At 73.3% G+C, this 56260-nt stretch carries 52 protein-coding genes (2 of these 52 running past the window's edge); 30 read left to right on the top strand and 22 right to left on the bottom strand.

From position 1 onward, the window contains the following. Nucleotides 1-147, top strand: the 3' end of a protein-coding gene (locus DMB38_RS31285; protein ID WP_125937962.1) for a hypothetical protein. Its footprint begins 183 nt before the window's first position; 147 of the gene's 330 nt are visible here — the last part of the coding sequence; its start codon lies beyond the left edge, outside the window; the stop codon is at nucleotides 145-147. Between the two features lie 91 nt (nucleotides 148-238). On the opposite strand, the gene DMB38_RS31280 is transcribed toward DMB38_RS31285, so the two are convergent. The 7 genes from DMB38_RS31280 to DMB38_RS31250 form a co-directional block, all read right to left on the bottom strand. Next, nucleotides 239-1465, bottom strand: coding sequence for an ABC transporter permease (locus DMB38_RS31280; RefSeq protein WP_125937961.1), 1227 nt, complete (start codon nucleotides 1463-1465; stop codon nucleotides 239-241). Continuing rightward, complete coding sequence (locus DMB38_RS31275) at nucleotides 1462-2235, bottom strand: ABC transporter ATP-binding protein (protein ID WP_125937960.1); 774 nt, start codon at nucleotides 2233-2235, stop codon at nucleotides 1462-1464. Before DMB38_RS31275 ends, DMB38_RS31280 begins: the two co-directional genes overlap by 4 nt. Next, complete coding sequence (locus tag DMB38_RS31270) at nucleotides 2232-3578, bottom strand: peptidoglycan-binding domain-containing protein (RefSeq protein ID WP_125937959.1); 1347 nt, start codon at nucleotides 3576-3578, stop codon at nucleotides 2232-2234. The genes DMB38_RS31275 and DMB38_RS31270 overlap by 4 nt, the downstream gene beginning before the upstream one ends. After that, complete coding sequence (locus DMB38_RS31265) at nucleotides 3575-4129, bottom strand: hypothetical protein (RefSeq protein WP_240662564.1); 555 nt, start codon at nucleotides 4127-4129, stop codon at nucleotides 3575-3577. The genes DMB38_RS31270 and DMB38_RS31265 overlap by 4 nt, the downstream gene beginning before the upstream one ends. A 142-nt stretch (nucleotides 4130-4271) precedes the next feature. Next, a complete protein-coding gene (locus tag DMB38_RS31260; protein WP_240662563.1) occupies nucleotides 4272-5867 on the bottom strand; it encodes a HAMP domain-containing sensor histidine kinase in 1596 nt (531 codons plus the stop codon). Beyond that, nucleotides 5864-6592, bottom strand: a complete 729-nt coding sequence (locus DMB38_RS31255) for a response regulator transcription factor (RefSeq protein WP_125937958.1) — start codon at nucleotides 6590-6592, stop codon at nucleotides 5864-5866. Before DMB38_RS31255 ends, DMB38_RS31260 begins: the two co-directional genes overlap by 4 nt. A 189-nt stretch (nucleotides 6593-6781) precedes the next feature. After that, a complete protein-coding gene (locus tag DMB38_RS31250; RefSeq protein WP_206337774.1) occupies nucleotides 6782-7357 on the bottom strand; it encodes a TetR/AcrR family transcriptional regulator in 576 nt (191 codons plus the stop codon). 132 nt (nucleotides 7358-7489) lie between these two features. Between DMB38_RS31250 and DMB38_RS31245 the strand changes: the two genes are divergently transcribed. Next, nucleotides 7490-8308: an SDR family oxidoreductase gene (locus DMB38_RS31245; RefSeq protein WP_125937956.1), complete on the top strand. Its 819-nt coding sequence runs from the start codon at nucleotides 7490-7492 to the stop codon at nucleotides 8306-8308. Between the two features lie 273 nt (nucleotides 8309-8581). Continuing rightward, on the top strand, nucleotides 8582-9058 hold the full coding sequence (locus DMB38_RS31240; RefSeq protein ID WP_125937955.1) for a hypothetical protein: 477 nt from the start codon (nucleotides 8582-8584) through the stop codon (nucleotides 9056-9058). 38 nt (nucleotides 9059-9096) lie between these two features. Here DMB38_RS31240 and DMB38_RS31235 read toward each other — a convergent pair whose 3' ends face one another. After that, nucleotides 9097-10014 carry a DUF4231 domain-containing protein gene (locus tag DMB38_RS31235; protein WP_125937954.1) on the bottom strand — a complete coding sequence of 306 codons (918 nt, stop codon included), beginning with the start codon at nucleotides 10012-10014 and terminating at the stop codon, nucleotides 9097-9099. Between the two features lie 537 nt (nucleotides 10015-10551). Here DMB38_RS31235 and fxsB point away from each other — a divergent pair. The 3 genes from fxsB (at nucleotide 10552) to fxsT (ending at nucleotide 18872) form a co-directional block, all read left to right on the top strand. Next, entirely contained in the window at nucleotides 10552-13518 is a 2967-nt protein-coding gene (gene fxsB, locus DMB38_RS31230) for a radical SAM/SPASM protein FxsB, inactivated metallohydrolase extension form (RefSeq protein WP_276315001.1), read from the top strand. A gap of 108 nt (nucleotides 13519-13626) precedes the next feature. Further along, nucleotides 13627-14958, top strand: a complete 1332-nt coding sequence (locus DMB38_RS31220; RefSeq protein ID WP_164716146.1) for a TIR-like protein FxsC — start codon at nucleotides 13627-13629, stop codon at nucleotides 14956-14958. Beyond that, on the top strand, nucleotides 14955-18872 hold the full coding sequence (fxsT, locus tag DMB38_RS31215) for an FxSxx-COOH system tetratricopeptide repeat protein (RefSeq protein WP_125937953.1): 3918 nt from the start codon (nucleotides 14955-14957) through the stop codon (nucleotides 18870-18872). Before DMB38_RS31220 ends, fxsT begins: the two co-directional genes overlap by 4 nt. Here the strand turns inward: fxsT and DMB38_RS31210 are convergent. Further along, nucleotides 18842-19774, bottom strand: a complete 933-nt coding sequence (locus tag DMB38_RS31210) for an alpha/beta hydrolase (protein WP_125937952.1) — start codon at nucleotides 19772-19774, stop codon at nucleotides 18842-18844. The genes fxsT and DMB38_RS31210 overlap by 31 nt on opposite strands. Before the next feature lie 343 nt (nucleotides 19775-20117). Here DMB38_RS31210 and DMB38_RS31205 point away from each other — a divergent pair, with 343 nt between their 5' ends. The 4 genes from DMB38_RS31205 to DMB38_RS31190 all read left to right on the top strand — a co-directional run bounded on the left by DMB38_RS31205 (nucleotide 20118) and on the right by DMB38_RS31190 (nucleotide 25367). Beyond that, nucleotides 20118-20984 (top strand): DUF4394 domain-containing protein, encoded by an 867-nt coding sequence (locus tag DMB38_RS31205; protein ID WP_125939400.1) that lies wholly within the window; start codon nucleotides 20118-20120, stop codon nucleotides 20982-20984. Nucleotides 20985-21190: 206 nt separating this feature from the next. Continuing rightward, nucleotides 21191-24322, top strand: a complete 3132-nt coding sequence (locus DMB38_RS31200) for a tetratricopeptide repeat protein (RefSeq protein ID WP_125937951.1) — start codon at nucleotides 21191-21193, stop codon at nucleotides 24320-24322. Nucleotides 24323-24588: 266 nt separating this feature from the next. Then, on the top strand, nucleotides 24589-24840 hold the full coding sequence (locus tag DMB38_RS31195) for a hypothetical protein (protein ID WP_125937950.1): 252 nt from the start codon (nucleotides 24589-24591) through the stop codon (nucleotides 24838-24840). A 14-nt stretch (nucleotides 24841-24854) separates the two neighbouring features. Then, nucleotides 24855-25367, top strand: a complete 513-nt coding sequence (locus DMB38_RS31190) for a hypothetical protein (protein ID WP_125937949.1) — start codon at nucleotides 24855-24857, stop codon at nucleotides 25365-25367. 71 nt (nucleotides 25368-25438) lie between these two features. On the opposite strand, the gene DMB38_RS31185 is transcribed toward DMB38_RS31190, so the two are convergent. From DMB38_RS31185 to DMB38_RS31170, 3 genes are all read right to left on the bottom strand, one after another. Beyond that, entirely contained in the window at nucleotides 25439-26470 is a 1032-nt protein-coding gene (locus tag DMB38_RS31185) for a hypothetical protein (RefSeq protein WP_125937948.1), read from the bottom strand. Then, the gene (locus DMB38_RS31180) at nucleotides 26467-26910 is read right to left on the bottom strand and encodes a hypothetical protein (RefSeq protein WP_125937947.1); all 444 of its coding nucleotides are present in this window, start codon (nucleotides 26908-26910) and stop codon (nucleotides 26467-26469) included. The genes DMB38_RS31185 and DMB38_RS31180 overlap by 4 nt, the downstream gene beginning before the upstream one ends. Nucleotides 26911-27446: 536 nt before the next feature. Next, nucleotides 27447-27809, bottom strand: a complete 363-nt coding sequence (locus DMB38_RS31170) for a hypothetical protein (RefSeq protein WP_125937945.1) — start codon at nucleotides 27807-27809, stop codon at nucleotides 27447-27449. Between the two features lie 163 nt (nucleotides 27810-27972). Here DMB38_RS31170 and DMB38_RS31165 point away from each other — a divergent pair, with 163 nt between their 5' ends. Continuing rightward, nucleotides 27973-28206 (top strand): DUF6480 family protein, encoded by a 234-nt coding sequence (locus DMB38_RS31165; protein WP_125937944.1) that lies wholly within the window; start codon nucleotides 27973-27975, stop codon nucleotides 28204-28206. A gap of 89 nt (nucleotides 28207-28295) precedes the next feature. Here the strand turns inward: DMB38_RS31165 and DMB38_RS31160 are convergent, their stop codons facing one another. Both DMB38_RS31160 and DMB38_RS31155 read right to left on the bottom strand, forming a co-directional pair. Beyond that, nucleotides 28296-28721 carry an aromatic acid exporter family protein gene (locus DMB38_RS31160; protein WP_240662561.1) on the bottom strand — a complete coding sequence of 142 codons (426 nt, stop codon included), beginning with the start codon at nucleotides 28719-28721 and terminating at the stop codon, nucleotides 28296-28298. A gap of 353 nt (nucleotides 28722-29074) precedes the next feature. Further along, a complete protein-coding gene (locus tag DMB38_RS31155; RefSeq protein WP_125937942.1) occupies nucleotides 29075-29485 on the bottom strand; it encodes a DUF2795 domain-containing protein in 411 nt (136 codons plus the stop codon). 177 nt (nucleotides 29486-29662) lie between these two features. Here DMB38_RS31155 and DMB38_RS31150 point away from each other — a divergent pair, with 177 nt between their 5' ends. The 3 genes from DMB38_RS31150 (at nucleotide 29663) to DMB38_RS31140 (ending at nucleotide 31954) form a co-directional block, all read left to right on the top strand. Next, nucleotides 29663-30655, top strand: coding sequence for an iron-containing redox enzyme family protein (locus DMB38_RS31150; protein WP_125937941.1), 993 nt, complete (start codon nucleotides 29663-29665; stop codon nucleotides 30653-30655). Between the two features lie 108 nt (nucleotides 30656-30763). After that, nucleotides 30764-30967, top strand: coding sequence for a CDGSH iron-sulfur domain-containing protein (locus DMB38_RS31145; RefSeq protein ID WP_125937940.1), 204 nt, complete (start codon nucleotides 30764-30766; stop codon nucleotides 30965-30967). Between the two features lie 96 nt (nucleotides 30968-31063). After that, nucleotides 31064-31954 (top strand): SDR family oxidoreductase, encoded by an 891-nt coding sequence (locus DMB38_RS31140; protein ID WP_125937939.1) that lies wholly within the window; start codon nucleotides 31064-31066, stop codon nucleotides 31952-31954. A gap of 134 nt (nucleotides 31955-32088) precedes the next feature. On the opposite strand, the gene DMB38_RS31135 is transcribed toward DMB38_RS31140, so the two are convergent. Then, complete coding sequence (locus DMB38_RS31135) at nucleotides 32089-32604, bottom strand: GAF domain-containing protein (RefSeq protein ID WP_125937938.1); 516 nt, start codon at nucleotides 32602-32604, stop codon at nucleotides 32089-32091. Between the two features lie 172 nt (nucleotides 32605-32776). Between DMB38_RS31135 and DMB38_RS31130 the strand changes: the two genes are divergently transcribed. Both DMB38_RS31130 and DMB38_RS31125 read left to right on the top strand, forming a co-directional pair. Then, a complete protein-coding gene (locus DMB38_RS31130) occupies nucleotides 32777-33151 on the top strand; it encodes a VOC family protein (protein ID WP_125939399.1) in 375 nt (124 codons plus the stop codon). A gap of 54 nt (nucleotides 33152-33205) precedes the next feature. After that, complete coding sequence (locus DMB38_RS31125) at nucleotides 33206-34387, top strand: zinc-dependent alcohol dehydrogenase (RefSeq protein WP_125937937.1); 1182 nt, start codon at nucleotides 33206-33208, stop codon at nucleotides 34385-34387. Nucleotides 34388-34445: 58 nt separating this feature from the next. Here DMB38_RS31125 and DMB38_RS31120 read toward each other — a convergent pair whose 3' ends face one another. Continuing rightward, nucleotides 34446-36692, bottom strand: a complete 2247-nt coding sequence (locus DMB38_RS31120; protein ID WP_240662560.1) for a catalase — start codon at nucleotides 36690-36692, stop codon at nucleotides 34446-34448. A gap of 431 nt (nucleotides 36693-37123) precedes the next feature. Between DMB38_RS31120 and DMB38_RS31115 the strand changes: the two genes are divergently transcribed. The 7 genes from DMB38_RS31115 (at nucleotide 37124) to DMB38_RS31080 (ending at nucleotide 42989) form a co-directional block, all read left to right on the top strand. Further along, entirely contained in the window at nucleotides 37124-37930 is an 807-nt protein-coding gene (locus DMB38_RS31115) for a SigB/SigF/SigG family RNA polymerase sigma factor (protein WP_125937935.1), read from the top strand. Between the two features lie 72 nt (nucleotides 37931-38002). Beyond that, nucleotides 38003-38329 carry a GvpL/GvpF family gas vesicle protein gene (locus tag DMB38_RS31110; RefSeq protein WP_125937934.1) on the top strand — a complete coding sequence of 109 codons (327 nt, stop codon included), beginning with the start codon at nucleotides 38003-38005 and terminating at the stop codon, nucleotides 38327-38329. Nucleotides 38330-38856: 527 nt separating this feature from the next. Beyond that, the gene (locus DMB38_RS31105) at nucleotides 38857-39360 is read left to right on the top strand and encodes an SRPBCC family protein (protein ID WP_125937933.1); all 504 of its coding nucleotides are present in this window, start codon (nucleotides 38857-38859) and stop codon (nucleotides 39358-39360) included. Continuing rightward, a complete protein-coding gene (locus tag DMB38_RS31100; protein WP_125937932.1) occupies nucleotides 39353-40993 on the top strand; it encodes an NAD(P)/FAD-dependent oxidoreductase in 1641 nt (546 codons plus the stop codon). The genes DMB38_RS31105 and DMB38_RS31100 overlap by 8 nt, the downstream gene beginning before the upstream one ends. A gap of 16 nt (nucleotides 40994-41009) precedes the next feature. Then, nucleotides 41010-41915, top strand: a complete 906-nt coding sequence (locus DMB38_RS31095; RefSeq protein ID WP_125937931.1) for a short-chain dehydrogenase/reductase — start codon at nucleotides 41010-41012, stop codon at nucleotides 41913-41915. A 153-nt stretch (nucleotides 41916-42068) separates the two neighbouring features. Further along, on the top strand, nucleotides 42069-42446 hold the full coding sequence (locus DMB38_RS31085; RefSeq protein ID WP_240662559.1) for a hypothetical protein: 378 nt from the start codon (nucleotides 42069-42071) through the stop codon (nucleotides 42444-42446). A gap of 180 nt (nucleotides 42447-42626) precedes the next feature. Further along, on the top strand, nucleotides 42627-42989 hold the full coding sequence (locus DMB38_RS31080; RefSeq protein WP_125939397.1) for an ANTAR domain-containing protein: 363 nt from the start codon (nucleotides 42627-42629) through the stop codon (nucleotides 42987-42989). Nucleotides 42990-43112: 123 nt separating this feature from the next. Here the strand turns inward: DMB38_RS31080 and DMB38_RS31075 are convergent, their stop codons facing one another. The 6 genes from DMB38_RS31075 to DMB38_RS31050 all read right to left on the bottom strand — a co-directional run bounded on the left by DMB38_RS31075 (nucleotide 43113) and on the right by DMB38_RS31050 (nucleotide 49692). Then, nucleotides 43113-43949, bottom strand: a complete 837-nt coding sequence (locus tag DMB38_RS31075; RefSeq protein WP_125937930.1) for a class I SAM-dependent methyltransferase — start codon at nucleotides 43947-43949, stop codon at nucleotides 43113-43115. Between the two features lie 120 nt (nucleotides 43950-44069). Further along, nucleotides 44070-45071, bottom strand: coding sequence for an ABC transporter substrate-binding protein (locus tag DMB38_RS31070; protein ID WP_125937929.1), 1002 nt, complete (start codon nucleotides 45069-45071; stop codon nucleotides 44070-44072). Next, the gene (locus DMB38_RS31065) at nucleotides 45062-45862 is read right to left on the bottom strand and encodes an ABC transporter ATP-binding protein (RefSeq protein WP_125937928.1); all 801 of its coding nucleotides are present in this window, start codon (nucleotides 45860-45862) and stop codon (nucleotides 45062-45064) included. Before DMB38_RS31065 ends, DMB38_RS31070 begins: the two co-directional genes overlap by 10 nt. Before the next feature lies 1 nt (nucleotide 45863). Further along, entirely contained in the window at nucleotides 45864-46886 is a 1023-nt protein-coding gene (locus DMB38_RS31060; protein ID WP_125939396.1) for an iron ABC transporter permease, read from the bottom strand. Between the two features lie 254 nt (nucleotides 46887-47140). Continuing rightward, on the bottom strand, nucleotides 47141-48277 hold the full coding sequence (locus DMB38_RS31055; protein WP_240662786.1) for an MFS transporter: 1137 nt from the start codon (nucleotides 48275-48277) through the stop codon (nucleotides 47141-47143). A 107-nt stretch (nucleotides 48278-48384) separates the two neighbouring features. Continuing rightward, on the bottom strand, nucleotides 48385-49692 hold the full coding sequence (locus DMB38_RS31050; RefSeq protein ID WP_206337773.1) for a hypothetical protein: 1308 nt from the start codon (nucleotides 49690-49692) through the stop codon (nucleotides 48385-48387). Nucleotides 49693-49814: 122 nt separating this feature from the next. Between DMB38_RS31050 and DMB38_RS31045 the strand changes: the two genes are divergently transcribed. From DMB38_RS31045 to DMB38_RS31020, 7 genes are all read left to right on the top strand, one after another. Then, nucleotides 49815-50801: an ABC transporter substrate-binding protein gene (locus DMB38_RS31045; protein WP_125937926.1), complete on the top strand. Its 987-nt coding sequence runs from the start codon at nucleotides 49815-49817 to the stop codon at nucleotides 50799-50801. After that, a complete protein-coding gene (locus tag DMB38_RS31040) occupies nucleotides 50798-52021 on the top strand; it encodes an iron ABC transporter permease (protein ID WP_125937925.1) in 1224 nt (407 codons plus the stop codon). The genes DMB38_RS31045 and DMB38_RS31040 overlap by 4 nt, the downstream gene beginning before the upstream one ends. Next, complete coding sequence (locus DMB38_RS31035) at nucleotides 52018-53046, top strand: iron ABC transporter permease (RefSeq protein ID WP_125937924.1); 1029 nt, start codon at nucleotides 52018-52020, stop codon at nucleotides 53044-53046. The genes DMB38_RS31040 and DMB38_RS31035 overlap by 4 nt, the downstream gene beginning before the upstream one ends. Nucleotides 53047-53179: 133 nt before the next feature. Then, nucleotides 53180-53980, top strand: a complete 801-nt coding sequence (locus tag DMB38_RS31030) for an ABC transporter ATP-binding protein (protein WP_240662785.1) — start codon at nucleotides 53180-53182, stop codon at nucleotides 53978-53980. 54 nt (nucleotides 53981-54034) lie between these two features. Next, nucleotides 54035-54151, top strand: a complete 117-nt coding sequence (gene amiA, locus DMB38_RS37290; RefSeq protein ID WP_240662558.1) for a streptamidine family RiPP — start codon at nucleotides 54035-54037, stop codon at nucleotides 54149-54151. 111 nt (nucleotides 54152-54262) lie between these two features. After that, nucleotides 54263-55234: a hypothetical protein gene (locus DMB38_RS31025; protein ID WP_125939394.1), complete on the top strand. Its 972-nt coding sequence runs from the start codon at nucleotides 54263-54265 to the stop codon at nucleotides 55232-55234. Continuing rightward, on the top strand, nucleotides 55231-56260 hold the 5' portion of the coding sequence (locus DMB38_RS31020) for a CocE/NonD family hydrolase (protein WP_125937922.1). The gene runs 548 nt beyond the window's last position; the window shows 1030 of its 1578 coding nt (coding positions 1-1030); the start codon lies at nucleotides 55231-55233; the stop codon falls past the right edge of the window. The genes DMB38_RS31025 and DMB38_RS31020 overlap by 4 nt, the downstream gene beginning before the upstream one ends.

The following is a 56260-nucleotide window of genomic DNA, read 5'->3' as shown; positions in this document are numbered from 1 at the left end:
GACGCCGTCCGTGCCCTCGCCGGCCCCGATCCGAGTGTCGCCGCGGTCGAGCCCGCGGCCCGGTCCGCCGTTCTCGACTACGACCGCACCGTCACCCACTTCGAGATCGCCGACCTGCCATCGGCGGCCTCGGACGCCCTCCCGTGACCGGTGCGGAGCCCGGCGCGGCCCGGCCGGACCTCGGCAGGGCTCGCGCGGGCTCGGCGGGCGTCGTGGGGCCCGAGGTCGCCGGTGAGTGTCACGTGGCGGCGAGGGCTTCCGTGGGGGGCAGGCGGGCGGCGCGGACGGCGGGGTAGAAGCCCGCGAGCGCGCCGATGGCGAGGGTCGCGCCGACACCGCCGGCCATCGCCCACAGGGGTACGACGGCGGGCCAGCCCTGGTACGAGGCGTAGCCGGCGGTGACGCCGATGCCCAGCAGGACGCCGCCGATCCCGCCGAGGGCGGACAGCAGCAGCGACTCGCAGAGGAACTGGGTGCGTATCTGGCCGCGGGTGGCGCCCAGCGAGCGGCGCAGGCCGATCTCCGCGCGCCGCTCCAGCACCGAGATGACCATGGTGTTGGCCACCCCGACGCCGCCGACCAGAAGCGCCACCGCGCCGAGTCCGAGCAGCAGCCCGTTCAGCGCGTCGTCGGTGGCCTCCTTGGCCGCCAGCGCGTCGGAGGGGCGGGAGACCTCGACGGAGGTCGGCTCCTGCGGGTTCGCCGTGGCGCCGAGCACGGCCTGGACGTCCTCGACCGCCGTTTCCTCGGTGCGGGTGTAGATGGTGGTCGCGTAGCCGTTGAAGCCGACCTCCTGCTTCGCGGCCGGCCAGCCGATGAGGGCGGCGGCGTCGAGTTCGGGAGCGAGCTCCGTGGGGGCGAGCAGGCCGACGACGGTGAACCACCGGCCGCCCAGCCAGACCTGCACCTCGGGTCCGGCGGCGTGCACGCCCAGTTGGGCCGCAGCGTCGGGGCCGAGTACGACGGCCGGGTAGCCGGTGTCGGCGGTGTTCAGCCAGCGCCCGCCGGTGACCCGGGCGCCGACGGTCGCGGGCAGGTCGGTGCGTGCCGCGTAGACGCCGATGCCGCCGGTCTCCTCAGGCGGTATGCGGTCGTTGCGGTAGACCCGGCCCTCGGTCAGGCCGACGGCGGAGACGGACCGGACGGGAGCGATGTCGCCGATCATCTCGGTGGCCTCGGCAGGCAGGTGGGCCTCGCCGCCGCCGACGGTCTCACCGGGCGCGACGGTGAGCAGGTTGGTGCCCAGTGCGTCGAGCTTGCGGTCCAGTTCCTCCGTCGAGGACGTCGAGATGCCGACCACGCCGATCATCGCGGCTATGCCGATGGCGATGCCGAGCGCGGAGAGGAACACCCGCGTGGGACGCGAGCGCAGCCCGGAGCCGCCCGTGCGCAGCACGTCGAGCGGGCTGAGCCGGGCGGGCCGGGGGCGCCGGGCGGGGGCGGCCGGTGGTGCGGTGGCGGTCATGGCCTTGCCTCCCGGAGGGCGCGGCGGTCGCGGGCGCCGGGACGGCCGGCATGTGAGAGGCCGGTGCGGCCGCCCCGGCCGGCGATGTCGGTCTCGATCCGCCCGTCCCTGAGCCGTACCTCGCGGGGCAGCGCGGCGGCGATCTCCCGGTCGTGGGTGATGACGACGACGGTCGTGCCGGCCCGGTGCAGGCCGTAGAGCAGCTCCATCACCGCCGCCCCGGAGCGGGAGTCGAGCGCACCGGTGGGCTCGTCGGCGAGCAGCAGCGCCGGTGCGCCGGCCACCGCGCGGGCGATGGCGACGCGCTGCTTCTCGCCGCCGGAGAGCTGGTGCGGCTCGTGCCCGAGCCGGTGTCCGAGGCCGACGCGGCGCAGCGTCTGCTCGGCCAGCCGGCGCCGGCGGCGCAGCGGCCGGCCGCTGTAGAGCAGCCCGTCGGCGACGGCGTCCAGCGCCCGTACCCCCGGCGCCAGGTGGAACTGCTGGAAGACGAAGCCGATGGCGGTGGCCCGCAGCGCCGACAGCTCACGGTCGGTCAGCTCGTCGATGGCGTGGCCGTCCACGCGGACGGCGCCGGTGGTGGGGCGGGCGAGGGTGCCCATGATGTGGAGCAGGGTGGACTTGCCGGAGCCGGACGGGCCGACGACGGCGAGGAGTTCGCCGCGGCGTACGGTCAGGTCGGCGCCGGTGAGGGCGTGCACGTCCGCGTACGTCTTGGACACGCCGTGCAGCTCCAGCACGGGGGTGGCGGGGGCGCCGTTCACGTCGGTCACTTCGGGACCCCCACGACCATGCCGGCGCTGACGCCCTTGCCGGAGACCTCGACCATGCCGCCGGCGAAGATGCCGAGCTCGACGGGCACGTACGCGATGCCCTTGGCGCCGACCGTCTCCAGCGCGTAGCCGCCCTCCTGGAGCGCCACCAGGGCGTTGATCGGCACGGCGAGCACGTCCTCGCGGGTCTCGGCGGTGACCGTGACGTCGACGGGCGCGGCCTCGTAGCGGCCCAATTCCTTCTGCTTCCCGACCGCCAGGGTGACCGGCAGCGTGGCCTCCGCCGCGGTGCCCGGCGCCGCGTCGCCTCCGCCGGCGTCGGCGGGCTCGGCGGTGGCCGCGGTGCCCACGTCGGTGACCTCGGCGGCCACGGTGGTGCCGTCGGGCAGCTCGACGGTGCCCTCGGTGCCCTCGTCGACCAGATCCTCGTACTGCACCTCCAGGTCGACGGTGACGATCCGCTCGGTGCCGGTCCACGTCAGGATGGACCCCGAGGGGGCGCTGCCGCGTACGGCCTGGACGTCCGCGATCCGCCTGGCCCCGCCGGCGACGACGGCGTCCCCGGTGGCGACGGTGCCGGTCTGTTCGCGCCCGAGGTCCTCCTGCCAGCTCTCGACGGCGCTCGCGGTGCCGTCCGTGTACGTGTCGTCGACGGTGAAGCCGGAGTGGCCGAGCGCCGCGAGGTTGGCTTCGAGCATCTGGACGTCCTTGCCCTCGGCTCCCACGTCGAGGGTGCGGTAGAGGGGGGTCGAGCCGTACAGCAGCGGCACCTTGGCCTCGTCGATGCTGTAGACGGCCGCGCCGCGCTTGACGACGTCACCGGGGTCCGGCAGCCAGGTGACGACGCCGCTGCCGGCCGCGGCCCCGTCGCCCTGCCCGTCCTGGGAGGAGCCGGAGCCGGCGGACCCGGCCGCCGGGCCGGAGGAGTCGCCGCCGGTCGCGGGCGGTGCGGGGGCGGCGGCCTGGACGGCGGTGGCGGTCCCGTAGCCGAGGTTGCCGTCGACGGTCTCGGTGCGGGTGAGCGTGGTGCGTTCCACCTTCGCCGTCTTCGGCGGGGCGGACGGCGCGGTCGCCTCCGGCTCGCCGCCGGCACCGCCGAAGGCGCCGGTGGCGGCGATGCCGACCACGCACGCCACGGTGACGACGGCGGCGCCCGCCCCGACGGCACGTGCCGAACGTCCCCCGCGGCGGCTCCGCTTCGGCGCCTCGGGCGCCACGGTGCCGGTCCCGGCGCCGTCCTCGAAGCCGCCGCCCTCGACGGCACCGCTCTCGACGGCACCGCCCTCGAAACCGGCGTCCTCGGCCGCACCGTGCTGCCTGCCGGTGTCGTCCCCGGGGGTCACCGGTCGCCTCCGGAGCCCACGACGAGCTTGTCGCGGCAGGTGTCCAGCGCGCTCTGGTAGTCGGCGTCCTCCGTCGGCATGGCCTGGGGGTCGATGCCCTCGGGGCCCGGGTCCTCCATCGCCACGCCGTTGTCGCGCATGCAGTCGGTGAACTCCTGCAGCGCCTCCGGGTTCTGCTTGCTCTCCCCCGCGTCCTGCAACGACTGCGGGGCCACGTCACGGCAGGCGTCGAGTCCCTCGCTCAGCGCCTTCCGGTCGGCGCCGCCGCCGACGATCTCCTCGAGGTTCAGCTTCCCCGTCTGCGGATCGGGGTCCTCCATCTCGATGCCGTTGGCGCGCATGCAGTCGACGAACTCCTGCGCCTGCGCCGCGTCGTCACCGTCCGAGTCGTCCTTGGCGCCGCCGGACTTCCCGTCCTCCACGGTGGCCACCTGAGAGCTCTCGTCCCCGCCGGATCCGCAGCCGGCCAGCAGCCCCGTGGACGATACCGCCAGCGCCGCCAGCAACGCCGCGGTCGCCCGCATGCGTATCCCATTCCTGTTGCGCTTCATCGCCGCTCCTCCTCGTCGCTCTTCGCTACGAGCGGCGATGCTGGCAGCCCAGCCTGGCCGTGCTCTGCGCCGCGCCTCGACGGCGCCTGAAAGAAAGCTGGAAGTCACGCACGAGCGCGGAGTACGGGCGGAATCGGCCGCCTCACTCCACCGGGAGCAGCAGCCGGAAGACCGCCCCCGAACCGGCAGGCCGGTCGGCCAGCTCGATGCGCCCGCCGTGCGACTGCGCCAGTCCGGCGGCGATGGCGAGGCCGAGACCGCTGCCGCCGCGCGGGCGCGCCGTGTCGGCCCGGTAGAGCCGCTCGAAGACGTACGGGGCGTGCCCGGCCGGCACACCGGCGCCGGTGTCGGCCACCTCCACCACCGCGGCCGCCGTCCCCGCGGCTGGTCCGGTGCCCGCCACCGCGACGACGCCGTCCCCCGCGTTCCGGCCGGCGACCGGCTGAGGGCCCCTGCCCACCGGATGCCCGCCCGCGGCGGCCCGTCCCACCCGCACCGTGATGACGGCGTCCGGCGGGGTGTGCCGGTCGGCGTTGGCCAGCAGGTTGCCGACCACCTGCCGCAGCCGTAGCGGGTCCCCGGGCACCACCACGGGCTCGGGCAGGCCCGCGTCGTCCAGCCCGGCCAGGCGGATGTGCCGCCCCGGCGACCTGGCGTGCAGATCGCGCAGCAGGTCCGCGCAGAGCTCCAGCATGTCGACGGGGCGCCGCTCCAGCCCGCGCTGCTCGTCCAGCCGCGCGAGCAGCAGCAGATCCTCCACCAGCACGCCCATCCGCTGTGCCTCGGCCTCGATCCGCCGCATCGCATCCGCCGGGTCCCCACCGCGCCGGTACAGCTCGGCGAAGCCGCGCATCGACGTCAGCGGCGTACGCAACTCGTGGGACGCATCCGCGAGGAACCGGCGCAGCCGCTGCTCGGACAGCACCCGGGCGGCCATCTCCGCTTCCACCCGGGCGAGCATCGCGTTCATCGCCCGGCCGAGCCGGCCCGGCTCGGTGTGCACGTCCGCGTCGTCCACCCGGCGGGAGAAGTCGCCTGCGGCGATGGCGCCGGCGGTCACCGTCATCCGCGTCAGCGGCCGCAGGCCCACCCGGACGACCAGCGCCGCGGTGACCGCCAGCACCGCCAGCACACCGGCGGTGACCGCCAGGTCGATCAGCAGCAGCCGCTCGTACGTGGCCTGCACCGTCGCCAGAGAGGTGGCCGTCACCGTCAACTCGTCATCCTCGTCGGCCCCCTTGGGCCCCACGGCCACGCGCCAGTCGGCGTCCCCCTCCTCGGCGGGCACCGTGAACGGCGGGTCGCCGGCGCGCGCGGCCAACTCGGCGCGCTCCGGCAGCCGCGGCCCCGGCGACTCGGCCTCCTCGGGAAACTGCTCGATGCCGCCGTCCCCGGCGACCGCGTAGATCCGGGTCGTGGCCCCGGCGCGCTGCGACAGGATGTGCCCGGCCGAACCGCCGTCGCCCAGGGGCCCCGCCTTCAGCTCCGCGATGCGCTCCCGGTCGAGGGCCGACGAACTGCCTGTGTTGGCCAGTTGCTGGTCCACGCGGTCGACGAGGTACGCCCGCAGCAGCAGCAGGGCCGCACCGTTGACGGCGACGAGGGCCAGCGCGGCCAGCGCCGCGGTCACCACCGCCAGCCGCGCCCGCAGCGTCCAGCGGCGCCAGCCCCGCGCCCGCAACCGCGGCCTGCCGCGCCGCGGCGCCGGGGCGGCAGGCGGCGGTGGCCGGTGCGTCAACTCCCCTCCCGCGGCAGGCGCAGCGCGTAGCCGACGCCGCGCACGGTGTGGATGAGCCGCGGCCCGTGCGCGTCGAGCTTCTTGCGCAGGTGGTAGACGTACGACTCGACGATCCGGCTGTCGCCGCCGAAGTCGTAGGACCACACCCGGTCGAGGACCTGTGCCTTGCTGACCACGCGCCCGGCGTTCGCCAGCAGGAACCACAGCAGCCTGAACTCCGTCGGCGTCAGCTCCACCAGGCGCCCGCCGCGGCGCACTTCGTACGCGCCCTCGTCCAGCTCCAGATCCGCGTAGCGCAGCACCTCGCTCTCCGCCGGCGCGGCCGGCTCCGCCGGGACCGCCCGGGTACGCCGGAGGATGGCCCGGATCCGCAGCACCACCTCCTCCAGGCTGAACGGCTTGGCCACGTAGTCGTCACCGCCCGCCGTCAGGCCGGCCACCCGGTCGGCCACCGTGTCCCGTGCCGTCAGGAAGAGCACCGGCACCTTCCCCCCGCCGGCACGCAGCCGCCGGGCCACCTCGAACCCGTCGATGTCCGGCAGCATCACGTCCAGCACCACGAGCCCCGGAGCCTTCGCCTCGGCCGCCGTCAGCGCCTCGAACCCGCTCGCCGCCGTCCGCACGTCGAACCCGACCAGCCGCAGCGTCTGCGACAGCAGGTCGCGAATGTTCTCCTCGTCATCGACGACAAGGACGGTGGCGGGGGCGTCAGGACTGGGGGTCACACCTTCCGGTGTAAAGGAGAAACCTCAAAGAACCCTGAGAGCTACCTGAACACCACCACAACAAGACCCGGGCGCCCGGCCCTTGCCCCGCACCGGGGACCACTCCCCCGGCGCCCCGGCCCCTGCTCCAGGTGAGGCACGGGTGCCGGGCACGGGGTGATGGTGTGCCCGAGGGGCGCCGACACCCGCTCAAGCGCGTGGGGCGGCGCCTTGCAGCAGGGTGTCGATGATGCGGGCGGCGAGGGTATCGGGGTCGGCGCCGTCCGCGTTGCCGTGCAGGGATTCCCCGATGAGCGCGTAGTAGACCCTGCGCACCCAGTCGAGGTCGGCGGCTTCGTCGATGAGCTTGTCGTCCTGGGCGCGCTTCAGCAGGGCGATGCATCTGCGAGCGATGTCCTGATGGAGGACAGCGGCCTCGCTGTCCGGATCTGCGGGCAACTCCAGGGCGGATCTCCAGGCGCTCTTCACCTGGAGCACGTTGGCGGTGATCCGGTGCATCGCCACCAGAGGCGGCGCGGTGTCCGGCCGGCCGTCCTCCACCGCCTGGGCGAGCTGGCGGGCCGCGGACGTGGCCAGCGCCTCGATCAGCGCCTGCCGGTTGGCGAACCGCCGGTGGATCGTCGTGCGGGCCACTCCCGCCGCCGCCGCGATCTGCTCCATGGAGGCTCCCGGCTCCTGGGCGAGCAGTTGCTCGGCCGCCTCCAGGATCGCGCGCACGCTCCGCTCCGCGTCCGCCCGCAACGCTCGTGCCGCCGTCTCACCCATCACGCCTCCACCACCAGGGGAAACACCATACATCCGTGACGCCGTCTCCCTCATATATGCATCAGCGATGTTGCAGTTAGCTCAGTTGATGATACATAATCCTCCCAGTTAACCTCGGCTGAAGGAGAACTCATGCACAGCACTGCCCTCGTCACCGGAGCATCGTCCGGTCTGGGCGCGGAGTTCGCCGCGCAGCTCGCCGCACGCGGACACGACCTGGTCCTGGTGGCGCGCTCCGGCGACCGCCTCGCCTCCCTCGCCGAGCGCCTCACCGCCGAACACGGCGTCCGCGCCCACGTGCTGGTCCAGGACCTCGCCGAGCCGGACGCGGCCCGCCGCATCGCAGGGCAGCTCACCGCCCGCGATCTGAGCGTCGACTTGCTGATCAACAACGCCGGCTTCGGCACCTGCGGCCGCTTCGAGGAGATACCCGCAGCGCGCGACCACGACCAGCTCATGGTCAACGTCGTCGCACTCGTCGACCTCACCCACGAGCTGCTGCCCGGCATGCTGGAACGCGGCCGCGGCCGGGTCGTCAACGTCGCCTCCAACGCCGGCTTCCAGCCTGCCCCGTACTTCGCCGTCTACGGCGCGGCCAAGGCGTTCGTGCTCAACTTCGGCCTCGCCCTGCGCCAGGAGTACCGCCGCCGCGGCATCCGCGTCCTCACCTTGTGCCCCGGCCCGGTCGAGACCGCCTTCTTCGACACCATCGGCACCCGCCGAGCAGCCGTCACCGGCTCCATGACCACCCCCGAGCCCGTCGTACGCGCCGCACTGCGCGCGCTGGAGCGCGACCGCGCCTACGTCGCCCCCGGCCTCGGCAACGCCCTGACCGCACACCTGGCACCCCGCCGCCCCCGCACCCTGGTCGCCGCCATCTCCGAACGCATCACCCGCAAGGTCCTGACTCCCCCGGCCCCCACCCCGGCACTGCCGGAACACACCGCATGAGACCTACCGAGACGCAGGCGCCAACCGGCTTACCGAATTTCGTCACATATGTATAAACAGTATGTCCAAGGGGCTAGTTGACCTTTTGTCGAGCCCGAGTCGACGCCTGTACCGTAAACCCAGCCCGCCGCATCACGACCACGTCGAGGTGGTCGCCAACGGGGGTGTGGCGCTCGCCGCCGCCGGGGCCTGTGGCGGTACCCCCAGCCCTTCGCCGACTGGAGCACGCGCCCCCGCACGCTGACTCCGACCTGAGTATCGGAGGTTGTGGCCGTGACGCGGATCGGCGTGACCGGACACCGGGACATTCCCGCCGCCGCCCTGGAGTCCGTGCGCTCGGGGATCCGGGCGGCGCTGTGCAGGCGCGGCGTGGTGGCAGCGCTCAGCAGTCTCGCGGCGGGTGCCGACCAGCTCTTCGCGGACATCGCCCTGAGCTGCGGCGTCCCCGTCACCGCGGTCATCCCCGGCATGGACTACGAGCGGAGCCTCGGCACCGGAGACGCGCTCACCGCCTACCGCCGGTTGCTGACGTCGAGCGTGTCCCAGGTGCGGTTGCCGCGCGAGGCGAGCGACGAGGCGGCCTACCGCGCGGCGGGGCGCTGGATCGTCGATCACGTCGACTCCATGGTCGCCGTCTGGGACGGGTGTCCCGCGCGGGGGCCGGGCGGCACGGGGGATGTGGTGGCGTACGCGCACCGCGCCGGTGTCCCCGTGACCGTGGTGTGGAGCCCCGGGGTGCGCCGGCGGTGAGTCCGCCGCGGCCCTCGCGCCCCGCGGGCCGGAAGCCGTCAGGAGCCGAACCGCCCCAGCCAGTCGGTGTGCTGGGGGGAGACCAGCCGCTCCGTCTCCGCCACCGCGTCCGCCCAGCACTCCTCCGTCACCGTGGTGCCCATGGCGACGCGCATCCCGTCCAGTTCCTGCTCGATGTGGGAATGGGCGTAGGTGAGCGGCCGGTGCCGCCGCACCTCATGCCAGGCCACCGCGGCGGCCGCGGCCGCGGAGAGCAGGCCGGTGAGGTCCCAGCCGCCAGTCATCCCCAGGGTGCGCAGCACCGCCGCCAGCAGCGCGAAGAACGTCAGGCCGGCGGTCACCGCCGACCAGCGGACGGCGGACTGGTGCTCCTGGACTGATTTGTTCCGGTACCAGACGAGCTGTTCCAGCACTCGTTCCCGCAGGTAGAAGTTGCGGCGGGCCTCGAAGGACCCGGCCCGTACCGCGCGCATGGCCGGGGTGATCTGCCCGGTCCCGAGCAGGTCGGAGGTGGCGCGGGAGTCCTCCCATCCCACTTGCCGCAGTTCGTTGAGGCGTTCCTCCAGGCGTTCCGCGAACAGTGCCTCCGGGTTGGGCACACCGGCGTGGAGGGGACCGCCACGGACCATGTAGTGCCACGCCAGCGACTTGACGGTCTCGGCGACGGCCCGGTGCACCTGCCACGCGGCCCGCGCCCGCCGGCGGGCGGTGTGCAGCCCGACGGCGATCGTCAGCCCGTACAGGACCGCCGCGAGGGCGGTCGGCGCCCGGCTGTCCATCTGCTCGGCGACCATCGCCGCGGTGGCGGCCAGAAGCAGGATCGTCAGATGCCGGCGTAACGACTGAAAGGATTCCCGCTGCCGGGCGATCGCCTCGAGGTCGTTCACGCGGAACAGCGGCGGAAGATCCTGGTCACGTAATGTGGTACTCGGCCCCGGAGTTCTCGCAGCGGCCATTCCCGCCCCCCACCCACGAAGGTGCCTTCGCTCCTACCCGCCTTGTGGGCTAATCACTCGGGCCCTGTCCACTTCAAGTCCACCACGGTGCTATACACTCCGTGCTCCCGGCCGGGGTTTTCCGGCAGGAATCGTCGGACAGTTCCAGTCCTCTCCAGGTGATCGGCTGAAGATCCCAGGCTGAGCCGGGGCGGCTGGCCCGAGCCAAAGGTCTGGATTCATGCGCCTTCCAGTGACCGCGTTGAAGCGGCGATCTTCCACCCCCCGGCCGACGAGCAAGCAGCACGTCCCTCTTTCTGCCGTTGATCCCGACTGCACCGAGGCACTGCGTTCCGCCTGGCGTGTGACGGACTTCGCGGGCACAACGCCCACGAGGCCGATCACCTTCGACTCGGCGCTCTGACCCCGTCCTGCTGCCGCCCGATCGGGTGCACCGTGACGTCGCGGAATCGCGGTCACTCCCGGTGAGAACAGCAAGACCCTGCTAACACGGCACGTGCGGGCTTCGGGACGCGGCGAAGCCTGGGACACTTGAGTGTGACGAGCATCCCGACCCGCCCTCCTCTCCGGCAGGTTGTCCTCAAGGTGCACAGCAGATGCGACCTGGCCTGCGATCACTGCTATGTGTACGAGCACGCCGACCAGAGCTGGAGAGCGCGGCCGGTCGTCATCTCCGAGGACACGGTCAAGCACGTCGCCCACCGGCTCGCCGCCTACGCGGAAGAACGGGCCCTCGACTCCGTCTCGGTGATCCTGCACGGCGGCGAGCCCCTGCTCGCGGGTCCCGCCCGGCTCCGCAGCACGTGTGCGGAGCTCACCCGGACCATCACCCGGGTCGCCCGCCTCGACCTTCGCATCCACACCAACGGCGTTCAGCTCGGCACCCGCCATCTGGAGGTTTTCCGCGAGTTCGGCGTCAAGGTCAGCGTCTCCCTCGACGGCGACCGGGCCGCCAACGACCTCCACCGGCGCGACCGCAGGGGCACAAGCAGCTACGACCGGGTCGTCCGCGCGGTCCGGCTGCTGCGCACGCCGGAGTACCGTCACCTGTTCGCGGGTCTGCTCTGCACGGTCGACCTGCGTAACGACCCCGTAGCCGTGCACAGGGCGCTCACGGCGCTCGACCCACCCCGTATCGACTACCTGCTGCCCCATTCCACCTGGGAGAGCCCACCGCCCCGGCCGGACGCGGGTTCCCCGACGCCGTACGCCGACTGGCTGCTGAAGATCTTCGATGTATGGCAGCGCGAGGGCCGCAGCGTCCGGGTGCGCACCTTCGAGTCGGTGCTCAGCACCCTGCGCCACGGCCCCAGCCTCACCGAGGCCATGGGGCTGGCGCCCTCGGACCTGGCGGTGGTGGAGACCGACGGCTCGTTCGAGCAGGCTGACTCGCTCAAGACCGCTTACCACGGGGCGGCGGCCACCGGATACGACGTCTACTGGAACGGCTTCGCGGAGTTGGCCGAGCATCCGGGCGTACGGGCCCGTCAGTCGGGCATCGACGGGGTCAGCGCCGAGTGCCGCCGCTGCCCGGTGGTGGAGTCCTGCGGCGGCGGCCTGTACGCGCACCGGTACAGCGCGGAGCGCGGCTTCGACAATCCGTCCGTGTACTGCGCCGACCTGCGGGCCCTCGTCGACGGGGTGGCCGAACGGATCACGGACAGGACCCCGAGTCCGGCGGTGTACAGCGACGACGAACTCCGCTTCGCCCAGGAGCGGCAGACCCGCGACCTGCTCGCCCGGCTGCACCACCGGCACGCCGGGACGGCGGACTGGGACGAGGCGTGGCGGCTCCTGGTGCGCCTCGACTCCGACGAGGCCGCAGCCCTCCAGCTCAACGCCCTGCTCGCCCACCCCTACGTCCGCACCGCCCTGCGCCGCGCTCTCTCCGGGGAGGAGCCGGCCGACGCCGGCCTGCTGCCCGCCATCGCCATGGCCGCCGCCGTACGGGCGCGGGCGGAGGCGGCGCTGACGTGGGACCACGCGACGCCGGAGCTGCACCTGCCGACACTGGGGACGTTGCGGCTGCCCGGTCCCGGCATGGTCGGGGTCCGGTCCTCCGGCGGCCGGATCACCGTGCGGCGGGGCCCGGACTCCTCCGGCACCGGCGACCCCGAGCGGTGGCGGCCGCTGCGCTCGTGGGACTCCGCGGCCGGCCGGGACGGCTCGACCGGCCCGCGCCTCCTCGTCGACGACGCCGATCCGTACCGCGACTGCTTCCCCTTCCCCGCCGCCGGTCCGCTGAGCCCCGACGACCTCGACGCGTTCCTCGAACGGCTGGCCGGCGGATGCGCCCTGCTGCGCGAACGCACACCCGGCTGGTGGGAGAGCGACGGCGCCTGGCTCGTCACCACCGTCACCCCGCTGGCGCCGGGTGCGGGACTGAGACTGGGTGCCCACGGGCTGGGTGCGCTGGGCGTGGCCGTCGACGTCGACCCAGCGGAGTTCGCCCGCGCCCTGCCGCGTGTCGCGCGGCGGGCGAGGTTCGCCGCGTTGCGGGAGTCGGCGGACCTGGCCGTGCCCGGCAGTCCCGCCGAGCGGCTGCTGGACGAAGCGGACGACTGGGTCGGCAAGGCGTCCTTCTGGCAGCGGGACCGGGCCGGGGGTGCGGCCCGCCGCGGCGACGCGCTCGGCCGGGCCGGCCGGGCCCTGGTGCGGCTCGGCACCCGGCCGCGACGCGAGCTCACGCCGAACGGCGCGGTGCTGGCGGGCGGCCTGTGGACGCAGTGGGCCGAGCAGCACGGCCATGTCGCCCGGCTGGCCGGATTCTTCCGCGGGCTGGGCGTACGGGAGGGCGGCTCCCTCCTCGTGCACGCCTCTCTGGGCGGCAGCGGACTCTCTCCCGACGAGGTGCGGGACGCGCTGCTGGACGCCCTCGGCCCTGACGGCACCCTGGTCGTCCCGGCCTTCACGCCGGAGAACTCCGACACCTCCTCCGCCCACCGCGCACGTACCGCGGGCATGAACGAGCGGGAGAAGGCGCGATTCCGTGCCTCGATGCCGCCGTTCGAGCCCGAGACCACCCCGTGTCCAGGCATGGGAGCGTTGGCGGAATGCGTGCGCACCACGCCCGGTGCCGTGCGCAGCGCACATCCCCAGACCTCGTTCGCCGGCCTCGGACCACGGGCGGCAGAGCTGCTCGACGAGCACGACGTGACCTGCCATCTCGGGGAACGCTCGCCGCTGGCCCGGCTTTACCGGGACGGGGCCCAGGTGCTGCTGCTGGGTGTGGGGTTCGAGGTGTGCAGCTCTTTCCACCTCGCCGAGTACCGGATGAATCCGGCCCGCCCCCTGCGAACCTATCGCTGCGTGCTGCGGGAGAAGGGATACTGGTTCGCGTACGAGGATCTCGACCTGCACGACGAGGACTTCGGCGAGATCGGCCGCATGCTGCCGCCAGAGCTCCTGAGTGTCGACCAGGTGGCCGGAAAGCGGGCGACGTTGTTCGGCATGAAGGAGGCGGTCGACCGCGCGGTCAGCCATATGGCCGCGTCTCGCCGTTGAGGCATGTGGGAGGCGGACCGTACGTGGGGGGCGGGATACGGGGCAGGCCACCTTCCTCTGCCCGGACAACTCCGCCGGCGGGAGGGCCAGCCGTCCGGAGGCGGTCACATGGAGACAGCGTGGTGGGAGCGGGCGGCGGACAACCAGCCCTACTTCTTTCTCAGTTACGCGCACATGCCGCGCTGGGAACAGGGCGGCGGCGATCCCGACCACTGGGTGCACGTCCTGTACAAGGACCTGTGTGAGAACATCATGCATCTCACCGACCTGCCTGCGGGCGCGCCCGCCGGCTTCATGGACAGGGAGCTGCGGTCGGGAGAGGGCTGGTCGGAGAAGCTCGCCGAGAATCTCGCCACCTGCCGGGTCTTCATCCCGCTGTTCTCGCCCCGCTACTTCGGCAGCGAGATGTGCGGCCGGGAGCTGTTCGCGTTCAACCAGCGCCTCGTCGAGGCCCGGACCAGCGGGCTGGGTGCCATTCCCGCCATCGTGCCCGTGATGTGGACACGCGTCGACTACAGCCAGCTCCCGGAGTCGGTAGGGCACCTGCACATCGACAACTCCGCCTTCGGCGGCACCCACGCCAACGAGGGCCTGTACCGGCTGATCAAGCTCAACCGGCGGCGGGACGAGTACCAGGAGACCGTCCTGCAACTCGCCGAGCACATCGTGCGCGTCGCCCAGGAGTCGCCGCTGCCGCCCGGCACCCCCCGTGACTACCACGCCACGCCCAGCGCGTTCAAGCCACGCGGCCAGAGCCCCCGCCGCATCCGGCTGACGGTCGCCGCCCCCACCCGGGACACGATCCCGGAGCACCGCGACGTCCGGCCCTACGGGGAGCGGGCGCAGGACTGGAACCCCTACCACAGCGAGGCCACCCGCCCGCTGTCGGAACACGCCGCGGAGCTGATCCGCTCGCTCGACTACCGGGTCACCGTCTCCTCCCTGGACGAGTCGGACGCCTCCCTCGTCGCGGAGAGGGAGCCCGGCGTCGACGGCACCCCGGTCGGTGACGACGAGCCCAACCAGCCGCACGTCCTGATCGTCGACCGCTGGGTGGTCACCGCCAGGAAGCACTGCGACGAGCTGAGGCGCTTCGACGACCACGCCCAGTCCTGGATGAACGTGGTCGTTCCCTGGAACGACTCGGACGTCCAGTGCCACAGCGCCGAGGGCCTGGAGCTGCGCCGGTTACTCGAGGACCTGCTGCCCAGGCTGCTCGACCGGGGGCGGCGCGCCCCCTGGCACCGGGCCGTCGACGGCGTGCCCACGCTGAAGGAGTTCACCGACGTGCTGCCGGCCGTCGTGGCCCACGCGGCCGGGCAGTTCTTCAAGCACGCGCATGCACATCCCCCCACAGGGCCGCACGTCCCCAGACCCCGTCTCCTGGGCCCGGCACCGCGGACCGCCGCCCCGGGCCCCCACGAGGGAGGAGAGGAATGACGACCCGACCCCAAGGACGGATCATCACCTTCTACTCGTACAAGGGCGGCACCGGCCGCACCATGGCCCTCGCCAACGTGGCGTGGATCCTCGCCGCCAACGGCAAGCGCGTACTCGCCGTCGACTGGGATCTGGAGGCCCCCGGGCTGCACCGCTTCTTCCACCCGTTCCTTGACGGCAACACCCTGGCGTCGACCACCGGCGTCATCGACATCATCACCGAGTACTCCTGGGCCGCGACGACCGGGCCGCCGCGCGTCGGGGAATGGCACCGGGAGTACGCCAGGACGGAGGACCACGCGGTCTCCCTCAACCCCGGGCGGCTCCGCTGGAGCTTCCCCGAGAACGGCTGCCTGGACTTCCTGTCGGCGGGCCGGCAGAGCCGCGAGTACTCGGCCACGGTGACCTCCTTCGAATGGGACAACTTCTACGAGCGGCTCGGCGGCGGCCTGTTCCTGGACGCGCTTCGCGACGACATGAAGTCCCTGTACGACTACGTCCTCATCGACAGCCGCACCGGCCTGTCGGACAACGCGGACATCTGCACGATCCACATGCCCGACGTGCTGGTCGACTGCTTCACGCTCAGCGACCAGTCCCTCGACGGTGCCGCGCTGGTGGCCCAGAGCGTGGCGGGCGGCTACCGCGGCCGGGAGATCCGGGTGCTGCCGGTGCCGATGCGGATCGACGAGGGTGAGAAGGACAAGATGGACGCCGGGCGCGCGTTGGCCCGGCTGAGGTTCGACGGGCTTCCCGCCGGGCTCGACGGGGAGGAGCTGACCGCGTACTGGGGTGCCGTGGAGATCCCGTACCGGCCGTACTACGCCTACGAGGAGACCCTGGCCACCGTCAGCGACGAGCCGGGGCTCGCCAGCTCCCTCCTCTCCGCCTTCGAACGGCTCACCGACGTGATCACCGAGGGTGACGTGGATGCCCTGCCGACCATGCCCGAGCCGGTGCGACTGCGGTGCAAGGACGCGTTCACGCGGCGCCGGCCGTCGGCTACGAGGACCGACGTCGTGCTCGTGTACGCGGCCGAGAACCGGATGTGGGCCGACTGGGTCGAGTCGCTGCTGACGCGCTCCGGCTGCCAGGTCACACCGATCGACCTCTCCGTGAGGGCCATGGAGCAGCCGGACGGCCCGGCCCGCACGGTGGTGCTCTTATCGAAGTCGTTCTTCAAGGCCCGGGGCAGGGAGGCCACATGGCGCGCCCTGGCCGAGACCGATCTGGGCAACCCCCAGGGCGGACTGGTCGCGCTGCGCCTCGACGACGTACACGCACCCGGCGCCTACCCCGACCGCAACCTGGTCAGCCTCCGGGTGGACGAGGAGGCGGATACGGCGAGCGTGCTGGGGGCCCTGGACCTGCCCGCCCTGCCCGCCGACACCGGCCCCTCGGCCTGCCGCTACCCGGGCAGTACGCCGCGGATCTGGAACGCCCCCCAGCGCAACGCCGCGTTCACCGGCCGCAACGTCGTCCTGGAGAGGATGCGCGACCAGCTCAGCAGCGGCATGTCGGTCGTCCTCCCGCGGTCCCAGGCGCTGTTCGGACTCGGCGGGGTCGGCAAGACGCAGGTGGCCATCGAGTACGTGCACCGGTTCATGGCGGAGTACGACCTGGTGTGGTGGATCTCCGCGGAGAACACCGACAACGTGATCGCCTCACTCGCCGAGCTCGCCGCCCGGCTCGGCACGCACAGCGGCGAGAACATGGCCATGGCCAGCCGCGAGGCCGTGCGGATGCTGTCCCGCGGGGAGCCGACCAGCCGATGGATCCTCGTCTTCGACAACGCGGCCGAACCGGAGGCCCTCACCGACTACTTCCCCTCGGAAGGCAGCGGACACATCGTCATCACCTCCCGGAACCAGGCGTGGGCACAGCACGGCGACTCGCTGCCCATCGACGTGTTCCTCCGCGAGGAGAGCGTCGACCACCTGATGAGCCACGACGCCAGGCTCACGGCGGAGGAGGCCGACCGGGTGGCGACCGCCGTGGGCGACCTGCCGCTCGCCGTGGTGCAGGCGGCCGCCTGGCTCGCGGAGACGGCGACTCCGATCGAGGACTACCTGCAGCAACTGGCGGAGCAGACCACCGCCACGCTCAGCCTCAACCAGCCCGCCGACTACCCGCATCCGGTGGCGGCGACGTGGAACATCTCCATCGCCCGGCTCAAGGAGCGCTCCCCCGCCTCCGTACGGCTCCTTGAGCTGTGTGCGTTCCTGGCGCCCGAACCGATCTCCGCCCAGCTCCTCTACAGCAGGGAGATGATCGACGCGCTGAAGCCGTACGACCCTGCGCTGCAGGAGAAGCTGGTGCTCGGCCGCGTCATCCGGGAGATAGGCCGGTTCGCGCTGGCCAAGATCGACCAGGTGAGCAACTCCCTGCAGGTGCACCGGCTGGTGCAGGCGGTCGTTCGCTCGCAGCTCACCGAGGAGGAGCAACGGGAGGCCCGGCACCTCGTGCACACCGTTCTCGCCGGCGCCCGGCCCGACGGCGAGGAACCGATCGACGACCCCGAGACGTGGCCGCAGTTCGGCATCATCTGGCCGCACCTGCTTCCCTCGGACACGCCCCACTGCGTCACCCACGAGACCCGCCGGCTGCTGATCGACCGCGTCCGCTATCTGTGGAAGCGCGGCGACTTCCCCCGTGCCCAGCAGCTTGCCGAGGAGGTCCTCGACGACTGGCGGCCGATTCTCGGCGAAACGGACGTCCAGTACCTGTACCTGCGCAACCAGCTCGCCAACGTGCTGCGCTCCCAGGGGCGGTACGTCGAGGCGCGGGACATCGACACCGAACTCCTGGAGCAGCAGCGCCAGGCTCTCGGCCCCGACCATCCGCACACGTACGTCACCATGTCCAGCCTGGCCAGCGACCTGGCCGCGCTCAGCTCCTACGGCCGCGCGGCGGAGCTGGCCCGCGAGGCGCACGAGGGCTTCAGCCGGATCTTCCACAGCTCCCACCGGCGCACGCTGAGCGCCGCCAACAACCTGGCGCTGGCCCTGCGCCTGGACGGCCGTTACCGCGACGCCCTCAAGCTGGACCAGGACGTGCTGGACATGCGCAAGGAAGTCCTCGGCCCGGACCATCCGTACACCCTGGCGTCCGCCGAGCGGCTCGGCCGCGACCTGCGCGAGGTCGGCCGCTACGCGGAGGCCGTGGCACTGCTCCAGCGGACGTACGAGGCGCACACGCGAGTCCTCGGCAAGGACTTCCCCGGCACCCTGCGGTGTGCCAAGTCCCTCGCGGTATCGTTGCGCAGGAGCGGCCATCTGGAGGAGGCCCGCCGGCTCACCGCCGCGACCCGGGCCCAGTACAGGGCCCAGTACGAGGAGGCGACTCCGGACTCGCTCGCCTGCGACCTCAACATGGCCGCCGACCTGTTCGCCGCCGACGAGCGCGAAGCGGCGCGTGAGGTGGCCAGGGAGGCCATCGCCGAGTACACGAAGGTGCCCGGCGAAGCACACCCGTACACCCAGGCGGCGCTCAACAACCTCGCGATCTTCCACTGGGGCTGCGGGGACGACGACGAGGCCGAGACGGTGTTCCGTGCCGTGCTGCCCCGCATGACGGAGGTGCTCGGTGACGTGCACCCGCACACGATGTTCTGCGCCGTCAACTACGCCAACGTGCTCGCCGGTCAGCGCCGCTGGGAGGAGGCGCGGAAGCTGGAAGCCAAGGCGGTGGAGGTGCTGGGCAGCTCCCTCGGTCGCCACCATCCGGAGACTCTGGCCATCGTGACCAACGCCGCGCTCACCCTCAAGGCCCTCGGGCACACGGACGAGGCCCGGGTGATGCGCGACGAGGCGATGGCCGAACTGCGGCGGCAGCTCGGCGAGGACAACGGGATGACGAAGCTCGCGGGCGACAGCCGGCGCATCTACCGCGACCTGGAGCCCCTCGCGGTGTGAGTCCCCGACGCGGCCGGCGTGTCCGACAGCAGCCAGGCGATGGCCTCCGGCAGGGCGCGCAGCGCCGCGAAATGGGCCGCGGCGGGGTCGAGCACAGCCGTGGCCCGGGCGATGCGCCCGGCGAGCCAGGAGTGGTGCGCCACGGGGGAGAACGCGTCCTTCCTGCCGTGCCACAGCAGCACCGGCACCTGGATGTCCGCCGGGTCGAAGCCCCAGTCGGAGATCAGCGCGAGGATGTCGTCGACCCATCCGTACGGCGATCTGCGCAGCGCCTCGCGATAGTTGCGCAGCAGCATGGCCCGGATGCCGCGGTCCGAGACGATCTGCCGGTCCTCGTCGGTCAGATCGCCGCGCAGTTCGTTGAGCAGCCGGGCCGGGTCCTCGCGGATCGCGGCGGAGCGCGGAATGAGCCGGGCGACGAACCGCTCCGGGTCGGTGGCGGCCGTCCGGAACACCCGCACGTTGCCGGGAGCCATCCCCTCGTACCAGTCGAGCCCCTCCGCGTCCCGCGGCGCCAGCCCGACCAGCGCGGCGGCCCGCGTCACCCGCCGTGGCAGCAGCGCGGCGCAGGCCAACGCATGCGGAGCGCCCCCCGACCGGCCCGCCACGACGAAGCGATTCAGCCCCAGCGCGTCGGCGACCTGGGTCACGTCCTCCACGACGTCGGCCACGCGGCGCCCCGGCCTGCGGTCGGAACCGCCGTAGCCGGGACGGTCGTACGAGATGAGCCGGATACCCCGCTGGTAGAGGAACATGGGCCGTGGCCGGGGCCCGACGCGGCACCCCGGCATACCGTGCAGCAGGAACACCGGCCGCCCGGACGGATCTCCTGAGCACTCCACCCGCAGTATCCGGCCGTCCGTCGTCCGGACCCGGTCGGGCGCCGGCACGACATCATGCACAGCGCATCCCCTCCCCGGGGCCCGAACTGGGGCCACCTTCCCAGAAGTTCCCGCCCTCTCCGCCCGCGAAACGACCCGCGTACCGCCCGAGCCGGCCGGACTCCCGGGCTCGTTGCGACCTCCTCACCCACCTCCGGCTCGTCGTGTCTGCGCCGTGCCGTGGCAGGCCGGGTCGAGGCCGCCGCGGCTGTGCCTGCGCCCGGTTGAGGGTCCGCGCGCCGTCACTCCGTGGGCGGTACGCACCGGCTCGTACCGCCGGTATGGCCAGCCGGCGTCCAATCGGCGTCCAGACCTCCTGCGTAGCTTGTGGCCTGCTCTCCAACCACGAGGGGGAAAGCCAGTGATAGGGATCAGGAAGAGAGCCGTTGCGGCGGTCGCCGCACTCTCCGCTGTCGCGGCGCTCGCCGTGGCCGCCCCGGCCGCCGGCAGCTCGGCCTCGCAAAGCGCCGCCGGCCTGCGCGGCTTCGGCATCTCCAGCGACGGCACGCTCATGGCCACCTTCACCACCGACCGGCCCACCGTGCTCGACTGGGTCCGGGTCGTCACCGGGCTGAAGGGCGACACAGCCCTGCTCGGTATCGACTACCGCGTCCAGGACGGCACCATGTACGGCCTCGGCGACCAGGGCGGGATCTACACCATCAGCACCCCGCCGCAGACGCCCGACGTGGTCGTCACCAAGGTCTCGCAGTTGCAGGTCCCGCTCTACGGGAAGAACTTCGGTTTCGACTTCAACCCCGCCGCCGACCGGGTGCGGGTGGTCAGTGACAACGGCCAGAACCTGCGGCACAACCTGAATGATCACACCACCGTCGAGGACCTCGTCCTCACCACGCCGCCCGGCGGCACGACACGGGGCGTGACCGCTTCCGGCTACACGAACAACGATCTCAACAACCAGACGGCCACCACCCTGTTCGGCATCAACACCAGCACCGACCAGGTGGTCATCCAGTCCCCGGCCAACAACGGCACGCTCGCCCCGACCGGTTCGCTCGGCTTCGACGCCGGCCCGAACGCGGGCCTGGACGTCTACGCCGGCCTCGTCAACGGCAAGACGAAGACGAACACCGCCTTCGCCAGCCTGCAGCCGGCCGGCGGCGGCGCGTACTCGCTGTACGACGTGAACATGCTCACCGGCGAGACGACCAGCCTGGGCCAGTTCCCCCTGGCCATCAGCGATATCGCCATCCAGCCCGACACCGCCTGAACGAGGCCCGCGGCCGCCGGGCCGCCCGCCGCCCAGGCCGCCCGCACCACCCCGAGCCCGCCCCGGTCCGTATCCGGGGCGGGCCCCGACTCGTGCCCCGGCGGTAATCCGGAGCGTGCCGGGCTTCGAACTGCTGGACGACATGGTGCGTCTGCAGAATCCTGTGCCGCGGGGGGTCACGCACGGGGCGAGCGAGGGGGTACGACATGCGGGTGCAGGTGCTGGGGCCGCTGGAGGTGTGGCGGGACGCGGTGCGCATCCCCCTCGGCACGCCGCAGCAGCGGGCGCTGCTCGGGCTGCTGGTGCTCGCGGACGGCCGGCCGCTCTCGCGCGGCGAACTGGCCGAGGCGCTGTGGGGCGACGCCCAGCCGCGCAGCGCCGCGAACCTGATCCAGACGTATGTGAAGCGATTACGCCGGCTGCTGGAGCCGGACCGGCCGGCGCGCACCGCAAGCGAGTTGCTGCCGCGGGTGGGCGAGGGGTACGCGCTGCGGATGCCCGCCGCGGACGCGGGCGGCCCGGACGCCGACGGCGTCGACCTCACGCGCTTCCGCCGGCTCGCAGCGCAGGGGGAGGCGGCGGAGCGCGAGCACGGGCCCCGGCACTCGGCCCCGCTGCTGGGCCAAGCGCTCGCGCTCTGGCACGGGCCGCCGCTGGCGGACCTCCCGTTGCTCGCCGGGCATCCGGCGCTGGTCGCGCTGGCGGGCGAGCGGCGGACGGCGGTCGCCCGGTACGGGACGGCGATGGTCGCGTCGGGAAAGGCGGCAGAGGCGCTGCCGCTGCTGGTGGAATATGCGGCGCGGCATCCGCTGGACGAGGGCACGCAAGCGTGCCTGGTGCGGGCGTACGAGGCGGTGGGACAGCGCGATCTCGCGTTCGCCGCGTACCTCGACACCCGGCGCCGGCTCGCTGACGAACTGGGCGTCGACCCGGGGCCCGAGCTGACCGCGGCGTACACGAGGCTGCTGCAGAAGCCGGCCGGCGCGGGAGGCGGGCGGATGCGGACGACGCCGTACGCCGTCGGCAGCGGTGCGCGGGGCGGGGCGCCGCCTTCGGCGGGCCGCCCGCCGCGGCCGGAGAACCCGCAGCCTCCGGCGCCGCGGTCGACGGCGCGGCAGGCGGCCGTGCCTCAACCGGTGCCCGTCTGGCCGGCGCCTCCTCCCCCGCACCCCGTGCCGTCCCAACTCCCCGCCGATGTCTACGGCTTCTCCGGCCGCGGCGCCGAACTGCGCGCGCTCGACAAGCCGCTGTCGGCCGGACTCGGGCCGCTGCCGATCCTGGTGATCTCCGGCACCGCCGGCACGGGCAAGACGGCGCTCGCCGTCCACTGGGCGCACCGCGTCAGCAGCCGCTTCCCCGACGGCCAGCTCTACGTCAACCTCCGTGGCTACGACCCGCAGAGCCCGCTGCCCTGGGCGGACGCCCTCACCGGCTTCCTGCGCGCGCTCGGCCTCGGCGGAGCGCACATCCCCCTCGACCCGGAGGAGCGTGCCGCCCGCTTCCGCACCGAGGTGACCCGGCGGCGGATGCTCGTCGTACTGGACAACGCGCTCTCCGTGGAGCAGGTACGCCCCCTCCTTCCCGGCTCACCCTCGTGCGCCGTCCTCGTCACGAGCCGGGACAGCATGGCGGGCCTGGTGGCACTGCACGGCGCCCGCCGCCTCGCCCTGGGGCCGCTGCCGCGGCGCGAGGCGATCGCCCTGCTCCGGCGGCTCATCGGGGAGAGAACGCCGGCGGACCCAGCGGCCTTCGCCGCGCTCGCCGAGCAGTGCGCGCGGCTGCCGCTGGCGCTGCGGGTGGCGGCGGAGCTGGCGGCCAAGCACCCGGGGGTGGCGCCGGCGGAGCTGGTGAGGGAGCTCGGCGACCACCGGCGGCGCCTGGACCTCCTGGACGCGGGCGGCGACCCCCGGGCGGCCGTTCGGTCGGTGCTCTCCTGGTCCTACCGGCACCTACCGCCCGCCGCCGCACGCGCGTTCCGGCTACTCCACCTGCACCCCGGCCCGGACTTCGGCGCACGGTCCACCGCGGCGCTGCTCGACGTGCCCGAGGACGACGCCACCCGGCTGCTCGATACGCTGCATCGCGCGCACCTCGTGCAGTCCCCGCGGCCGGGCCGCTTCGCGATGCACGACCTGCTGCGCGCGTACGCGGAGGACACGGCGCGGCGGCACGACCCCGACGAGCACCGCGGGCTCGCCCGTATCCGTCTCTACGACCACTACCTGGCCGGTGCGATGGCCGCGATGGACCAGCTCTACCCGGCAGAGCGCCACCACCGCCCGGCCGGCGCCCGCCCGCTGCCGCCGGCACCGGTGGGCGAACCCGCCGAGACCCGCGACTGGCTCACCGCGGAACTGCCGGTGCTGGGCGCGCTGTGCGCCGCGGCAGCAGCCGGGCCGCTGCCGGAGTACGCGGTCCGCATCGCGGCCACACTCTTCCGCCACCTCGACGGCGGCCTGCACGCGGAAGGGCTCTCCTTCCACACCCACGCGCTGCACGCCGCGGAACGTACCGGCGACGTCTCCGGCGAGGCGCACGCCCTCACCAGCCTGGGCGCCGTCCACTGGCGACTCGGTGAACACCTGCCCGCAGAGGAATACCTGGAGCGGGCCATCGTGCTGCACCAACGCTCCGGCGACCTCTCCGGCCTGGCCCGCGCCCTGTCGAACCTCGGCAACGTCCACTGGCGACTCGGCCGGCTCGACGGCGCCGCCGACTGCCACGAACGTGCGCTCGCCCTCTACCAAGAGGTCGGCGACCAGGTCGGCCAGGCCCGCACGCTGACGAACGTCGGCAACGTCAGTCTCCGCCGCGGCGACCTGTCCGGGGCCGCCGCCCACCAGCGCCGGGCACTGGCGCTCCACGCCGTCACCGGCGACCGTCCCGGCCGCGCCCGCACCCTGATGTTCCTCGGCCGCATCCAACTGCGGCAGGGGCACCTGACGGCCGCCGCCGAGCACCTGCGCCAGGCACTCGACCTCTACCGCGCGCTGGGCCACGAGGGCCGCGAGGCGTACGCGCTGAGCGCGCTGGGCGACCTGTACCTGGCGCAGGAGCGGTACGCGGACGCCGCCGACCACCACCGCAGAGCGCTGCGGCTCTTCGGCACCACCGGCGAGCGCTACGGCGAGGCGGCGGCGCTCAACGGCCTCGGCGAGGCCCTGCTCGGCGCCGGCCGCCCGGCGGAGGCGCTCGTCCACCACGTACGCGCCGGGGAGGTCGCCGCCACCACCGGCGAGAGCGCCGAGCAGGCCCGCGCCCACACCGGCGCGGTCCGCGCCCGACGCCGCGCCGACGACGCCGCGAACACCACCGCCACCGCCACCGACCGGTCGTGACGGCTCTCCGCCGGCAGCGGTGGAAGGACCCGGGTCCACGCTCGACGCGAGCCGCCACACCCCGGGATTCGACCACGCCGTCCACAACAGCCGCCTGATCGCCCGGGGCGAAGAGCCGTCACGCACCGGTCTCCGGCAGTGAAGGCGCGACACCACGCCCTGCTCCTCAGAGCGTGTTTGCGATCCCGGATCCTGGCCGACTTTGGACTCCCGGCCAGGCTCCGACGCTGGTATTCCGTACGTACACCGATCGAGGCGGAGGGCGAATGGCTGTCATTGGTGCCACGACCGCCGACGGACACGGCGTGTTCGATGTTGAGGTTCCTGTCCCAGGCGCTCGCTCGGACTCAGCAACCACCGCGTCCGTGAGCGAGTTCTCCCATGAGTATGGACCCGCTCTCGGCATTGCCGGTCTCGAGGTGCTGAGCGTTGTCCCCGCCCAGGACGTGGTCAAGGTGAAGATCAATGTGAAGTGGGACAGCAGTCTACGTGTGAGGGTGTGCGCCGCGGCGTTCTGATCCGAGGAGAGGCCATGGCATGGGCGGTGCAACAGGTCCGCGGCAGCGGCGTTGTGGAAGCAGCCGTAAGCATGGATGTGGGACGGGACTCCGTCGTGATGGCCTCGGTTACCGAGGTGGACGCCTCGGGGACGCCGTTCATCGGCGCGGCACCGGTCATCGTGCAGTCGGTCGTTCCCAATGACGGATTCGTGGTTCGTGTTCGCGCATGGGCAGGCTGGCCCCAGCCGATCGATGTTCGAATCACTGCACTGAACCTGAGTTCGGATCCGGGCGCCTTCGAACGGCATGACGGCGTCGATGTATACAAGGGCGCGTTCGTTCACCGCTTCGACATACCTGGAGCGACACCGCAGAGCAGTTTCATCGCCTCGATAGCTGAATACCACGGCGCTCCACACATGGGAGCGGCGATGCTGCAGGTGCACTCCGTGGCTCCTCGATTCGGAGAGGTTCTTGTCGCGGGAAACGTGGACTGGCATGAGCAGTTGCCGATTCGCCTGACGCTCGTCGGCAAGCGACCCTGAAACGACTGCCAGATCGGCCCGCCACTACGGGGTCAGTCGCTCTCGCGCTCACATGTCGTGCTCGTACCGGATCAGCAGGAGGTGCGAGAGAGGGCGCCGCCTTCTGTGTGCAGGACGAACTCCAGGCGGACGGAGGCGGTGCGGGGGATGACCAGAGCAACACTCTGCCGCGGCTGCCAGGTGCGCGGGAGCAGCACGTACTGGTCGGCGGATTGGATGACGAGTACGAGGCCCTCGTAGCGGTACGGATATCCCGATGTGGCGTCGGCGCAGCGCAGTTCTCGTACACCGGGTGCGTCGATGCTGAGGCTGCGCTCGCTGCGCAGTACGGCCGTGGTGGAGGTGGGCAGCCGGGCCACCAGCTGTTGTGCGCGCGCCCGGCCGACCGAGGCGGCGTAGTCGGTGGCGGCCCAGATCAGGCTGAGGCCGACGAGCACGAAGACGACGGCCCATTCGGCGACGGCGGCCCATTCGGGGCGAGGAGCGAGGCGGTGCTGCGCGGGCGGCTGAGGCTGAGGGGCCCGCTGCCCGTCACCCGGTTCATCGGGATCCTGGGTTGGGGTCGGCGGGTCGGGGCGCAGGGCGTCGGGGGGCAGTGTGCGGCGCAGTTGCAGGGCGTATGCCAGCAGGATGACGCCGATGGCGAGGCTCAGCGGCGCTATGGCGAGGTGGTGGCGCAGGAAGAAGTCGTTGTCGAGCACGGTCCAGAAACCGCTCAGGGCAAGCAGGGCGCCGGTGGCTCCCAGCGCGGGCACCAGGACGCGCAGGGCCGGGGAACGAGCGCCCGCGGCGAGGCGGGAGCGCAGCAGGTCGTGGCCCCAGAAGGCGGTGAGGCCGACGGTGGCCGTGACGACCATGGGCACGAAGAGGGCGTCCACACTGATGACCAGGTAGTCGGTGGTGCCCAGCCCGAGCAGGGTGGCGTCTACCCCGAAGTAGGCGTAGAACCACCAGGCTTGGTTGAGGCCGAAGTAATACATCAGCCCGGTGACGAAGCTGGTGGGGGCGACGACCGCGCCGAACAGGGCTCCGAAGCGGCGCATGCCGGGGAGCGGTCCGGCGTTGGTCGCGTCCGGCGCCTGGCCGTCGGCCGGCTCCGTCATGACGGCGAGGCCGGGGAGGAGCCACTCTGCCCGGCATCCAGTCCACCCGTGTCCTGTCCGCCGTCGCCTTGGCCGGCGTCCTGCCCTTCCGAGCTTTGGCCTGCGTCCTGACCCCCGATTTCCTGCCCGGCGTCCTGGCCGGCGTCGTCCCCACCGTCGGTGGTGGTTCCAGCGGACGTGTCGGTCGGCGGTGAGCAAGGAGCCTGGATCTCGATGGGGATGATGTCGCCCACGTAATACGGGTTGCGGGGAGGCACCGCCCGGAGAAACACGCAGGGGGCCGATCCGCCACCCTCGACGGGGCGCCGGACCAGGGCGACGCAGTCCGTCCCACCGCACTGAGGTCTGAAGTAGTCCTCCTTCAGGTCCTCCCACCCGCGCTGTCCGTCTTCGTCGTAACCCAAGTTGCGGCCCGTGAAGTTGATCTCCGGCAGTGTCATGGGCGACCCCTGCCCGACCTCGCCTCCGCCCCCTCCGGTGCCGCCCCCGCCGTTGGTGCTGCCGCCGCCTCCGACGACACCGCCCCCGCCGCCGCTGCCGTCGCCGGAACCGGTGTCGGTGCTGCTGCCTCCTGCGCTCGCGCTCCCCGCACTCGCCCCTCCGCCGGAGGATAAGCCGGCCCCGCCTGGACCGTCTCCCGCTTCATCACCGCCTCCGTTGCAGGCGATCAGCGGGACGCACAGGAAAAGCGGCACAGCCCAGCGCGCCGCTCGCCTCCAAGTCATCATTTCTCCCCCGTAGCCTCGAAAAGTATCCGTACCGGAAGAATGGCACCTTATTTACCGACGGTCCATCCTCGTGCAGGGGCGCATCCGCCAAGGGTTCGGGAACCTCCGCCCGCACCCTGCGCGGTCCGGCTGCCGTGATCTTTGTAAAGGCTCGTGTCAGTTCCGCGCCCTGCAGCAACTTGGCAACATCGACTCGCGCGGCAACATGGTCGAGGGCTACCAGACGGGCAGCGACCGCTCCGGAGGTTTCATCCGACCCGGTGGGCCGTCCAGTACGCGCTCGTCTCGCTCTTCGTGCCGCCTTCGGCGGGAGGACTCTGGTACGCCTTCATGGCCTGCCACTTGTCGACCTTCGCCTCACCCGGCCAGGGAGACTCGACCGACAGCGGATTCTTGCTGATCGGATCGTTCTTGTCCCGGTACTCGTAGTAGACCCTGAGCGGTATGCCCTTGAAATCCCGCTGCTTCCGCGCCGACCACTCGAGCTTGAGCGTCTCCGGGGTCATGACCCCGGAGATCGGTCCCGACAGGATGGTGAGTTGCTGCTCGGTCTCGTAGCCCACGCGCAGGAGCCGGGCGAACTCGCCGAGGCTGCCGAGCGCAATTCCCACCGGGCCGAGACTGCCGAGCACTTCCTGCCCCTTGCCCCTCACGCAGCGGCGGCGTCTGCGCACTGTCCGTCGCGGTGATGGCGAAGAATGCCTGTTGCCTCAGGCAGGACCGGCCGCCGCTGCGGGATTGTTCACGAACCCCCAGACCGGGTACCCGGGCGCCATGCCTGCTTCCAATCCCGATCCCGACCCCGACCGCACCACCGGCCTGGAGCCCGGTGGGTCGGTGCCGCCGGGTGAGACTCCGCCTGCCGAGGGCAGCACGCCCGGGGCGGGGCCGGACGAGGCGCACAACCCGACGAAGGGCTGGGCGAAGGGTCCGCTGTTCCTGATCGGGCTCGTGGTCGTGTTGTTCGCCGTCGGTTACGTCGGGTTTGCGCTTGCGCTCACCCGCTGACGCCCGCTTCGCCCCCGTCCAAACAGGGTGACGAGCCCTGCGCGCGCCCCTCGCCGGGGCCCCCGTCCTGATGGGCGGCCCGGGCGGCGTCAAAGGCCCGTGCCGACGGCGGACGCCAGCGCCAGGCCGTAGTCGACCTGGCCGCCCCCGGCGGCGAACAGCGCCGTCACGGGAACCTGCAGCCGCAGCGCCCCGATCAGCTCCAGCCGGCCGGCGGCGAACGCGACCAGCATCATCAGAGCCAGGCTCCAGGCGTGCACGCCGGCGACGGCGCCGAAGCCGGTCGCCAGCACCACGCCCACGCCGACCGCGGCCACGTACCGCACCGAGTGCCACACCGACCGGTAAACGGTGGCCTGCAACGCCAGCAGCGTGGTGAACGGGGCGAAGGTGGTCACCTGCGGCGGCAACAGCCACGACGCCAGTGTCCACGCGGCCACGACCGCCGCCACCGACTTGCCCAGGAGCAGAACGTCATCCCGCTCGTACCCCGGGCGACGCACCGCAGCGTGCACGAATTCCAGAACACCAGTGATCCTCCGCCGCACCCGGTACGGGTATCCCCGACGGCCGTGCGGAAACGAAGACGGCCGTGGGGCCGGAGCGCTGCCGGTCCCCGGGGGCGCCGCGCGGGCGGTGCCCCGGGACCGTCGCCGGGGCCGGCCGGCCCTCACTCCGCCGCTGATGCCCCAGCCGGCGAAGAACTCGTCCACCCGGCGGTTCGACCGCTGCCGGCGGCATCGTCCTTTGCACCAAGAGCGGCGCCGTCCGCACTTCGGCGGACACGGACCTCCCGCTCCGGCCGGGGCGGGACCACGTCCTTCCGGGTGTCAGCTCGGCTCGTGGGCCCGCCCGCGGGCCGCCTACGTCACGTGCGGCGGTTCTCCCCGCCGAGGCCGAGGGCGTCGGCGATCGCCTGGAGGTTGCCGTACTCCCCGTCGGGGAGGCGCTCGGCCAGCTCCGTCAGCCGGTCCGGGGCGTTGTTGCTGCGCAGCGTCTCCAGCACCGCCTCGCGGTCGGCGGGATAGACGGCGCGACCGAGGTTCCGGCCCAGCTCGCTGCGGATCTCGACGCCTGCCGCGGTGATCCCCGGGGGCGTGCCCCCGACGAGCGTGGTGCCGGGTGCGCGGTCCGTCTCCGGCTGATCTTCTCCCGGTGGCTGCAGTTCGCGCTCTTCCTCCGCGCGGATGGACCGGTTCGCGCGCAGTTCGCCGCTCATCTCCTTGGCGATCACGTCGTCGCGTATCGCGCTGGTCTTGTTCCTGCCATGTTCGGCCATGTCCGCCTCGCCTCCCTGCGTGCTTGAGGCGTGAGCCATACGTGCCGGGTTCCCAGAAGTGCCCGGAAGAACCGGAGATCCCGGGACGCGATGGCCACGCGGAAACGACGGCGACCGCGGGGCGGGGACGCCCCGTGATCCCTGCATGACCGGACTCCGGCTGGATACCCTAAATGCATGCATAACGTGCCATACGAGCCGACCTTGCCGGTCGGCCGCGGAGAACTGTCCGCGGCGACGCTCGCCTACCTGCGGGGCGACTCGGCCTCGCTGCCCCACGCGGACGGCCCTGCGCGCAGCGACCCGTACGGCGACGACCTGCAACTGGCCCTCTACCTCTGCTACGAACTCCACTACCGGGGATTCGCAGGCGTAGACGACGAGATGGAGTGGGACGCCGCCCTGCTGGCCTTCCGCCGTACGCTGGAGGACCGCTTCCTGACGGCGCTGCGGGAGGACGCGCCGCTGCCCGTGGATGTCGACACCGCCCTCGCGGCGCTGCTGGTCGAACCCGTGAAGGGCGACTCCATCTCCCACCACCTGCGGGACGACGGCACGATGTGGCAGCTACGGGAATACGCGGTGCAGCGCTCGCTCTACCACCTGAAGGAGGCCGACCCGCACGCCTGGGTGCTCCCGCGCCTGCACGGGCGGGCCAAGGCGGGCATGGCGGCGGTGGCGTACGACGAGTTCGGTGCCGGCCGCGGCGAGCGGGTACACGCCCGGCTGTTCGCCGATCTCATGCGGGACCTTTCGCTCGACCCCGGCTACGGGCGTTATCTGGAGGCCGCCTGCCCTCAGATGCTCGCCGTCGTGAACCTCATGTCGCTGCTCGGCCTCCACCGCAGCCTGCGCGGTGCGCTGGTCGGCCACTTCGCCACGGTCGAAATCACCTCCTCCCCAAGCTCCCGCCGGCTCGTGCAGGCCATCGAGCGGCTGGGCGCGGGCCGGGCCGCGGAGCACTTCCACCGCGAGCACGTGGAGGCCGACGCCGTCCACGAGCAGGTCGTACGGCACGAGGTGGTGGCCGGGCTGCTGGAGGCGGAGCCGCAGCTCGCGGCCGACGTGACCTTCGGGATCGCCGCCACCGGGCTGGTCGAGGACCGGTTCACCGAGCACGTCCTCGGATCGTGGCGCGCCGAGCGCTCGTCACTGCGTCTCCCCCTCTAGGACACCTTCCCGCCATGCGGGCGTTTCATCCGGAATGTTCGGGTACCCGAGGTGTGGCTCTCGGTGCCTCGACGGGCCTGAACAGGACGGAAAGGCCGGTGGTGATCCGTGCACAGCGCCCGAGACGAATCCCCGTGCCGGCTGCGCGTCCAGCGCACGGGCCCCCTGCTCATCGAGGGCCCGGTGGAGGTCATGCTCGACGACGGCACCGTCGCCGTCTCCGACCGCTTCACCGTCGCCGTCTGCACCTGCCGGCGCAGCCGTACCTACCCCTGGTGCGATACCAGCCACCGCCGCCGAACCGCGGACTGACCCGGCCGTGACACGGTCGCGGTCGCCGGCGGGGCAAGCGGTCCCCGGTTGGACGGGACCCGGGCCTGGTAGCGCCGATCCCCACCGGAGGCCACCATGAGCGAAGCGAAACGTGAGACACCGCACCCGGCCGAGCAGCACCCGCGGCCGGAACTGCCGGCGCAGGACCAGCCCCACCCCGGCTGGACCGGCCCGATGGACCCGCCGCCGGACCACGGCGAGGACACCTACCGCGGCGCCGGGCGGCTGCAGGGACTCAAGGCCGTGATCACCGGCGGCGATTCCGGCATCGGCCGCGCGGTGGCCATCGCCTACGCACGCGAAGGCGCCGACGTGCTGCTGACCCACCTGCCGGAAGAGGAGGACGAGGCCCACGAGACGGCCGGCTGGGTGAAGGAGGCCGGGCGCAAGGCCGTGACCGTCCCCTGCGACATCCGCGAGGAGAGCGCCTGCGCCGATCTGATCGGCCGGGCGGCAGAGGAGTTCGGGCGCATCGATCTCCTGGTGAACAACGCGGCTTACCAGATGTCGCAGCCCGACGGGATCGAGGCGATCACCACCGAGCAGTTCGACCGGGTGATGCGCACCAACCTGTACGGGATGTTCTGGCTGTCGAAGAAGGCCCTGGCCCACATGGGCCCAGGCGGGGGCATCATCAACTCCGCATCGGTGCAGGGATACAAACCCAGCCCGCACCTGCTCGACTACGCCATGACCAAGGCGGCCATCGTCGCGTTCACCCAGGGGCTGGCCCAGATGCTCACCGACCGCGGCATCCGCGTCAACGCGGTGGCCCCCGGCCCGGTGTGGACGCCCCTCATCCCGGCCACACTGCCCGACACCGTCCACTTCGGGAAGCAGTCACCGCTGGGCCGCCCGGCGCAGCCGGCGGAGATGGCACCGGCGTACGTGTTCCTGGCCTCACCGGAATCCGGCTTCATCACCGCGGAGATCGTCAACGCCACAGGCGGCACCCCGCTGCCGTAGCGGACGGCCACCGGCCCCCGGCGGTGGCCGGCCGGTCGTCGCGGCGATCGCCCCCGGCGGCGTCTCCTGGACCTCGGCCGCGATCCGGGCGGTGTGGAACGCGGTGCCGCTCGCGTAGCGACACGGCGACGTCTTCACGGTGACGGCGGGTCGTCGCCCAGGTGGTGGAAGTCGTCCAGCAGCACGATAGCCACGGCGTCGGCCGCGGCGGCGCACCGCTCGTACTCCTCCTCCGACAGGGCGCCGGACGTGTGCCTGACCAGGCCGATCGACCCGAGGACGTGGCCGCGGAACCGCAGCGGGAAGGCGTACAGCGCGCCGGCGTCCGGCGGCGTCCGCCCCGGAGGCCGGAGCGCCGGCCGGCGCTCCCCGGGACGGCGCAGGTCGGCGGCGACGGGGCGGCCCAGGGCGGTCGCGCGTACGGACGGTCCCTCACCCGGTGCGAAGTGCCGCGCCTCCAGGTCCAGCGCAGCGGCGTCGGAGGCGTAGCACACGTGCTGGTGCGGGCCGTGGCCGAGCAGCGAGATCGTCACGGCGTCCATGGCGAGATCGCCGCGAAGCAGCCGGCACAGCCGACCGGGCAGCCCGCCCGGTCCGCCGCCGGCCGCGGTGTCGAACACCGACTGCCGGACGGTGAAGGGGTCGTCCATTCCTCTTACTCGATACGAGACGACGTCTACTGGTCACCGCCATGAGTACCCGCGGTACGGCATTCAGTCACCCCGTCTTTCCCAGCGGAAACGGGGTCCGTACGCCCCCGGGGGTTCGCGCGTGCCGTACGGGGCACTCGGGGTGTGTCTCGTCGACGTCGAGGAGGTCGCCATGCCCGTCGCCACGTTCTGCCTGGTCGCGGTGGACTGCCCGGATCCGCGCCGGTTGGCCGAGTTCTACCGCGGGCTGCTCGGGGGCGAGGTGAAGGCGTACAGCGACGACTGGTACGACCTCTTCGCGCCGGACGGGACCCGGCTCGCCTTCCAGCGCGCGCCCGGCCTCCGCCCGCCGGACTGGCCGCGCGCCGACCAGAACTCGCAGCAACTCCACCTCGACCTGCGGGTCACGGATGTCGAGGCGGCGGAGCGGCACGCCCTGGAGCTGGGCGCCCGGCCGCTGGACACGGACGACGACGGGGGCAGGCGCGAGTTCCGCGTGTACGCGGATCCGGCAGGGCACCCGTTCTGCTTCGTCTACGGGTCGTGAGCGCCGGGTCGGGTACCCGGGCGAGGCACACGTACCGACCCCGGAGGTGAGTCGATGAAGGCCGCCGTATGGCACGGCAAGCGGGACGTACGCGTCGAGGAGGTCCCCGATCCGTCGCTGAAGCACCGCACGGACGCGGTGGTGCGGATCACCTCATCCGGACTCTGCGGCTCGGATCTGCACCTGTACGAGATCCTGACCCCGTTCATGACGCCCGGGGACATCCTGGGACACGAGCCGATGGGCGTGGTCGAGGAGGTCGGCGACGAAATCAGGAACCTCTCGCCCGGTGATCGGGTCGTCGTGCCCTTCCAGATCGCCTGCGGCGACTGCCACATGTGCCGGCAGGGGCTGCAGACCCAGTGCGAGACGACCCAGGTGCGCGAGCACGGCATGGGTGCCCGGCTCTTCGGCTATACCAAGCTCTACGGTGCCGTCCCCGGGGCGCAGGCCGAGTACCTGCGCGTGCCGCAGGCGCACTACGGCCCCGTGAAGGTGCCCGAGGGACCGGCGGACGACCGCTACCTCTTCCTCTCCGACGTGCTGCCCACCGCGTGGCAGGCGGTGGAGTACGCCGGCATCCCCGAGGGCGGCAGCGTCGCCGTCATCGGTCTCGGCCCGATCGGCGACATGTGCTGCCGCATCGCGCTGCACCGGGGCGCCGGGCAGGTCATCGGCGTGGACCTGGTCGACGAGCGGCTGCGGCGCGTCCGCGAACGCGGCGCCGAGGCGATCGACCTGCGCGACGAGAAGGACGTGGCCGCCGCCGTCCGCGACCGGACCCGGGGGCGCGGCCCCGACGCCGTCATCGACGCGGTGGGCGCGGAGGCACACGGCAGCCCCGCCGGCAAGCTGATGCAGACCATCGGCGGGCTGCTGCCCCGCAAGCTCGCGGAACAGGTGGCCGGCAAGGCGGGCGTGGACCGGATGGCCGCCCTGTACTCGGCCCTCGACATGGTGCGCCGCGGCGGAACGGTCTCGGTGATCGGCGTCTACGGCGGCGCGGCCGACCCGCTGCCGCTGCTGACCGTCTTCGACAAGCAGCTCCAGCTCCGCTTCGGCCAGGCCAACGTCCGCCGCTGGGTGCCGGACATCCTGCCGCTGCTGGAGGGCGAGGACGTCCTGGGCGTCGACTCCTTCGCCACCCACCATCTGCCGCTGGAGCGCACGCCCGACGCGTACGACATGTTCCAGAAGAAGGCGGACGGTGCGGTGAAGGTCGTGCTCGAACCCTGAGCCGGCGCACAGCCGGCGTCCGCGCTCCCGCTCTCCGGGCGGGAGCGCGGACGCCTCTTCACGCGTGCCGTGCCGCCGGGGCGCCGGGCGGGAAGCGGTCCCACACCCGGTGCCGCGTCAGCAGTTCGGTGATGTCGTCGAGCACCGCCTGCGGGTCGTCGGCGACCACGACTCCCGGTGCGTCCGGCGGGCAGCCGGCCGCGTCGAGTGCCCGGTCGCTGTCCGCCCAGCCGCCGAGCGGCTTGGCGTGCCGGTACGCCTCGGCGAGGAACTGGGCCAGCCGCGGGTCGGTGCCGGCGCCTGCCGGGTTCTGGCCGGCCTTGGCGTCCCGGGCGCCGTAGGCGTCGTCGCCGGGCCGCGGCGTGCCCGCGAGCAGTACGGCGTCGAATTCGACGGACCGGGCGTTGGCGAAGGTCCGGTCCACGGCGACGGGCTCGCCGCCGCCGCCCTCCAGCCGGCCGGCGCGCGGCGCGACCACCAGCGGCACCATGCCGGCGCCGAGGACCTCGGCACGAATCGCCCGTACGGAATCCAGGGCGGTGTTCTCGTCCGCGACGATGGCGATGACGCGGCCCGTCACCGGCCACTGCCGGCCGATCTGGGCGAGCGCCGGGGAAGGGCGCACGTCCGCGGGCGGCGCGGCCGGCGCGGGTGCGGGCAGTCCGAGGCCGGCGGCGACCTGGGCGCACAGCTCCGGGTCGATCTGTGCGAGAACGCGCAGGTTGCGCTCCCGGATCACTTCTTCTGCGCACTTGCTCAGCTCGAAGGTGTACGCGCCGATCACGTGCTCCCGCTCCGGCGGGGTGAGGCTGAGCCAGAACCTCCGGGCGTGGCTGGTGTGGTCGGCGAACGAGGCTGGCGCCTCGCGGACCTTGGCGCCCGCGACCGGAACGGGGACCTCCACGTATCCGCGGTCGGCGGCGCCGGCCTGGAACGGGCAGCCGCCGTCGAGGGAGTTGGGGCGGTAGGGCGCGATGCCGGAGTGCACGGCGGTCTGGTGCATGGCATCGCGCTGCATGTCGTTCACGGGCGCGTGCGTGCGGTTCACCGGGAGCTGCGCGAAGTTGGGCCCGCCCAGCCGGCTGATCTGGGTGTCGAGGTACGAGAAGAGCCGGCCGGCCAGCAGCGGGTCGTCGGTGATGTCGATGCCGGGGACGAGGTGACCGGGGTGGAAGGCGACCTGCTCGGTCTCGGCGAAGTAGTTCACCGGGTTGGCGGTCAGCCGCATCAGCCCGACGGGCCGCACGGGCGCCAGCTCCTCCGGCACGATCTTGGTCGGGTCGAGCAGGTCGATGCCCTCGAAGGTCTGCTCGGGGGTGTCGGGGAAGGTCTGGATGCCCAGTTCCCATTCGGGGTAGGCGCCGGCCTCGATGGCGTCGGCCAGGTCGCGGCGGTGGAAGTCGGGGTCCACGCCGCCGAGGAGCTGGGCCTCCTCCCACAGCAGGGAATGCACGCCGGCCGTCGGCTTCCAGTGCCACTTCACCAGTGTGGTGCCGCCGTCGGCGGCGACCAGCCGGAAGGTGTGGATGCCGAAGCCCTCCATCATCCGGTACGAGCGTGGGATCCCGCGGTCGGACATGTTCCAGATGGTGTGGTGAGTGGCCTCCGTGTGCAGGGAGACGAAGTCCCAGAAGGTGTCGTGCGCGCTCTGCGCCTGCGGGATCTCCCGGTCGGGGTGAGGCTTGCCCGCGTGGATGACGTCCGGGAACTTGACGGCGTCCTGGATGAAGAAGACGGGGATGTTGTTGCCGACGAGGTCGAACGTTCCTTCGACGGTGTAGAACTTCGTCGCGAAGCCGCGCGTGTCGCGCACGGTGTCGGCAGAGCCGCGGGAGCCGAGGACGGTGGAGAAGCGCACGAAGACGGGCGTCTCGGCACCCTCGGCGAGGAACGCCGCCTTGCACAGCGGCGTGGCGGTGCCGTAACCGCGGAAGACCCCGTGCGCGGCGGCGCCCCGCGCGTGGACGACGCGCTCGGGAATGCGCTCGTGGTCGAAGTGCGTGATCTTCTCACGCAGATGGTGGTCCTGGAGCAGCACGGGCCCGCGCGGGCCGGCCTTGAGCGAGTGGTCGCTGTCCGGCAGCCGCAGACCCTGGGCCGTCGTGAGATAGGCGCCCGTCTGCGCCCGCACCGCGGCATCCGCGGCGACGGGGTCGCCGGTGGGCGAGTACATCTCGGGACCGGCCTGGTCGGGAGCGGGCGGGAGGGGCTCGCGGGGGGTCGTCGGCTCGTCGGGTGCGGGTGTCCCGGAGTGAGCGGGGGTACGCGCTGTCGCGCCGGGACCGTTGTCGTTCGTGGACGGCATCGCGGTTCCTCGTTCCTGTCGGACCTCGGGCACCGCCCGGGGTAGCCCCCGCATTGCGGCTCCAAACGCCGTGAGGTCCAGACTTCCACGATTCGTACGGGTTCATCCCGATGAGATCCCCCAGCAGTGGCGCGGGAGGGCACCGGGGCGGGGCGGGCGGCGTCCGGTCGTGCGAGGGGCCGCGGCGGCGTCATCTGAAGAAGTCGTCCGCCGCACCCCCGTTTGCGTCGCCTGGTGCCGGGCAGGCGGACTTACGTGCTTCGGACCAGAGGCACGCCGCGGGAGTCCTCGGCTTCTCATCGTGGGCGCTCCGGCCGGCCGGCGGTCCGGAGCGTCGTCGTTTCCGGCTTCCTCACCGCTGACGCGGTGCGGCGCCGCCGCCGTCCTCCCGCGAGACCTGAACGCTGACCACCCGCCCGAGGGAGGCCCCCGTGGCGTACATCCGGGCACGGAGCGGGAAACACCCGCACGACGACGCACCCGACACCTCCGCACAGTTCCACCGGCTCTCCGGCATGGTCGAAGGGCCCGAGAAGAAGGCGCTGCGACAGGACGTCGTACGCGCCTGGATGCCGATGGCGCAGCGGCTCGCCCGCCAGTTCAGAAACCGCGGCGAAGCGCTGGAGGACCTGGAACAGGTCGCACACCTCGGCCTGGTCAAGGCCGTCCGGCGATACGACCCGGCACGCGGCAACGCTTTCGAGAGCTACGCCGTGCCGACGATCGTCGGTGAACTCAAGCGCCACTTCCGCGACCACATGTGGGGCGTCCACGTGCCCCGCCGGGTCCAGGAACTGCGCAACCGCGTCCGCAGCGCGAGCATGGCACTGGCCACCACCGCCGACGACCGCTTCCCGCCGGCCGCGGACATCGCCGAGGAGGCCGGCCTCACCGAGGACGAGGTACGCACCGGTCTGCAGGCCCTGGAGAGCTACGCCACCCTCTCCCTGGACGCCAACCTGACCGACACCGGCGACGGCTACTCGCTCGCCGACACCGTCGCCGGCACCGAACCCGGCTTCGACCGCGCCGTCGACCGCGAAGCCGCACGACCCCACCTGAGCCGCCTGCCGGAACGCGAACGCGAAATCCTCTACCTCCGCTTCTTCTGCGACATGACCCAAAGCAGCATCGCCGAACACCTCGGCATCTCCCAGATGCACGTCTCCCGCCTGATCAGCAACACCTGCGCACACATCCGCGAACGCGTCCAAGCCGACCGGACCGCAGCCGCGTAGGCCCGGAGAAGCGCCCCGCCGCCCCGGCCGCGTCGCCTCGACGCCACCGCCCTTGCGGTATCGCACCGCCTCTTGGAGAGCGCCCAGGACGTCAGGACGCCGTCGCGCCGCCGCCGCGAACGGCAGGACCAGGACTGGGAACGCGCCGCGAGCACGTGCCGGTTGCTGCAGGCCCGGCTCTCCCGCGTCGCCGAGGCGGAGCGGCTGCTGCGCCCGCAGGACGGTCGACTGCCCGGCGCCGGCGGCAGGAACGTGCTCAACGTCTCGTACCTCGTCGCCCGGGAGCGCGAGCACGGGTTCGTCACCTGCGCACGCGAGCCCTCCCGGCCGGGCGTACGCATCGAGGTCCACGGCCCCTGGGCGCCCTACTCCTTCGCCGACCCGGAGCCGGCACCGTGACGGCGCCCGCCCCGCGGCCCGCACCGGCGCCCGCGGCACAACGGCGGGTCAGCCTGGTCGACCTGCTGGACCGGCTGCTGGGCACCGGTTTGTCGTCATCTCCGGCGACCTCGTACGCAGTGTCGCCGACGTCGACCTGGTCCGCATCCGGCTGCACGCCCTCCTCACCTCCACCGCGACCACGACCGGGCCCTCATTCCCGGGCGACGGCCTCTCCCCGCCCGCGTACGGCCGGAGGGAGCCGTGACCGACCACCGGCTGGACCTCGCGGCACGGCGTCTCGCGTGCCGGCCTGGGCCTCGACCTCGGCCCGCTGGGCGGCCTCATCGACGACATCGGCCCGCCCCGCTGAGCCCCACCGCCATACGCCGCGAAGGCCGAGCGCTACCCCGACCGGGCCGCACCGGATCCCCCGCCCCCGGCGGCCGGCCGGGCGGCTTCCCCGGAGCGATGTTGAGTCGCGCGGATCGGGGAACCCGGCAATGACGACGGCCCCCGCCCGGGGCCCGGCATCGGGAGGTGGAGGCATGGCGCGGCGGCATCGATTGATCAAGGTCGGGCCTGGGCGGGTCTGGGACGTGCTTGCCGACGGCCGGCGGTACGCGGAGTGGGTGGTGGGCACGGCATCGTCCGAGCCCGTACGCGGCCGGTGGCCGGAGGTCGGGGCGGCGATCGGCTACGAGGTGCGCCTCGGCCCGCTGCGGTTCGCCAACGAGACCGTCGTCCGCCGCTGCGTGGAGGGCTCCGTGCTGGAGCTGGAGGCCCACGCCGGCGGGCTGGGCACGGCCCGGATCGCGCTGGAGGTGCACCCGTGGGGTGAGAACACGCTGGTGACAGTGGACGAGCACCCGCTGCGCGGCGCGGCCGGTGCGCTGCACAATGCGGGTGCCGAAGCGGTGATCCAGCTACGCCACCGTACGATGCTCGCGCGCCTGGCCCGCCTCTGCGAGGCGGAGGCCGAGCCTCGCACCCCGGCGGAGGCGGGCTCCGGTCCCGCGCGGTCGAGCGGTGGGACGCAGACCCGTGTCTGACGCGGTGGTGGTCGGAGCCGGCCCGAACGGGCTGGTGGCGGCCAACGTGCTGGCGGACGCCGGCTGGGGCGTGACGGTGCTGGAGGAGCAGCCCGTGCCCGGCGGGGCGGTGCGTCACGACCGGGGCGTGCACCCGGACTACGTCAGCGATGTCTTCAGCTCCTTCTACCCGCTCGCCGCCGCGTCCCCGGTGCTGCGCCGGCTCCGGCTGGAGGAGTACGGCCTGCGCTGGAGCCACGCACCCGCCGTGGTGGCCCACCCCCTCACCGACGGCCGGTGCGCCGTGCTCGACCGGAGGGCCGACGTCACCGCCGACTCGCTCGAAGCGTTCGGTCCGGGCGACGGCGCAGCGTGGCGACGCCTCTACGAGCTGTGGGAGGACGTCCGGGCGGACGTCCTGGAGGCGCTGTTCACCCCCTTCCCTCCCGTGCGGCCCGCAGTGCGGCTCGGCCGCCGGCTCGGCGCGGCAGGTGCGCTGCGCCTGGCGCGCTCGCTGACGCTCCCCGTGCGGCGGCTCGGTGAGGAGGAGTTCGCCGGTGAGGGCGGGCGGATCCTCCTGGCGGGCAACGCGCTGCACGCCGATCTGCCGCCCGAGGCGGCGGGCAGCGGCGGGTTCGGCTGGCTGATGACGATGCTCGGGCAGTCGTACGGCTTCCCCGTCCCGGTCGGCGGCTCGGGCGAACTCGCCCGCGCGCTGGTCGCGCGGCTTGAGGTGCACGGCGGTACGGTGCTGTGCGGCCGGCGCGTGACGGAGGTCGTCGTCCGCGGCGGGCGGGCCGTCGGGGTGCGTACCGCGGACGGCGAATCCGTGGCCGCTTCCCGCGCCGTGCTCGCCGACGTGTCGGTGCCCGTGCTGTACGGCGAGTTGGTCGCCGCAGAGCACGTGCCCCGGCAGGTTCTGGCGGACGTACGCCGATTCCAGTGGGACTTCGGCACGTTCAAGGTGGACTGGACGCTCGACGAGCCGGCGCCCTGGCAGTGTGCCGGAGCGGCGGGCGCGGGCACCGTCCACCTGGCCGACGGCGTGGACGAACTGACCCGGTTCGCCGCCCAGCTCGCCATGGACCGGGTCCCCGACCGGCCCTTCCTGCTCTTCGGCCAGATGACGACCGCGGATGCCACCCGCTCCCCCATCGGCACCGAGTCCGCCTGGGCGTATACCCATCTGCCGCAACGCATCCGGGCCGACGCGGGCGAGGAGGGCATCCGCGGCACGTGGAGCCGGCACGAACAGGAGGTCATGGCCGACCGGGTCGAGCGGCAGGTCGAGCGCTTCGCGCCGGGCTTCCGTTCCCTCGTACGCGCCCGTCGCGTCCTGGCGCCGCCGACCCTTCAGTCACTCGACCGCAACCTGCACGGCGGTGCGATCAACGGCGGCACCGCGGCCATGCACCAGCAGCTCTTCTTCAGGCCGGGCCCGGGCACAGGCCGCCCCGAGACCGCGGTGCCCGGGCTGTTCCTCGCCTCCGCCGGCGCCCACCCCGGCGGCGGCGTCCACGGCGCCCCCGGCGCCAACGCCGCGTGTGCCGCGCTGCGGTGCCGGACGCCGGCCGCGCTGACGGCGGTGCAGCGCCGCCTCGCGGGCCGCGACGGTACGAGGGGCAAGAGGCGGGGCGGACGGGGGGCACCGTAGCGATGAGGAGGTACCGATGAGGCCGACCGCCGCAGGCAGGCCGCTGGGGCCGCGGGGGCGGAGTCCGCTGGCGGGCCGTACCGCCGTGATCACCGGGGCGGCCCGGGGCGTGGGCGCGGCTCTCGCCAGGGAACTGGCCGGCCGCGGCGCCCGCATCGCCCTGCTGGGCCACGAGGGCGCGGCTCTGGACGCCGTGGCGAGCACCCTGCCGACGCCGTCGCTCACCCTCGACGTGGACGTCACGGACGCGGACGCGCTACGTAACGCGGCACGGGCGGTACGGGACCGGCTGGGCAGGCCGTCGGTCGTCGTCGCCAACGCAGGCATCGCGCAGGCCGGTCCGTTCGAGACGGCGGACCTCCGGTCGTGGCGCCGGGTGATCGACGTGAACCTCACCGGCAGCGCGTACACAGCGGCCGCGTTCCAGCCCGATCTGCTGCTCACCCGCGGTTACTACCTCCAGATCGCGTCCACCGCCGCACTCACGGGCATGCCCCTGATGAGCGCCTACTGTGCCGCCAAGGCGGGAGCCGAGACGTTCGCGCACGCGCTGCGCGCCGAGACGGCCCACCGCGGGATGGCGGTGGGTATCGCCTATCTCCACTGGATCGGCACCGACATGATCGATGAACCTGACCGGGTCCCCGCCCTGCGCGAAGTGCGCACACTCCTCCCGCCCCCGGCCCGCCACGTCTCCTCTGCCTCTTCCGCCGCGGCCCGTCTTGCGCAGGCCGTCGAGGACCGACGCACGGCCCTCTACGTCCCCTCCTGGACACGTGTCGTCCAGATCGGGCGGATCGCGTGGCCGGACATGGTCGCGCTCCGGGCACGGCTCCGTTTCAGCGGCCCGGGAGACCGGCCCATCGAGCAGACCGGCCCGCTGGGTCACGGCGGCGCCGCCGACCTGGCCGCCGGCCGGTGACCGGCACCGCTCCCGTGCGTGCCAGGAGGAAGAATCCGCACCTCAGACCTCGCCTCCGACGCCCACTCCAGCTACACCGTCGGCGAGGTCATCGCCGTCACCGGAGGCATCGTCGACACCCGCTGACCGCAGTCCACCACCGGGCGGGTGCCCATGAGCAAGACGGAAGCGAGAAAGGAGCACCCGATGGCCGACGCGCACCAGGATCTCCCGATCGAGGACTACGACAACCTGCAACCCGGCGACTTGCAAGGGCGCATCCGGTCGCTGAACAGCCAGGACCTGGAGCTTCTGCTGGCCTACGAGCGCGAACACGCCGACCGCCGCCAGGTGATCGAACTGCTCCTTGCCCGGCTGCGTCAGGTCGAGGCCGGGTCGAGGCCCTCCTCCGGCGGACTCGGCGGCGCCTCGGTGGCCCCGCCCCCGCAGGGCACCTCGCCCGTCTCCCCGGACACCGCCGCCCCACCGATCCACCCCCCGCGCCACGGCACCCCGCAGCAACCCGGGCGCCCGCAAGGCGACCGCCCCTGAGCGCGGCGCGGTGGCGGAGCGCGTATGCCCGGCGCAGCCGGCACCCGGGTAAAGAAGCGACGCAATGGCCGCGCCTGCGGCCATGAACGCGCCGGGCCGGGGAAGGGGAGCACTATGCCACCTCCCCGCTCTCCCCGTGGGCGCCCCGACGGGCCGCCCACCCACCGCCTCGCCGTGGAGATGGAGAACGCCGTCGATGAGGACGAGATCTCTTCCGATCTGCTTGTCCACGTAGCGCGCCGGCTGATCGACCTGAGCGAGGAAAACGCGCAGCTCAAAGAGGCCATCGAGAACCGGCCCGTGATCGACCAGGCACGCGGCATGCTGATCGCCGTGCTCGGGGCGCACGAAGACGAAGCGTGGCACGTACTGCTGGAGACCTCCCAGCACGCCAACGTCCCGCTACGGCACGTGGCAGAAGCCCTCATCGCCTCCGCGGCCGGTCAGCCGATCCCCGAAGACATCAGATTTCCCCTGCGCAACACCATGAACAAAGTCCGTCGGCACGGGCAAGCCGGCAACACAGACGAGCGCGGCAGGTGAGCCCTCCGCCCACCACGGGGGTGGGGCACCGTCCAAGCCGGACAGACCGTGGAAGTCGGCGTCGAAGGCATCGGTTGCCCGCGGTCCGAGCGGCGTCGCCCCTGCGGCCGGGGGCGCCGGACGTCAAGGATGCGGGAGCCGGAGGAGGTTGAGGTGGTACTCCTCCACCTGGGTCAGGTGGTGCTCGGCAAGCGTGGCGAGCATCTCCCGGTACGCCGCGGGTAGCGCCCGGTGCATGTGCTGCGGCAGGCTGGTGAGCGTATGCGAGGCCAGCAGCCGCGCGCCGGGGCACCGGTCGGCCACCTCCGCCGGGTCCGCGCAGGCCCACCGCATCCGGGCCTCGACCTTGCTCAGTGCGTCGTGCGATTCCTGCGCCCCGACGATCCCCGGGCCCGCGGTGTCCAGTGCCAGCAGGGAACCGGGGAAGCGCGCGGCGATCAGGTCCACCACGCCGTGCGCCTCCGTTTCCGTGAGGAAAGGCAGCACCGCCTCCGCGGCGAGGAAGTACGGGCCCTCGCCGCCGAGCGCGACCGCCTCGTCCGCCCACGATGCGCCGGTCACCGAGGCCGCCGCCGTTCTGCGGCGGCCGGTGTCGGCGAAGAGCTTCCGGCGCAGGGCGATCACGTCGGGCAGGTCGAACTCCAGCCAGCGCGCGGTGCCGTTGTCGACGCGCTCGAAGCGCGTGTTGAGACCGGCGCCGATCTCGACCACCGTGCCGTCCGGGTGGGCGGTGAGGAAGTCCCGTACCCACGCGTCGAACAGGGCGGTGCGCAGCACCGTGCCGGCCAGGCTGGGCAGGCCGTCGAAGCGGGCGAAGTCGTAGTCGAGCGAGGCGACGATCTCCTCGGCCCGCGGGTCCCGCAGGGCGGGTTCGGTCTTGCGGCTTTCCACGGCGCGTCCGTACAGCGGGATCAGCAGCGTCTCCTGGACCGGGCCCAGGTCTGCCTCGTATCGGGTCATGGTGTCTCCTGCGTGCGTGTAGGCGGCCTGACGGATCGCGGTCATCGAAGTGACAAAGGCCGCGTTCAAAGGCGCGTACCAGGTGCCGCGGTACGCGATGGGTGGCGCCGTGCGTCCGGCTCAGCTCTCCAACTCGCGCAGGTAACGTGCGAACTTCTCCAGCCCGTCGATGTTGCGCGGGCCACTGATGCCTTCGTTGTAGTCGAGGACGAAGAAGTTGCCCTTCCGGACGGCCGGCAGATGCCTGGTGTGAGGGGAGGACTTCAGGAAGTCGATCTTCTTCTCGGCGGGCAGGTCTCCGTAGTCGAGGATGATGACGACCTCGGGCTCGGCTGCGGTGACGGCCTCCCAGCCGACCTGGGTCCAGCGCTCGTCCAGGTCGGCGAAGATGTTGCGGCCGCCGGCGGTGGCGATGATGTCGGTGGGCGGAACTTGGTTGCCGGCGGTGAAGGGCTGGTCGGTGCCGGAGTCGTAGAGGAAGACGGGCACCGGGTCGCCCTCCGGTGCCCGGGCGGCGACCGCCTGTGTCCGCTTCTTCAGGCCGGCCACGACCTTGTCCGCCCTGTCCTCGACGCCGAATATCCGGCCCAGCCGTTCGAGGTCGGTGTAGAGGGCCTCGAACGGGGCGGCGCGCTCGGGGTGTCCGGGGTAGTTGTAGCAGCTCTCGGTGTGCATGAAGCTCTGGATGCCGAGCTTGTCGAGGATCTCCGGGGTGATGCCGCGCTCGTCGCTGAAGCCGGAGTTCCAGCCGGCGACGACGAAGTCGGATCTGGCCTGGACGACCAGTTCCTTGTTGAGCAGGTCGTCGCTGAGCATCTTCACCTTTGCGTACTCCGACGCCCACGGTGACTCGGTCACGGGCGGGTTCGCCGGGGGCATCACGTAGCCGTGGACGTGCTCGGTGAGGCCGAGACTGAAGAGTTTGTCCGCGCTGCCGCCCTCGTAGGCGACCGCACGCTGCGGACGGGTGTACTCGACCGGCTCGCCGCAACGGTTGACGGTGGCCGTACGCGCGCTCTCGGTACCGGTGTCGACCTCGGCGCCGCACCCGCCGAGCAGCAGAGTCCCGGCGAGGGCGGGGCCGAGCAGGGCGCGACGCCGGAGGGGCAGGGTTACGGGCATGACGGTACGCCGCCTTTCGGAACAGGTCGATCGAGTGAGTAGAGGAGTTGCGGGGCACCGGTGAACGGGTGCGGGACGATGTCGGCGGTGACGCCGAAGACGGCCGAGACCTGCCCCGCGGTGAGCACCTCCGCGGGCGGCCCGGCGGCCACCAGCCGCCCCTGGGAGAGCATGGCGATCCGGTCGCAGGCCAGGGCGGCGAGGTTGAGGTCGTGCAGCACGACGAGCACGGTGAGGCCGGAACCCTTCAGGTACGACAGCAGGTCGACCTGGTGGCGGACGTCCAGGTGGTTGGTCGGCTCGTCCAGCACCAGGATCTTCGGCTCCTGCACCAGCGCGCGGGCGAGCAGGACGCGTTGCCGCTCGCCGCCGGAGAGGGTCAGTACGCTGCGCCCGGCGAGGTGGCGGATGCCGAGCTGTGTCATCGCCCGTTCGCACAGCTCGCGCTCGCGGGGGCCGAGCGGACGGTTGCCGCGCAGATGCGGGGCCCGGCCCAGAGCGACGACCTCGGCGACGGTGAAGTCCAGCTCGACGGTGCCGTCCTGGGTGGTGGCGGCGACCGTTTGGGCACTGCGGCGCATCGTCAGTTCCGTGAGATCGTCCCCACCCACCCACAGGGCGCCGGAGGTAGGGCGAAGTGCGCGGTAGACGCACTTCAGCGCGGTGGACTTGCCGCTGCCGTTGGGGCCGACCAGGCCCACGACCTCGCCGTCGGGGACGGTCAGGGACAGCTCGCGCACCAGGTTCTTGCCGTCGGTGACCACCGAGAGCCCGTCCAGCCTCAGTTCCATGTCAACTGCCTCCGAACACATAGCTCTTGCGGCGCATCAGAGTGAGGAACACCGGTACGCCGACAAGCGCGGTGATCACGCCCAGCGGCAGCTCACGGGGCGCCACCAGGGTCCGGGCGACCAGGTCCGCCCAGACCATGAACACCGCCCCGGCCAGGGGCGCGACGGCCAGCACGCGGGAATGAGAGGCGCCGACCACCATGCGCACCACGTGCGGCATGACCAGACCGACGAAGGCGATCGCGCCGCTCACCGCCACCATCACCCCGGTCACCAGCGCGACCAGCACCAGCAGCGCCCTGCGGTGCCGGTCGGGGCTGACGCCCAGGCTCGCCGCGCTCTCGTCGCCCAGCGCCAGCACATCCAGCGCCCGGCCGCTGCGGTGCAGCACCAGCACGCCGAGCAGCACGGCGGCGGCCACCACCGGCAACGCCCCCCAGGTGGCGGCGCCGAAGCTGCCCATGGTCCAGTACAGGACGGTAGCGGTGGCCTCGCTGTCCGGGGCGAAGTAGACGATCACACTCATCACGGCCTGGAAGCCGAGCGCCATCGCCACGCCGGTCAGCACCAGGCGCAGCGGGGCCAGCGCGCCGCCGCGGCCGACCGCGGCGGCGTACACCAGCACGGAGGCGGCCAGGGCACCGAGGAAGGCGCCGGCGGACACGGCGTAGATGCCCAGTGCGGCAAGACCGCCGGTGACCGAGACGGCCACCGCACCGACCGACGCCCCCGACGAGACCCCCAGAATGAACGGGTCGGCCAGCGGGTTGCGCACCAGCGCCTGGACGGCGACGCCCATGGTGGCGAGGCCCGCGCCCACCAGCGCCGCCAGCAGCACCCGGGGCGTACGGATCTGCCAGACGATCTGATACACCGTCACCTCGTCGGCCTCGACCCGCCCGCCCGTGAGCGCCGCCCACAGGTAGCGGGCGGTCTCGCCGGGGGCGATCGTCGCGGGCCCGAGACCGATGGCCGCCACCACCGACACGAGCAGTACGACGAGCAGCACGGCACACGCGACCACCGGGCCGGTGCGGGACGCCGGCAGGCCCCTGCCCCGTACGGGCTCTTCGGGCTCCTGCCCCGCGGCCACCGCGTCCGTCGTCGAGGTGCGTATCACGCCGCCACCTGCCACCCTTCGGTGTTGTTGGAAATGATTACCATTTTTATAGCATGCCGTTCTCCCCTTGCCCGCCCCCGGACTCGGGGCTTCGGCACCGCGTGTACTCGACGTGCCGGGCGACGCGCGGGACGGCGGGCAGGCTCGTGGTTCCTTGCTCATGCGGGCGCCCGGCGGCGGGAGAAGTCACGGGCGGACGGAGTCAGGGCCGCGGCGGCGGGGGCGAGGAAGCAGACCAGTGCGCAGACGGCGAGCACCGGCCGGAGGCCGAAGGCGTCGATGGCCGGCGCGATGAGCGCCAGACCGGCGGGGGCCAGCCCGTAGGAGACGAGGAAGTCCAGCGAGGAGACGCGGGCCAGCCTCTCCGGGGCGACCTCGCGCTGGATGGCGGTGAACCAGGGGACGTTGAACAGCTCGATACCCAGCCCGGCGGCAAGGTAGGCGGCGACCACCACGGCGGGGTGGACGGGGAACACGAGACTCAGAGGCGCCACACCGTACGCGGCGAGGGCGGCGAGCGCCGCCCAGCCTTGCGCGCGGGGCCGCCAGTGGACGATGACCAGGGCGCCGGCGAGTGCCCCGGCGGTGTAGGCGGTCAGTGCGGCGGCGAGGACCGCCCCGGTGCCGTAGCGGTCCCGGCTGACCAGCAAGGCGACGCCGGTCGCGGAGTAGCCGGTGAAGATGACGGCGGCCAGTGCGCCGAGACCGGCAACGAACCAGGGGTGACGGCGGGCTTCGCGTATCCCGTCCGTGAACTCGCCGACGAAGGAGTCCCGTCGGTCCGCGGCCGGCCCTCCGGCCCCGGTGCCTCGCCCCGGCACCAGCGCGGCGACCAGCCAGAGCAGCCCGATGCCCAGCAGCAGTCCGCGGATGTGCAGGACCGGGGCCAGCAGCGCCGCCAGCCCCGGGCCGATCAGCGTGCTGACGCGGACCGCCAGCGTCATCGCCGCGTTGGCCTGCTGCCTGCGGCCCTCCTCGACGACCTCTGCCGTCAGCGCCTGGAACGCCGGCCGGCAAGCACCCTGCCCGGCGCCCGCCACCGCGGCCGCCGCGGCCGTCAGCGCCACCGACCGGCCCAGCCCCGCGGCGAGCAGCGGCGCGGAACCGGCGGCGGCCAGCCCGGACCACAGCACGACACCGCGGCGCGAATGCCGGTCGGCGAGCACCCCGCCGACCGGCACCGCCGCAAGGAAGCCCACCGTACGAGCCGCCAGCAGCAGCCCCAGCTCCGCGGCCGTCAACTCCCGCTCCAGCACCGCCAGACCGAGCACGAACGGCAGCGCCCACGTCGCCAGCCCGGACGCCGTGGCGCCGCACCACCGCCGCGTCGCACAAGACGAGCGGCCTGTTTCCCTCGCGCACGCCTGTCCGGCACGGCCAACGGTCGGCGACGGAGCGCACCTCAGCGGCCTACCGTGTCGGCCTCGGCGCCGTCTTCGGTGCCGGTCAGGGCGAGATGACCGCCCTCGTCGAGCGGAGTCGGCGTGCGGATGGTGTGGCGCAGCACGCCGGTGGAGGCGTCGACGATGTGGATCTCGCCGTGCCCGCCGCGGGTGACGGCGACGAGGTCGCCGCCGGGCGAGGCGGCGACGGCGCGTCGTTGGACTCCGTCCCAGGGCGTGCCACCGCGGCGGGGCGCTCCGTTCATCGGCGGCAGCGCGAGGCGGGCCGCCACCGAGGGCCCGTCGGCCGCGGCGGTACGGGGGGACGCGGACGGCACCGGTCCGGTGCCGGTGTTCAGGAGGATCAGTTCGTCGCCGTCCGGGTGGATGCGGGTGAAGGCCGCCCGGCCGGCGGCGAGGGCGAGCCGGAAGACGAGGCCGGGGCCGAGTTCCACCCGCCCCGTACGGCCGCTGTCGAGGTGGTGCCACCAGGCGTCGTTGGGCCACTCCGGCCAGCGCTCGGGGCCGGTGGTGTCCACCCGGACGGTGCTCCACAGCACGCGCCCGCGCGGGTCCAGGCGCAGGTAGTAGCCACGTCCTCCCCCGCGTCCTGCGGTGTCCCAGGACAGCGGGGACTCGGCCGTCAGGGTGCGGCCGTCGCGCCGGGCGCGGTGCACTCCTGCGCCCGTGGCGGTGAACAGCCGCTCCGCGGTGGGGTCGACCGCGTCACCGTGGCCGTCGCCGGGGAACAGAAGGCGCTCGTACGGCTCGGCTCGCGGGCAGCCTGGTCCCGCGTCGAGCAGGTCGTGCAGTCGGTGCGCGGCCAGCGCACCCGGCATCCGGTGGCGGAGGACGACGAGCGGATCGTCCGTGCCGAGAAGGACGACGCCGGGCTCGTCGACACGCGTGCGCACACGCACCGCACGGGGCCGGTGACCGCCGGACTCGCGTGGAGCGTACGGCCGTTCGGGAGCGAGGTCGACGACGGTCGTCAGATCGCTCCACGGTTCCCAGGACCTGCCGCAGCCGGTGGTGACGGCGAGGTGGCGGCCCGTGGGGTCGGCGGCGATGTGCTCCGCGGGCACCGCGACCGGGGCGGTGGCCGCCACCAGCGGCCGGCCCTCGCCGGGCGCGACGGGGTCGAGAACCACCACCTCGCCGGCCAGGTCGTCGACGAAGGCCACGCGCCCGCCGGACAGGCGCAGGAAGCCGGCGTGCTCGGCGAGGTGGCGGCCGTCCAGCCGTGCCAGCAGCCGCCCGGCGTACGGGTCGTACACGTACAGGCGGCCGGCGACGTGGTCGGCGACGACAAGTTGCAGGGCGGTCACGAGGCTTCCCCGGGGTCGGCGGTAGGCGAACGTAATGAAAATGATTATCATGCTTAACGCTGTGGTGGGGACCCGCTCCGCCACCGCAGTCCAGCGAGCCCGCCGACAAGAGAGCCATCGCCATGCATCGCCTGCGCCTGTCCGTCCTGTCCCGTGCCGCCGCCCTGACGGTCGCCGGTGCCCTGCTGGCCGCCGGCTGCGGCGAGTCCTCGTCGTCCGACGAGGACTCCGGGCGGGGAGCCGGCAGCCCGGCCGCCGAACTGCCGCCCGTGAAGCCCGTCGCCCAGGCGGACCGGGTCACGGACGTACGCGGCGTGGAGGTGGCGCCCGAGCGGGTCCCGAAGCGGATCGTGTGCCTGGTCGCGCTCTGCGACGACATGCTGACCGAGCTGGGCATGGTGCCCGCGGCGACCAACTCGGAGATCCTGGCCCACCAGGATTTCCTCGGCGGGGAGAAGGCGGCGGAAGTCCCGGTGATACCCGGGGGCTTCCTCGCCCCCGAGGTCGAGGCGATCCTGTCCCACGAGCCCGATCTGGTGATCGGGCTGGAGGACACCCACGGCAAACTCGCCCCCGCGCTGAAGGGAGCGACGACGTTCTGGCCGGTGCAACCGCAGGACTGGCAGGACAGCGTGTCCTACCTGCGGGACCTCGCGGCGCTCACCGGCCGCGGCGAGCGGGCCGTGGCGGCGGAGAAGCGCTTCCGGGGCAAGCTGGAGCGCGCGCAGGAGAGCCGGAGCGAGAAGACCGCGCTGGTCATCTTCGGCAGCGACGCGAACTTCGGCGTGGCGGCGCCCGGTCGCGACATCGCCGCGGGGCTCTTCCCGCAGATCGCCGAGTACCCCTGGCGGGACCGGGGTGTGGAGGGCACGTACAGCCTGGAGGAGATCCTCGCCAGGGAGGTGGACGTGCTCTTCGTCGAGACCATCGCCTTCGGCGGCGCGGAGGTGAAGCTCTCCGAGAAGATGGCCGAGAACCCGCTGTGGGCGCAGATCCCGGCCGTGCGCAACGACAAGGTGATCGAGGTCGACCCGGAGGTGTGGGCGAAGGGCCGCGGCACCCGGTCCCTCGGCATCGTGCTGGACGAGGCCACGGCCGCCCTGCGATGAGTCCGGCCGTACGGGGGCCGCGCGGCCTGGTGCCCGCCGCCGTGGTCCTGCTGGCCCTCGCCGCACTGTGCGCGCTGAGCCTGGGCACACCGACCGTGCCGCCGGCCCGGCTGCCGGGCGCGCTCCTCGGCGAGGGAGCCCGCGGGGGTGAGGCCGGCTTCGAAGCGCTCGTCGTTCGGCAGATCCGGGTGCCGCGCCTGTTGCTGGCGCTGACCGCCGGAGCCTGTCTGGGCGCGGCGGGTCTGGTCCTGCAGGAGGCCCTGCGCAACCCGCTTGCCGTGCCGGAGATGCTGGGGGTCTCCTCCGGGGCCGCCATCGGCGTCGCCGCGCCACTCGTCCTGGCCCTGTCCCTGCCGGGCTGGCTCCATCCGATGCTGGCCGTTTCCGGCGCGGCCGCCGGCGGGGTCCTGACGCTGATCGCCGCCGGATTCGGCCGCAGTCCCGCCGCGGTGCTGCTCACCGGCGCCGCCGTCAACGCCGCGCTGCAGGGCGGGCTGCTGGTGCTGATGGTCATGGCCGACCAGCTCGACCTCCAGCTCATCTACCGCTACATGCTGGGCAGTTTCTCCGGCCTGACGTGGCAGTCGTGGACGGGGGTGTGGCCCTGGCCGGCCGCGTCGGTGCCGCTGCTGGTGCTGTGCGCTCCGGTGCTCGCGGTGCTGCGGCTGGGCGACGAGGACGCCGGCGCTCTCGGTGTACGGGTGCGGCGGGCCCGGATGGCCGCGCTGGCCGTGGCCGTGCTGCTGATCGCCCCGGTGGTCGCGGTGTGCGGTCCGGTGGCGTGGGTGGGCTTCCTCGCTCCGCACCTGGCGCGGCGGCTGCGGCCGCGGGCGGGCGTCGTGCGCGTGCTGCCGTGGACCGTGGTCTGGGGCGCCGTGATCACCGTATGGGCCGACCAGGCCGCGCGGTTGGCCCTGATGCCGGTCGAGACTCCCGTCGGGGCATGGACCGCGCTGATCGGCGTACCGGCCGGCATCGCGCTGCTGCGCACCGGGCGCCGCGGTGACCGGCGGGACGGGCCGCGGCGGTTGCGGTACGGCTCGGAGCGAGCGGGTCGCGGGGCGGCCGCTTCCGAAGCCTCCCCGGCGTCGGGTACGGACGCGGCGGCGACCGGCGCCGCGGGCGCACGCGTGCGGGCGCCCGTACGGTCCCTGCCCGCCGGCAGCGGCACCGCCGCTGACGCGGGCGATCGTGGCCCGGCCGACGGGGGTGCGGGATGAAGGCCCGTACGGCGTACGGTCCCCGGCTGGTCCTGGGCGGCCTCACGGCCGCCGTCCTGGTCGCCGCCGTGGCCGGCCTCCTCGCCGGGGGCGCCGTCGCACCGGGCGAGGTGTGGCCCGCGCTCACCGGCGGCGACGTGGACCCGACGACGCGCCACGTCGTGTGGCGACTGCGGGTGCCGCGCGTCCTGGTCGCCCTGGTCGCGGGCGCCTGCCTGGGACTCGCGGGGCTGGTGCTCCAGGCCGCGCTGCGCAACCCGCTGGCCGGCCCCGAGGTCACCGGCGTCACCCCGGGCGCCGTGCTCGGCGCCGTCGCGGCGTCCGGGGCGGGTCTTGCCGGGTGGGACTCGCCCACCGCCGTCGTGGTCGCGGCCGTCGCCGGCGGCTGCGCCGGGGCGGGTCTGCTGTGGCTGCTGGCCGGCCGGGACCGCGCCGACCCGGCGGCCGTGGCGGTGCACGGTGTGCTGGTCTCCGCCGTGCTCGGCGGCCTGACCGCGATGGTGCTGCTCGTCGCGCCGGGTGAACTGGGCAGCGTCGTGCAGTGGCTGGTCGGCACCACGGAGGCCCGTACGTGGGAGCACTGGGCGCTGCTGTGGCCGTGGGCGCTCGCGTGGGGCGCGGCGGCCTGGCTGACGGCGGGGCCGCTGATGCTGCTGCGCTGCGGCGAGGACGTGGCGCGGGCCGCGGGACTCGCCTCGTCCCGGGCCCGGGTGCTCGCCCTGGTCTGCGCGGTGGGGCTGACCGCGGGTGCCGTCGCGGCCGTCGGCGCACTCGGGTTCGTGGGGCTGCTGGTGCCGCACGTGGCGCTCGCGCTGCTCGGCGCGGATCTGCGCCTCGCCCTGCCCGGGGCCGCGCTGGCCGGGGCGGTCGCCGTGTGCGGCGCGGACGCCGCCGCCCAACTCGCCTCCCGTGCCGCGGTGTCGTGGGGCGCCGAGCGTCTGAGCATTCCCGTGGGCGCGGTGACGACGGCGGTCGGCGCGGCCGTCCTGCTGGTCGTCGCGCGCCGCCACACGACCGAACTATGACCCCGTACGGGCGGGGGCCCGCGCCGTCGCGAGAGCCCGCCCGCGTATCCGTGAGGAGCACGACGTGACCGAGCCCGCGACCGCCGCATCCGCACCACCGGCTCCGGGTCCCGGCGAGGGCGACCCGCCGGCCCTGGAGGCGGACCGGCTCGGCTTCGGCTACCCGGGGCGGCGGGTACTCGACGGGGTGAGCCTCACCGTGCGCCCCGGCGAACTCGTCGCGCTCGTCGGCCTCAACGGCTGCGGCAAGAGCACGCTGCTGCGCCTCGCCGCGGGCATGCTGCGGCCCGATGCCGGGCGGATCCGGGTGGCGGGCGCGGACGTCTCCCGGCTGCCACGCCGGGCGGCGGCGCGGCGGGTCGCGCTGCTGCACCAGTCGGCGCCCGCCGTACCGGGGATGACGGTGCGTCAGCTCGTACGGCAGGGCCGGTACGCGGCCCGGGGCCCCCTCGGGATGCTGCGGGACGGCGACGACGCGGTGAGCCTGCGCGCGATGGCGGACGTCGGCGTCGACGGCTGGGCCGACCGGCCGGTCGACGCGCTCTCCGGCGGCGAGCGTCAGCGCGTACGGCTAGCGCTCGCGCTGGCGCAGGACGCCCCGCTGCTGCTCCTGGACGAGCCGACGACGTACCTGGACCTGCGGCACCAACTGGAGGTGCTGCAGTCGGTGACGCGGCTGCGCTCGGAGCGCCGGATGACGGTGCTCATGGTCCTGCACGACCTCGGTCTCGCGGCCCGGTTCAGCGAGCGGCTGGTGGCGCTGCGGGACGGGCGCGTGGCCGCGGACGGCCGGCCGCAGGACGTGGTCACGCCGGAGCTGCTGCGGGAGGTCTTCGGCGTCGAGGGCCGCGTGGGGCGGGACCCGGTGCACGGATGGCCGGTGTGCTATCCCGACACACCCACCCCTCTTGCGTATGAAAATCATATTCATTAACGTGAGCGCAGCGCTCAACAGGGCGCTGACCGTCACCACGTTGGGAGGAACCCCATGGAGCAGGAGCAGCCGGTCTTCAAGCCGGTGGAGGAGCCGGGCCAGCTCGCCCACCTGTCCGCCACCCACTCCAACGCCCTCGTCGAGAACCCCTTCGACGACGAGCAGGAGTAACCGGCAGACGCGGGCCCGCCCGGAGCAGCGCCCGGGCGGGCCCGTCCCGTTCCGTACGCGGCCCGTCGGGCCGCCCGCACCGTGCTCCCCACCCACCGGCCAGGAGGAATGTTGCCCCGCCCCCGACTCGCCCCCGGCGTGGACGTCTTCGACGTCCCCGGGCGGCCCACCGCGGTCCGCACACCCGACGGCGAGTTCCTGCACGTCGACGCCGAACCCGGCGCCGTTGCCCGGCTGCTGGCCGAGCTGGACGGCACCGCCGGTGCACGGCCGGGCGGCCCGGCGGCGGCGGACGAGGAGGCCCGGCGGCTGCTCACCGCCTTCGCCGACGCCGGCTACCTGGACCCGCCGGCCGTCTGGCCGGCCGAACGCGCGGGCGTCCTGCTGCTCGGCGACGCGGAGTTGACCGGGCCGCTGGCCGGCCTCCTCTCGGCCGCGGGCGCCCGGCCCCGCGCCGGTACGCCGGAGGAGGTCGCCGCGCTCGCCGCCGGACGGCTCCGGGGCGGCCCGGCGACCGGAGGCGTATCGGTGACGGCGCCCACCGCGGCCCCCGTCGCGGCTGTCGTGTGGTGCCTCGACCGGCCGGTGCCGGCCGGCCTCTGGGACGCCGCCGACCGGTTGCCCGCGCGCGGCATCGCCTGGGCCCGCTCTCACCGGGAGGGCCTGCAGGCGTGGGTCGAGCCGCTCGCCGCGGGGGCGGGGGACGTTCTCGCCCGCCATGTCCGCGCCCGCAGGCTCGCCGCCACCCCCGCGCACCGGGAGCTGGCCGCGTACTGGGGCGCCGCCTCCGCCACCGGTCCGTGCCCGGGCGGCACGGCGGCCGGTGCCGCGTTCGTCGCCGCTCTGCTCGCCACCGACTTGACGGCATGGGCGACCGCGGGCGTACGCACCGGGCGGTCTCCGGGCGGCGCCGGCCTGCCCGCCTCCCGCCGGCTGCGCCGGCTCGACCTGCGCGACCTGTCGGTCTCCGAACACCCCGTCCTGCCCGTGCCCGCCGTGGCGCCGCTGCCGACCGCACCGGAAGGCGCGCCGGGCGCGGTGCCTGCCCCGGCCCGGCCCGCCGGCCCTGCCCGGATCGCATGAGCACCACCGCCTCCGGGCCCGCGCTGTGCCATGCCGACGTGCCCGTCCCGGACGGCACGGTGCTGGCGACCGACTACTGCCTGCCCGCGGGCGCGGGGCCCTTCCCCGCCGTGCTGGTGCGCACTCCGTACGGCCGTGTCGCGCACCATGCAGAACTGCGGGCCTGGGCCCGGCACGGATTCGCCGCCGTCGCCCAGGACGTACGCGGCCGGCACGGGTCCACCGGCACCTGGCGGCCGTACCTGCACGAAGCCGCCGACGGCGCCGTCGTGTTGCGCTGGCTGCGCAGCCGTCCGTGGAGCGACGGGCGCGTCGTCGCCTGCGGCACCTCGTACGCCGCCCATGCCGCGCTCGCCACCGCGCTGGAGCCTCCGGAAGGCCACGTGGGGCCGCCGGACCCGCCGGATCCGCCCGACGCCGTCATCGCCGCCGTCCCCGCGCTCGGTCTGGCCGAGACCGCCCGCGAACGCGGCGGCGTGGAACGGCTGTACGCCCGGGCCGGCTGGTGGGCGGCGCACGGCGACCGCCGCGACAGCGACCCGGGCGCCCTCGACCGGGCGCTGGCCGCCGACCCCCGCCTCCTGGAGCACCTGCCGCTGCTCGACCTCCCGCGCCGTCTCGGCCGCCCGCTGCCCGCCTGGCCGCTGCTGTGGGACGCCGCCTCCGCCGACGTCGCCGGCCGTGCCCGCGACGCCCGGACGCCGCTGCTCGCCGTCGGCGGCACCCACGATCCCTTCGCGGCCGACACCGTACGGCTCTGGCGGGCCTGGGGCGTACGGACCGGGGCCGCGGCCCGGCTCCTCCTCGGCCCGTGGGGCCACGGCCTCACCGCACAGCCGGGCCCCGGTGCCCGCCCCGCCCACCGCATCGGACTCGGCGCCCTCTACGTGCGGTTCGCCCGCGCCGCCCTCGCGGGAAGGCTGCGTGGCCGCCGCGGCGCGGCGGGGGTCGGCGACAGCGACGCCTGGCTCGACGCCACGCGCTTTCCCTCCGCCACGGCCGTACCGCTGAACGGCGGGCCCTGGG

This window comes from Streptomyces sp. WAC 06738 (assembly GCF_003945505.1).
Taxonomy (GTDB): Bacteria; Actinomycetota; Actinomycetes; order Streptomycetales; family Streptomycetaceae; genus Streptomyces.
Note: the sequence above shows the minus strand (reverse complement) of the source record. Positions and strands in the feature narration are given on the sequence as shown.

What these genes read in the sequence shown, in the direction of transcription:
- DMB38_RS31280 (WP_125937961.1), bottom strand. Translation starts at nt 1,465, where the DNA reads ATGACCGCCACCGCACCACCGGCCGCCCCCGCCCGGCGCCCCCGGCCC.
- DMB38_RS31265 (WP_240662564.1), bottom strand. Translation starts at nt 4,129, where the DNA reads ATGAAGCGCAACAGGAATGGGATACGCATGCGGGCGACCGCGGCGTTG.
- DMB38_RS31250 (WP_206337774.1), bottom strand. Translation starts at nt 7,357, where the DNA reads ATGGGTGAGACGGCGGCACGAGCGTTGCGGGCGGACGCGGAGCGGAGC.
- DMB38_RS31245 (WP_125937956.1), top strand. Translation starts at nt 7,490, where the DNA reads ATGCACAGCACTGCCCTCGTCACCGGAGCATCGTCCGGTCTGGGCGCG.
- DMB38_RS31235 (WP_125937954.1), bottom strand. Translation starts at nt 10,014, where the DNA reads ATGGCCGCTGCGAGAACTCCGGGGCCGAGTACCACATTACGTGACCAG.
- DMB38_RS31220 (WP_164716146.1), top strand. Translation starts at nt 13,627, where the DNA reads ATGGAGACAGCGTGGTGGGAGCGGGCGGCGGACAACCAGCCCTACTTC.
- fxsT (WP_125937953.1), top strand. Translation starts at nt 14,955, where the DNA reads ATGACGACCCGACCCCAAGGACGGATCATCACCTTCTACTCGTACAAG.
- DMB38_RS31200 (WP_125937951.1), top strand. Translation starts at nt 21,191, where the DNA reads ATGCGGGTGCAGGTGCTGGGGCCGCTGGAGGTGTGGCGGGACGCGGTG.
- DMB38_RS31195 (WP_125937950.1), top strand. Translation starts at nt 24,589, where the DNA reads ATGGCTGTCATTGGTGCCACGACCGCCGACGGACACGGCGTGTTCGAT.
- DMB38_RS31190 (WP_125937949.1), top strand. Translation starts at nt 24,855, where the DNA reads ATGGCATGGGCGGTGCAACAGGTCCGCGGCAGCGGCGTTGTGGAAGCA.
- DMB38_RS31185 (WP_125937948.1), bottom strand. Translation starts at nt 26,470, where the DNA reads ATGACGGAGCCGGCCGACGGCCAGGCGCCGGACGCGACCAACGCCGGA.
- DMB38_RS31180 (WP_125937947.1), bottom strand. Translation starts at nt 26,910, where the DNA reads ATGACACTGCCGGAGATCAACTTCACGGGCCGCAACTTGGGTTACGAC.
- DMB38_RS31165 (WP_125937944.1), top strand. Translation starts at nt 27,973, where the DNA reads ATGCCTGCTTCCAATCCCGATCCCGACCCCGACCGCACCACCGGCCTG.
- DMB38_RS31155 (WP_125937942.1), bottom strand. Translation starts at nt 29,485, where the DNA reads ATGGCCGAACATGGCAGGAACAAGACCAGCGCGATACGCGACGACGTG.
- DMB38_RS31150 (WP_125937941.1), top strand. Translation starts at nt 29,663, where the DNA reads ATGCATAACGTGCCATACGAGCCGACCTTGCCGGTCGGCCGCGGAGAA.
- DMB38_RS31140 (WP_125937939.1), top strand. Translation starts at nt 31,064, where the DNA reads ATGAGCGAAGCGAAACGTGAGACACCGCACCCGGCCGAGCAGCACCCG.
- DMB38_RS31135 (WP_125937938.1), bottom strand. Translation starts at nt 32,604, where the DNA reads ATGGACGACCCCTTCACCGTCCGGCAGTCGGTGTTCGACACCGCGGCC.
- DMB38_RS31130 (WP_125939399.1), top strand. Translation starts at nt 32,777, where the DNA reads ATGCCCGTCGCCACGTTCTGCCTGGTCGCGGTGGACTGCCCGGATCCG.
- DMB38_RS31125 (WP_125937937.1), top strand. Translation starts at nt 33,206, where the DNA reads ATGAAGGCCGCCGTATGGCACGGCAAGCGGGACGTACGCGTCGAGGAG.
- DMB38_RS31120 (WP_240662560.1), bottom strand. Translation starts at nt 36,692, where the DNA reads ATGCCGTCCACGAACGACAACGGTCCCGGCGCGACAGCGCGTACCCCC.
- DMB38_RS31105 (WP_125937933.1), top strand. Translation starts at nt 38,857, where the DNA reads ATGGCGCGGCGGCATCGATTGATCAAGGTCGGGCCTGGGCGGGTCTGG.
- DMB38_RS31095 (WP_125937931.1), top strand. Translation starts at nt 41,010, where the DNA reads ATGAGGCCGACCGCCGCAGGCAGGCCGCTGGGGCCGCGGGGGCGGAGT.
- DMB38_RS31085 (WP_240662559.1), top strand. Translation starts at nt 42,069, where the DNA reads ATGAGCAAGACGGAAGCGAGAAAGGAGCACCCGATGGCCGACGCGCAC.
- DMB38_RS31080 (WP_125939397.1), top strand. Translation starts at nt 42,627, where the DNA reads ATGGAGAACGCCGTCGATGAGGACGAGATCTCTTCCGATCTGCTTGTC.
- DMB38_RS31075 (WP_125937930.1), bottom strand. Translation starts at nt 43,949, where the DNA reads ATGACCCGATACGAGGCAGACCTGGGCCCGGTCCAGGAGACGCTGCTG.
- DMB38_RS31070 (WP_125937929.1), bottom strand. Translation starts at nt 45,071, where the DNA reads ATGCCCGTAACCCTGCCCCTCCGGCGTCGCGCCCTGCTCGGCCCCGCC.
- DMB38_RS31065 (WP_125937928.1), bottom strand. Translation starts at nt 45,862, where the DNA reads ATGGAACTGAGGCTGGACGGGCTCTCGGTGGTCACCGACGGCAAGAAC.
- DMB38_RS31045 (WP_125937926.1), top strand. Translation starts at nt 49,815, where the DNA reads ATGCATCGCCTGCGCCTGTCCGTCCTGTCCCGTGCCGCCGCCCTGACG.
- DMB38_RS31040 (WP_125937925.1), top strand. Translation starts at nt 50,798, where the DNA reads ATGAGTCCGGCCGTACGGGGGCCGCGCGGCCTGGTGCCCGCCGCCGTG.
- DMB38_RS31035 (WP_125937924.1), top strand. Translation starts at nt 52,018, where the DNA reads ATGAAGGCCCGTACGGCGTACGGTCCCCGGCTGGTCCTGGGCGGCCTC.
- amiA (WP_240662558.1), top strand. Translation starts at nt 54,035, where the DNA reads ATGGAGCAGGAGCAGCCGGTCTTCAAGCCGGTGGAGGAGCCGGGCCAG.